General features: G+C 56.0%; 47 protein-coding genes and 1 riboswitch (2 of these 48 only partly in view). Of the genes, 27 read left to right on the forward strand and 20 right to left on the reverse strand.

Going from position 1 to position 57,671, the window contains the following annotated elements; genetic code table 11:
• From ileS to carB, 7 genes are all read left to right on the forward strand, one after another.
• Window positions 1-1,480: the 3' portion of an isoleucine--tRNA ligase gene (gene ileS / locus JOE09_RS17870; RefSeq protein WP_205066689.1), read on the forward strand. 1,340 nt of this gene lie to the left of the window's left edge; the window shows 1,480 of its 2,820 coding nt (coding positions 1,341-2,820); the start codon falls outside the window, past its left edge; its stop codon occupies window positions 1,478-1,480.
• Window positions 1,480-1,986: a signal peptidase II gene (gene lspA, locus JOE09_RS17875; protein WP_200545140.1), complete on the forward strand. Its 507-nt coding sequence runs from the start codon at window positions 1,480-1,482 to the stop codon at window positions 1,984-1,986. Before ileS ends, lspA begins: the two co-directional genes overlap by 1 nt.
• A gap of 3 nt (window positions 1,987-1,989) precedes the next feature.
• Window positions 1,990-2,460 carry an FKBP-type peptidyl-prolyl cis-trans isomerase gene (gene fkpB / locus JOE09_RS17880; protein ID WP_105594769.1) on the forward strand — a complete coding sequence of 157 codons (471 nt, stop codon included), beginning with the start codon at window positions 1,990-1,992 and terminating at the stop codon, window positions 2,458-2,460.
• A complete protein-coding gene (gene ispH / locus JOE09_RS17885; protein ID WP_205066690.1) occupies window positions 2,441-3,394 on the forward strand; it encodes a 4-hydroxy-3-methylbut-2-enyl diphosphate reductase in 954 nt (317 codons plus the stop codon). Before fkpB ends, ispH begins: the two co-directional genes overlap by 20 nt.
• Before the next feature lie 1,061 nt (window positions 3,395-4,455).
• Entirely contained in the window at window positions 4,456-5,277 is an 822-nt protein-coding gene (dapB, locus tag JOE09_RS17890; protein ID WP_205066691.1) for a 4-hydroxy-tetrahydrodipicolinate reductase, read from the forward strand.
• 466 nt (window positions 5,278-5,743) lie between these two features.
• Entirely contained in the window at window positions 5,744-6,892 is a 1,149-nt protein-coding gene (gene carA, locus JOE09_RS17895) for a glutamine-hydrolyzing carbamoyl-phosphate synthase small subunit (protein WP_234471977.1), read from the forward strand.
• Window positions 6,893-6,909: 17 nt separating this feature from the next.
• Window positions 6,910-10,134, forward strand: coding sequence for a carbamoyl-phosphate synthase large subunit (gene carB / locus JOE09_RS17900; RefSeq protein ID WP_205066692.1), 3,225 nt, complete (start codon window positions 6,910-6,912; stop codon window positions 10,132-10,134).
• A 158-nt stretch (window positions 10,135-10,292) separates the two neighbouring features.
• On the opposite strand, the gene JOE09_RS17905 is transcribed toward carB, so the two are convergent.
• Entirely contained in the window at window positions 10,293-12,161 is a 1,869-nt protein-coding gene (locus JOE09_RS17905) for a filamentous hemagglutinin N-terminal domain-containing protein (RefSeq protein WP_205066693.1), read from the reverse strand.
• A gap of 497 nt (window positions 12,162-12,658) precedes the next feature.
• On the opposite strand from JOE09_RS17905, the gene JOE09_RS17910 reads away from it, so the two are divergent.
• From JOE09_RS17910 to JOE09_RS17935, 7 genes are read left to right on the forward strand one after another with little or no spacing between them, the layout of a single operon-like run.
• Entirely contained in the window at window positions 12,659-13,378 is a 720-nt protein-coding gene (locus JOE09_RS17910; protein WP_205066694.1) for a FadR/GntR family transcriptional regulator, read from the forward strand.
• Window positions 13,359-14,516 carry a PLP-dependent transferase gene (locus JOE09_RS17915; RefSeq protein ID WP_200545149.1) on the forward strand — a complete coding sequence of 386 codons (1,158 nt, stop codon included), beginning with the start codon at window positions 13,359-13,361 and terminating at the stop codon, window positions 14,514-14,516. The genes JOE09_RS17910 and JOE09_RS17915 overlap by 20 nt, the downstream gene beginning before the upstream one ends.
• A gap of 43 nt (window positions 14,517-14,559) precedes the next feature.
• A complete protein-coding gene (locus JOE09_RS17920) occupies window positions 14,560-15,843 on the forward strand; it encodes an ABC transporter substrate-binding protein (RefSeq protein WP_239553159.1) in 1,284 nt (427 codons plus the stop codon).
• A gap of 42 nt (window positions 15,844-15,885) precedes the next feature.
• The gene (locus tag JOE09_RS26325; RefSeq protein ID WP_275584433.1) at window positions 15,886-16,551 is read left to right on the forward strand and encodes a carbohydrate ABC transporter permease; all 666 of its coding nucleotides are present in this window, start codon (window positions 15,886-15,888) and stop codon (window positions 16,549-16,551) included.
• The gene (locus JOE09_RS26330; protein WP_275584434.1) at window positions 16,496-16,819 is read left to right on the forward strand and encodes a carbohydrate ABC transporter permease; all 324 of its coding nucleotides are present in this window, start codon (window positions 16,496-16,498) and stop codon (window positions 16,817-16,819) included. Before JOE09_RS26325 ends, JOE09_RS26330 begins: the two co-directional genes overlap by 56 nt.
• A 10-nt stretch (window positions 16,820-16,829) precedes the next feature.
• On the forward strand, window positions 16,830-17,657 hold the full coding sequence (locus JOE09_RS17930; protein ID WP_205066695.1) for a carbohydrate ABC transporter permease: 828 nt from the start codon (window positions 16,830-16,832) through the stop codon (window positions 17,655-17,657).
• Window positions 17,658-17,662: 5 nt separating this feature from the next.
• Window positions 17,663-18,739: an ABC transporter ATP-binding protein gene (locus tag JOE09_RS17935; protein ID WP_205066696.1), complete on the forward strand. Its 1,077-nt coding sequence runs from the start codon at window positions 17,663-17,665 to the stop codon at window positions 18,737-18,739.
• A 3-nt stretch (window positions 18,740-18,742) separates the two neighbouring features.
• On the opposite strand, the gene JOE09_RS17940 is transcribed toward JOE09_RS17935, so the two are convergent.
• Window positions 18,743-19,357, reverse strand: a complete 615-nt coding sequence (locus JOE09_RS17940) for a LysE family translocator (RefSeq protein ID WP_200545151.1) — start codon at window positions 19,355-19,357, stop codon at window positions 18,743-18,745.
• A 189-nt stretch (window positions 19,358-19,546) separates the two neighbouring features.
• On the opposite strand from JOE09_RS17940, the gene folA reads away from it, so the two are divergent.
• Window positions 19,547-20,029, forward strand: a complete 483-nt coding sequence (gene folA / locus JOE09_RS17945; protein WP_200545152.1) for a type 3 dihydrofolate reductase — start codon at window positions 19,547-19,549, stop codon at window positions 20,027-20,029.
• Window positions 20,030-20,105: 76 nt separating this feature from the next.
• On the opposite strand, the gene apaH is transcribed toward folA, so the two are convergent.
• From apaH to lptD, 6 genes are all read right to left on the reverse strand, one after another.
• Window positions 20,106-20,933, reverse strand: a complete 828-nt coding sequence (apaH, locus tag JOE09_RS17950) for a bis(5'-nucleosyl)-tetraphosphatase (symmetrical) ApaH (protein ID WP_205066697.1) — start codon at window positions 20,931-20,933, stop codon at window positions 20,106-20,108.
• 83 nt (window positions 20,934-21,016) lie between these two features.
• The gene (apaG, locus tag JOE09_RS17955; protein WP_105594755.1) at window positions 21,017-21,394 is read right to left on the reverse strand and encodes a Co2+/Mg2+ efflux protein ApaG; all 378 of its coding nucleotides are present in this window, start codon (window positions 21,392-21,394) and stop codon (window positions 21,017-21,019) included.
• Window positions 21,395-21,396: 2 nt separating this feature from the next.
• Window positions 21,397-22,218, reverse strand: a complete 822-nt coding sequence (gene rsmA / locus JOE09_RS17960; protein ID WP_200545154.1) for a 16S rRNA (adenine(1518)-N(6)/adenine(1519)-N(6))-dimethyltransferase RsmA — start codon at window positions 22,216-22,218, stop codon at window positions 21,397-21,399.
• On the reverse strand, window positions 22,211-23,203 hold the full coding sequence (gene pdxA, locus JOE09_RS17965) for a 4-hydroxythreonine-4-phosphate dehydrogenase PdxA (protein ID WP_200545155.1): 993 nt from the start codon (window positions 23,201-23,203) through the stop codon (window positions 22,211-22,213). Before pdxA ends, rsmA begins: the two co-directional genes overlap by 8 nt.
• Window positions 23,193-24,488: a peptidylprolyl isomerase SurA gene (surA, locus tag JOE09_RS17970; protein WP_205066698.1), complete on the reverse strand. Its 1,296-nt coding sequence runs from the start codon at window positions 24,486-24,488 to the stop codon at window positions 23,193-23,195. Before surA ends, pdxA begins: the two co-directional genes overlap by 11 nt.
• A gap of 55 nt (window positions 24,489-24,543) precedes the next feature.
• On the reverse strand, window positions 24,544-26,922 hold the full coding sequence (lptD, locus tag JOE09_RS17975) for an LPS assembly protein LptD (RefSeq protein WP_205066699.1): 2,379 nt from the start codon (window positions 26,920-26,922) through the stop codon (window positions 24,544-24,546).
• Between the two features lie 222 nt (window positions 26,923-27,144).
• Between lptD and djlA the strand changes: the two genes are divergently transcribed.
• The gene (djlA, locus tag JOE09_RS17980; RefSeq protein ID WP_205066700.1) at window positions 27,145-27,969 is read left to right on the forward strand and encodes a co-chaperone DjlA; all 825 of its coding nucleotides are present in this window, start codon (window positions 27,145-27,147) and stop codon (window positions 27,967-27,969) included.
• Window positions 27,970-27,988: 19 nt separating this feature from the next.
• Here djlA and rluA read toward each other — a convergent pair whose 3' ends face one another.
• The 3 genes from rluA to polB form a co-directional block, all read right to left on the reverse strand.
• Window positions 27,989-28,648, reverse strand: a complete 660-nt coding sequence (rluA, locus tag JOE09_RS17985; RefSeq protein WP_105594749.1) for a bifunctional tRNA pseudouridine(32) synthase/23S rRNA pseudouridine(746) synthase RluA — start codon at window positions 28,646-28,648, stop codon at window positions 27,989-27,991.
• Between the two features lie 41 nt (window positions 28,649-28,689).
• A complete protein-coding gene (rapA, locus tag JOE09_RS17990) occupies window positions 28,690-31,596 on the reverse strand; it encodes an RNA polymerase-associated protein RapA (RefSeq protein ID WP_205066701.1) in 2,907 nt (968 codons plus the stop codon).
• A gap of 139 nt (window positions 31,597-31,735) precedes the next feature.
• A complete protein-coding gene (gene polB, locus JOE09_RS17995; RefSeq protein WP_205066702.1) occupies window positions 31,736-34,099 on the reverse strand; it encodes a DNA polymerase II in 2,364 nt (787 codons plus the stop codon).
• Window positions 34,100-34,269: 170 nt separating this feature from the next.
• On the opposite strand from polB, the gene JOE09_RS18000 reads away from it, so the two are divergent.
• Entirely contained in the window at window positions 34,270-35,031 is a 762-nt protein-coding gene (locus tag JOE09_RS18000) for a DedA family protein (protein ID WP_200545160.1), read from the forward strand.
• Window positions 35,032-35,043: 12 nt separating this feature from the next.
• Here JOE09_RS18000 and thiQ read toward each other — a convergent pair whose 3' ends face one another.
• The 4 genes from thiQ to sgrR all read right to left on the reverse strand — a co-directional run bounded on the left by thiQ (window position 35,044) and on the right by sgrR (window position 40,159).
• Window positions 35,044-35,745, reverse strand: coding sequence for a thiamine ABC transporter ATP-binding protein ThiQ (gene thiQ / locus JOE09_RS18005; protein ID WP_205066703.1), 702 nt, complete (start codon window positions 35,743-35,745; stop codon window positions 35,044-35,046).
• Entirely contained in the window at window positions 35,729-37,339 is a 1,611-nt protein-coding gene (gene thiP / locus JOE09_RS18010; protein ID WP_205066704.1) for a thiamine/thiamine pyrophosphate ABC transporter permease ThiP, read from the reverse strand. The genes thiQ and thiP overlap by 17 nt, the downstream gene beginning before the upstream one ends.
• Window positions 37,315-38,301, reverse strand: a complete 987-nt coding sequence (gene thiB, locus JOE09_RS18015) for a thiamine ABC transporter substrate binding subunit (protein ID WP_205066705.1) — start codon at window positions 38,299-38,301, stop codon at window positions 37,315-37,317. The genes thiP and thiB overlap by 25 nt, the downstream gene beginning before the upstream one ends.
• A 38-nt stretch (window positions 38,302-38,339) precedes the next feature.
• Window positions 38,340-38,458, reverse strand: a riboswitch (TPP riboswitch).
• Window positions 38,459-38,494: 36 nt separating this feature from the next.
• Window positions 38,495-40,159 (reverse strand): HTH-type transcriptional regulator SgrR, encoded by a 1,665-nt coding sequence (gene sgrR, locus JOE09_RS18020; RefSeq protein WP_205066706.1) that lies wholly within the window; start codon window positions 40,157-40,159, stop codon window positions 38,495-38,497.
• Window positions 40,160-40,409: 250 nt separating this feature from the next.
• Between sgrR and JOE09_RS18025 the strand changes: the two genes are divergently transcribed.
• Window positions 40,410-41,594, forward strand: coding sequence for an MFS transporter (locus JOE09_RS18025; RefSeq protein WP_205066707.1), 1,185 nt, complete (start codon window positions 40,410-40,412; stop codon window positions 41,592-41,594).
• Between the two features lie 433 nt (window positions 41,595-42,027).
• Here JOE09_RS18025 and leuD read toward each other — a convergent pair whose 3' ends face one another.
• The 5 genes from leuD to leuL all read right to left on the reverse strand — a co-directional run bounded on the left by leuD (window position 42,028) and on the right by leuL (window position 46,895).
• Entirely contained in the window at window positions 42,028-42,633 is a 606-nt protein-coding gene (gene leuD / locus JOE09_RS18030; protein ID WP_205066708.1) for a 3-isopropylmalate dehydratase small subunit, read from the reverse strand.
• A 9-nt stretch (window positions 42,634-42,642) separates the two neighbouring features.
• Window positions 42,643-44,043, reverse strand: a complete 1,401-nt coding sequence (gene leuC, locus JOE09_RS18035) for a 3-isopropylmalate dehydratase large subunit (RefSeq protein WP_172606671.1) — start codon at window positions 44,041-44,043, stop codon at window positions 42,643-42,645.
• On the reverse strand, window positions 44,043-45,131 hold the full coding sequence (gene leuB / locus JOE09_RS18040) for a 3-isopropylmalate dehydrogenase (protein ID WP_205066709.1): 1,089 nt from the start codon (window positions 45,129-45,131) through the stop codon (window positions 44,043-44,045). The genes leuC and leuB overlap by 1 nt, the downstream gene beginning before the upstream one ends.
• Window positions 45,132-45,133: 2 nt before the next feature.
• Entirely contained in the window at window positions 45,134-46,702 is a 1,569-nt protein-coding gene (gene leuA / locus JOE09_RS18045; protein ID WP_105595339.1) for a 2-isopropylmalate synthase, read from the reverse strand.
• A 94-nt stretch (window positions 46,703-46,796) separates the two neighbouring features.
• On the reverse strand, window positions 46,797-46,895 hold the full coding sequence (gene leuL / locus JOE09_RS26455) for a leu operon leader peptide (protein WP_200545169.1): 99 nt from the start codon (window positions 46,893-46,895) through the stop codon (window positions 46,797-46,799).
• Between the two features lie 717 nt (window positions 46,896-47,612).
• Between leuL and ilvI the strand changes: the two genes are divergently transcribed.
• The 9 genes from ilvI to murF all read left to right on the forward strand — a co-directional run.
• Complete coding sequence (gene ilvI, locus JOE09_RS18055) at window positions 47,613-49,337, forward strand: acetolactate synthase 3 large subunit (protein ID WP_200545171.1); 1,725 nt, start codon at window positions 47,613-47,615, stop codon at window positions 49,335-49,337.
• Between the two features lie 2 nt (window positions 49,338-49,339).
• Window positions 49,340-49,831: an acetolactate synthase small subunit gene (gene ilvN / locus JOE09_RS18060; protein ID WP_123337260.1), complete on the forward strand. Its 492-nt coding sequence runs from the start codon at window positions 49,340-49,342 to the stop codon at window positions 49,829-49,831.
• 197 nt (window positions 49,832-50,028) lie between these two features.
• A complete protein-coding gene (gene cra / locus JOE09_RS18065) occupies window positions 50,029-51,039 on the forward strand; it encodes a catabolite repressor/activator (RefSeq protein ID WP_205066710.1) in 1,011 nt (336 codons plus the stop codon).
• Window positions 51,040-51,601: 562 nt separating this feature from the next.
• Entirely contained in the window at window positions 51,602-52,060 is a 459-nt protein-coding gene (mraZ, locus tag JOE09_RS18070) for a division/cell wall cluster transcriptional repressor MraZ (protein ID WP_105595343.1), read from the forward strand.
• A gap of 2 nt (window positions 52,061-52,062) precedes the next feature.
• Complete coding sequence (gene rsmH, locus JOE09_RS18075) at window positions 52,063-53,004, forward strand: 16S rRNA (cytosine(1402)-N(4))-methyltransferase RsmH (protein WP_105595344.1); 942 nt, start codon at window positions 52,063-52,065, stop codon at window positions 53,002-53,004.
• The gene (gene ftsL, locus JOE09_RS18080) at window positions 53,001-53,321 is read left to right on the forward strand and encodes a cell division protein FtsL (protein ID WP_105595345.1); all 321 of its coding nucleotides are present in this window, start codon (window positions 53,001-53,003) and stop codon (window positions 53,319-53,321) included. Before rsmH ends, ftsL begins: the two co-directional genes overlap by 4 nt.
• Before the next feature lie 15 nt (window positions 53,322-53,336).
• On the forward strand, window positions 53,337-55,103 hold the full coding sequence (locus JOE09_RS18085; protein ID WP_200545173.1) for a peptidoglycan glycosyltransferase FtsI: 1,767 nt from the start codon (window positions 53,337-53,339) through the stop codon (window positions 55,101-55,103).
• Complete coding sequence (gene murE, locus JOE09_RS18090; protein WP_105595347.1) at window positions 55,090-56,577, forward strand: UDP-N-acetylmuramoyl-L-alanyl-D-glutamate--2,6-diaminopimelate ligase; 1,488 nt, start codon at window positions 55,090-55,092, stop codon at window positions 56,575-56,577. The genes JOE09_RS18085 and murE overlap by 14 nt, the downstream gene beginning before the upstream one ends.
• Window positions 56,574-57,671, forward strand: partial view of a UDP-N-acetylmuramoyl-tripeptide--D-alanyl-D-alanine ligase gene (gene murF / locus JOE09_RS18095; protein WP_205066711.1) — the 5' portion only. It continues 264 nt past the right edge of the window; the window shows 1,098 of its 1,362 coding nt (coding positions 1-1,098); the start codon lies at window positions 56,574-56,576; its stop codon lies beyond the right edge, outside the window. Before murE ends, murF begins: the two co-directional genes overlap by 4 nt.

Raw genomic sequence — 57,671 nt, forward strand, 5'->3', positions numbered from 1 at the left:
TTGGGGCCAGGCGCGTATCGAAGCGATGGTGGCGAACCGTCCTGACTGGTGCATCTCACGCCAGCGTACCTGGGGCGTGCCGATGGCGCTGTTCGTGCATAAAGACACCGAGCAGCTGCATCCGGACAGCCTGGCGCTGATGGAAAAAGTCGCGCTGCGCGTAGAGGAAGAAGGTATCCAGGCGTGGTGGGATCTTGACCCGCGTGACCTGATGGGTGATGACGCCGACAACTATGTGAAAGTACCGGATACGCTGGACGTATGGTTTGACTCCGGCTCCACCAGCTACTCCGTTGTGGATGCGCGTCCTGAGTTCGGCGGCCATGCACCGGATATGTATCTGGAAGGTTCTGACCAGCATCGCGGCTGGTTTATGTCTTCACTGATGATTTCAACGGCGATGAAGGGCAAAGCGCCTTATCGTCAGGTACTGACCCACGGTTTCACCGTTGACGGTCAGGGCCGCAAGATGTCCAAATCGCTGGGCAACACCGTTTCGCCGCAGGACGTGATGAACAAACTGGGCGCGGATATTCTGCGTCTGTGGGTGGCTTCTACCGACTACTCCGGTGAAATCGCCGTATCCGACGAAATCCTTAAGCGCTCAGCCGACAGCTATCGCCGCATTCGTAACACCGCGCGCTTCCTGCTGGCTAACCTGGCGGGCTTTAATCCGGAAACCGATTTGGTGAAACCGGAAGATATGGTTGTTGTCGATCGCTGGGCAGTGGGCCGTGCGCTGGCAGCACAGAACGATATCGTTGCCTCTTACGAAGCCTACGACTTCCACGAAGTGGTTCAGCGCCTGATGCAGTTCTGCTCGGTGGAAATGGGTTCCTTCTACCTCGACATCATCAAAGACCGTCAGTACACCGCGAAGGCCGATGGCCTGGCGCGCCGCAGCTGCCAGACCGCGCTGTGGTACATCGCCGAGGCGCTGGTGCGCTGGATGGCACCGATCATGTCGTTTACCGCCGATGAAATCTGGGGCTACCTGCCGGGCAAACGCAGCCAGTACGTGTTTACCGAAGAGTGGTTCGATGGCCTGTTCGGCCTGGCGGCGGATGAGTCCATGAACGACGCCTACTGGGCGGATCTGCTGAAAGTGCGTAGCGAAGTGAACAAGGTGCTTGAGCAGGCGCGTGCAGACAAACTGATCGGTGGCTCTCTGGAAGCCAGCGTGACGCTGTATGCCGATGCTGAGCTGGCCGCGAAGCTGAACAGCCTGGGTGAAGAGCTGCGCTTTGTGCTGCTGACCTCCGGTGCTCAGGTGGCGGATTACGCTCAGGCTGGCGACGACGCGCAGCAGAGCGAAATCATCAAAGGCCTGAAGATCGCTCTGCGTAAAGCAGACGGTGAAAAGTGCCCGCGCTGCTGGCATTACACCACCGATATCGGTCAGAACGCTGCGCATGCAGACGTTTGCGGCCGCTGTGCCACCAACGTCGCGGGCAGCGGCGAACTGCGTAAGTTTGCATAATGAGCCGCCCCGTTCTTTCTACCGGATTGCGCTGGCTGTGGCTGGTGCTGGTGGTGATTGGCATCGATTTCGCCAGTAAACAGTGGATTATGAATACGCTGATGCTGCACGAGTCGATGCCGGTGATGCCATTTTTTAACTTCTTTTATGCTCACAACTACGGCGCGGCGTTTAGCTTCCTCGCCGATAAAGGTGGCTGGCAGCGCTGGTTCTTCGCCGGCATTGCCATCGCTATTGTTGTAGTGCTGCTGGTGATGATGTACCGCAGCCCGGCGAGCAATAAACTGAATAACATCGCCTATGCGCTGATTGTGGGTGGCGCATTAGGCAACCTGTTCGACCGGTCATATCATGGCTTCGTGGTGGACTTCATCGATTTTTACGTTGGAGACTGGCACTTTGCCACGTTTAATATCGCCGACTGCGCTATCTGTATAGGTGCCGCGCTGGTCGTACTGGAAGGGTTTATCAGCCCGGCCGGTAAACAGGCTAAGAATAAAGGGTAGGGCATGATCGATTCTGTACAGCGCGACAGCTCACTGCTGGTGCATTTCACCTTAAAACTGGCGGATGGATCGACCGCAGAGTCCACGCGCAATAACGGTAAGCCAGCGCTGTTTTGTCTGGGTGACGGCAGCCTGTCCGAGGGGCTGGAAAACCAGCTGATTGGACTGAAGGTAGGTGACAAACATGCCTTTGCGCTGGAGTCTGAAGACGCTTTTGGCGGCATCAGCCCGGACCTGATCCAGTACTTCTCGCGCCGTGATTTTATGCAGGCAGGTGAACCGGAGGTTGGCGCAATTATGCTGTTCTCCGGCATGGACGGTAACGAAATGCCCGGTGTGATTCGTGAGATTTCCGGTGATTCCATCACCGTTGATTTCAACCATCCGCTGGCCGGGCAGACCATTCATTTTGACGTAGAAGTACTGGAGATTAATCCGGTACTGGAGGCGGCGAATGCAGATCCTGTTGGCTAACCCACGCGGTTTTTGTGCGGGCGTTGATCGCGCTATCAGCATTGTCGAGCGTGCGCTGGAGATGTACGGCGCACCGATTTACGTGCGTCATGAAGTGGTGCACAACCGCTACGTGGTTAACAGCCTGCGTGAACGCGGGGCGATTTTTATTGAGGAAATCAGCGAAGTGCCGGATGGCTGCATTCTGATTTTCTCCGCCCACGGCGTTTCCCAGGCGGTGCGTGCAGAAGCGAAAGCGCGCGATCTCACCATGCTGTTCGATGCCACCTGTCCGCTGGTGACCAAAGTCCATATGGAAGTTGCGCGTGCCAGTCGTAAGGGCACCGAGGCGATCCTGATTGGCCACGCCGGTCACCCGGAGGTCGAGGGCACCATGGGCCAGTACAATAACCCGAAAGGGGGCATGTACCTGGTGGAAGCGCCCGCTGATGTGTGGAAGCTGCAGGTGAAGGATGAAGACAACCTGTGCTTTATGACTCAGACCACGCTGTCGGTGGACGACACTTATGAAGTGATCGATGCCCTGCGTGCGCGTTTCCCAAAAATTGTGGGTCCGCGCAAAGACGATATCTGTTACGCGACGACCAACCGTCAGGAAGCGGTGCGTACGCTGTCGAAGGATGCGGACGTGGTGCTGGTGGTGGGTTCGAAAAACTCTTCAAACTCCAACCGTCTGGCCGAACTGGCGCAGCGCGCCGGTAAGCTGGCGCGGCTGATCGATTCTGCCGACGATATTCAGGAAGAGTGGATCAAAGGCGCGCGCTGTGTCGGTGTGACTGCTGGTGCTTCGGCTCCTGATGTGCTGGTGCAGGCGGTGATCCAGCGGCTGAATCAGCTTGGCGGTGTGGATGCCATTGAGCTGATTGGTCGCGAAGAGAATATCGTGTTTGAAGTGCCGAAAGAGCTGCGCGTTGAGGTTCGTCAGGTCGATTAACCGGCCTGTTTCGCTGGCTGTTGCTCAAACGGCAGGCGAATAGATAACTGATGTGTATTGATGGTTGTCGTACGGTTGGCAGCGAGGACAGGTGGGCTTTGGCCTGGCGGTCCTCGCGCCGGGCTTTGCCCGGTTCCCTCACTGCGTTCGTCAGCCTTTTGGACCGGTGAAGATGGCGCGTCCCTGCGCCAGCTTCACCTCTCGCCAACGTCCTGTTGGCGAGTCCAGCCTTCCTCTCTCCGTTCCGCGCTGCGGATTGCCCTGCCAAAGCCCACCCGTCCTCGCCTCACTTTCCGTGTTGCCTGTTGAAAACGGCCTCTTTCCGTTTCGTGCTGCGGATTGCCTTGCCGAAGCCCACCGGTCCTCGCCTCACTTTCCGTGTTGTCTGTTGAAAACACCTCTGTATCTGGCCCCTTTATCTGACGTTATTGCTTAACCCTCGGCATGATTGATGAATATGTCTGGCGGCTTTATCTGATGTTGTTTTTGAAACCGTGACACGATTGCTGAATATGCCAGGTGGCTTTATCTGACATTGCTTTTGAACCGCGACGCCATTGATAAAAGGGGAGACAGCCTCTGCGGCTACAGGGCATTCCGCAGCGCTGAGGCGAAGGCAGCAGGCCAGGAGACGCCAACAAGGATGTTGGTGTCAGGTGAAGTTGGTGCAGGGATGCACCATCTTCACCGGTCCGACAGGCCGGATGCCGTAGCCGAAGGCACCGCAACGCGGCGCGAGGACCGCCCGGAAGCCGCAGAGGCTGTTCCCCCAAGCCAAAGTCATCAGCGACATCAATACCCATTTCGGCATAAGCCAGGCTGTCCCCCCAAGCCAAAGCATAGCGACATCAATACCCATTTCGGCATAAGCCAGTCTGTCCCCCAACCCAAATCCATCAGCGACAGCCTCTCCCCGATCCGCCATAAATCTGTTTTACTGATAATCTGCGCCAGCTGGCGTAAAATTCTAATTATGTGGTTTTAATTGTGGCGCAGAGGTTAACGCGTGGTTAATCTGTATGCGCTTTGCATGCATAGAAATCTGTCAGGAATGAATAATTATGAGTAACGCAGAAATCCGTATCGCCGTTGTGGGAGCCGCAGGGCGTATGGGGCGTCAGCTGATTCAGGCTGCTGTTCAGGCTGAAGGTGCACGTCTGGGGGCCGCCGTGGTGCGTGCCGGATCTTCCCTCGTGGGCAGCGATGCCGGTGAACTGGCGGGTTGTGGCATACAGGGCGTGAAGATCAGCGACAGCCTGGATGCGGTGGTCAACGACTTCGACGTATTGATCGACTTCACCCGCCCGGAAGCGACGCTGAACTATCTGGAATTTTGCCGCCAGCATAAAAAAGCGATGGTGATTGGTACTACCGGCTTTGATGACGCCGGAAAAGCCGCAATCAAAGCCGCTGCGGAAGATATCGGTATCGTGTTTGCCGCCAACTTCAGCGTCGGTGTGAATTTGGTGCTCAAGCTGCTGGAAAAAGCGGCCAAAGTCATGGGTGAGTACGCGGATATCGAAATTGTTGAGGCGCATCACCGCCATAAAGTCGATGCTCCTTCCGGCACGGCGCTGGCAATGGGTGAGGCGATTGCCGATGCCATGGACTGGGATCTGAATGAGCACGCGGTTTATGCCCGTGAAGGGATCACCGGGGAACGTAAGGCGCAGACCATCGGTTTTGCCACCGTCCGTGCAGGCGATATCGTCGGTGAGCATACCGCGATGTTTGCAGATATCGGCGAGCGCGTAGAGATTACCCACAAGGCTTCCAGCCGCATGACCTTTGCTAATGGCGCGGTTAAGGCAGGATTATGGTTGGGTGCGCATAAATCAGGTCTTTTTGACATGAGAAGTGTGCTTAATCTTGATGATTTGTAAGTGTTGTAAACCATCGTGATGTGGTTATTTCAATCATAAGTTTATGATTGGGCGGGCAATAATTTTATTGCCCTTTTTATTTTTTAAAAATGACATTTTTTTGTAATTTACAGCCTGTAAGTCTTATAAAGTTAACTTTAACTATCATTCATCCTCCTTTTTATAAGATTTTTGACCATTTGGTCCACTTTTTTACGTCCCCGCATCCATTTTTATGCATTCACTGGCAGGCAACCGATTTTATTGCCAGGATATGTGATGTTTTCAGCGTTAATCTTCTTATAAACCAACCAGTGAGTTAAAAAGTGAAGAAAAAGTGCCTCGCAGGGTAGACATTCGCGAGGGCGATCATTAGAATGCGCGCAATTTGCCAAAAACTGAGCAGTCAGGCAGTTTTTGCATTGATTCGGCTCTATTTCTGAATTAATATGCAGATATTGTGACTGTTTATTCCCTGGAGGATGTTTTGATTAAGTCAGCGCTCTTGGTTCTGGAAGACGGAACCCAATTCCACGGTCGGGCCATCGGGGCAACCGGATCGGCAGTGGGAGAAGTTGTTTTCAACACTTCAATGACCGGTTATCAAGAAATCCTCACTGATCCTTCCTATTCCCGCCAAATCGTTACTCTTACTTATCCCCATATCGGCAATGTCGGCACCAACTCAGCTGACGCAGAATCTACTCAGGTACATGCACAGGGTCTGGTGATCCGTGACTTACCGCTGATTGCCAGCAACTATCGCAATGAAGAAGGGCTGACCGACTATCTGGTCCGCAACAACATTGTCGCTATTGCCGATATCGATACGCGTAAGCTGACTCGTCTGCTGCGCGAAAAAGGGGCGCAGAACGGCTGCATTATTGCCGGAGATGCACTGGACGCTGCTGTGGCGCTGGAAAAAGCGAAAGCCTTCCCTGGCCTGAAAGGCATGGACCTGGCGAAAGAAGTGACCACACCGGAAGCCTACAGCTGGCTGCAGGGTAGCTGGACGCTGGAAGGCGACCTGCCTGCGGCGAAAGCGGAAGGTGAACTGCCGTTCCACGTAGTGGCCTACGATTACGGCGTGAAGCGCAATATTCTACGTATGCTGGTGGATCGCGGCTGCCGCCTGACCGTGGTACCTGCACAGACTCCGGCTGAAGACGTATTAAAGCTGAACCCGGACGGTATTTTCCTCTCCAATGGCCCTGGTGACCCGGAGCCGTGCGACTACGCCATCAGCGCGATTAAGCGTTTTCTGGAGACCGACATCCCGGTATTCGGCATCTGCCTCGGTCACCAGCTGCTGGCGCTGGCCAGCGGTGCAAAAACCGTGAAGATGAAACTTGGCCACCACGGCGGCAACCACCCGGTGAAAGATCACGATAAGAACACCGTGATGATTACCGCCCAGAACCACGGCTTTGCCGTTGATGACAGCAACCTGCCTGCGAATCTGCGCGTGACGCATACCTCACTGTTTGACCACACGGTCCAGGGTATTCACCGCACGGATAAAGCGGCTTTCAGCTTCCAGGGTCACCCTGAAGCCAGCCCGGGCCCGCACGATGCAGCCCCCCTGTTCGATCACTTTATCGAACTGATTGAAGCTTACCGTTCCAGCGCGAAATAAGGTCAGGAGAGAGAGCAATGCCAAAACGTACAGACATAAAAAGTATCCTGATCATTGGCGCAGGTCCTATCGTTATCGGTCAGGCCTGTGAGTTTGACTATTCCGGTGCGCAGGCGTGTAAGGCACTGCGTGAAGAGGGCTACCGCGTTATCCTGGTGAACTCTAACCCGGCGACCATTATGACCGACCCGGATATGGCCGATGCGACCTACATCGAGCCGATTAACTGGGAAGTGGTGCGTAAAATCATCGAAAAAGAGCGCCCGGATGCCGTGCTGCCAACCATGGGCGGCCAGACCGCGCTAAACTGCGCGCTGGAGCTGGAGCGCCGTGGCGTGCTCGAAGAGTTCGGTGTGACCATGATTGGTGCTACCGCTGATGCGATTGATAAAGCCGAAGATCGTCGCCGCTTCGACGTGGCGATGAAAAGCATCGGCCTGGACACCGCGCGTTCCGGTATCGCACACAATATGGAAGAAGCGCTGGCGGTTGCCGCCGACGTGGGCTTCCCGTGCATCATTCGCCCTTCCTTCACCATGGGCGGCACCGGCGGCGGTATCGCCTACAACCGCGAAGAGTTCGAAGAGATCTGCGAACGCGGTCTGGATCTGTCGCCAACCAACGAGCTGCTGATTGATGAGTCGCTGATTGGCTGGAAAGAGTACGAGATGGAAGTGGTGCGTGATAAAAACGACAACTGCATCATCGTCTGCTCAATTGAAAACTTCGATGCCATGGGCATCCACACCGGTGACTCGATTACCGTTGCGCCAGCACAGACGCTGACCGACAAAGAGTACCAGATCATGCGTAACGCCTCGCTGGCGGTACTGCGTGAAATCGGCGTGGAAACCGGTGGCTCCAACGTGCAGTTCTCCGTTAACCCGGAAAACGGCCGCCTGATCGTTATCGAAATGAACCCGCGCGTATCACGCTCTTCCGCGCTGGCATCGAAAGCAACCGGCTTCCCGATTGCTAAAATCGCCGCCAAGCTGGCGGTGGGCTTCACCCTCGATGAGCTGACCAACGATATTACCGGCGGCCTGACCCCGGCATCGTTCGAACCGTCCATCGACTACGTGGTGACCAAGATCCCACGCTTCAACTTCGAGAAATTTGCCGGTGCTAACGACCGTCTGACCACCCAGATGAAATCCGTGGGTGAAGTGATGGCGATTGGCCGCACGCTGCAGGAATCCATGCAGAAAGCACTGCGCGGTCTGGAAGTGGGCGCGAACGGCTTCGACCCGAAAGTTGACCTTAACGATGCCGAAGCGATGACCATCATTCGTCGCGAGCTGAAAGATGCCGGTTCAGACCGTATCTGGTACATCGCCGACGCCTTCCGCGCCGGAATGACCGTGGAAGATGTCTTCGCGCTGACCAACGTGGATCGCTGGTTCCTGGTGCAGATTGAAGAGCTGGTTCAGCTGGAGCAGCAGGTAGCGAAAGTCGGTCTGAACGGCCTGACCTACGACTTCCTGCGCACCCTGAAGCGTAAAGGCTTTGCCGATGCGCGCCTGGCAGCGGTTGCCGGTGTGACCGAATCAGAAATTCGTAAACTGCGCGAGCAGCACAACCTGCACCCGGTGTACAAACGTGTGGATACCTGTGCGGCCGAATTCTCGACCGACACCGCCTACATGTACTCCACCTATGAAGAAGAGTGCGAAGCGAACCCGAACCAGGATCGCGACAAAATCATGGTGCTGGGCGGCGGTCCAAACCGTATCGGCCAGGGTATCGAATTCGACTACTGCTGCGTTCACGCCTCGCTGGCGCTGCGCGAAGACGGTTTCGAAACCATCATGGTGAACTGTAACCCGGAAACCGTCTCCACCGACTACGACACCTCAGATCGTCTGTACTTCGAGCCGGTAACGCTGGAAGACGTGCTGGAAATCGTGCGCATCGAGAAGCCGAAAGGCGTTATCGTGCAGTACGGCGGCCAGACTCCGCTGAAGCTGGCGCGTGCGCTGGAAGCGGCAGGCGTGCCGGTTATCGGTACCAGCCCGGATGCGATTGACCGTGCTGAAGACCGTGAGCGTTTCCAGCAGGCGGTTGACCGCCTGGCGCTGAAACAGCCAGCTAACGCCACTGTGACCACCATCGAAATGGCGGTAGAGAAAGCGGCCACCATCGGCTATCCGCTGGTTGTGCGTCCTTCCTACGTACTGGGCGGCCGGGCGATGGAAATCGTTTACGACGAAATCGACCTGAAGCGCTACTTCACCACGGCGGTGTCCGTTTCTAACGATGCACCGGTGCTGCTGGACCGCTTCCTGGATGACGCGGTAGAAGTCGACGTGGATGCGATCTGCGACGGTGAGCAGGTGCTGATTGGCGGCATTATGGAACATATCGAACAGGCTGGCGTTCACTCCGGTGACTCCGCCTGCTCCCTGCCGGCCTACACGCTGAGCAAGGAAATTCAGGATGTGATGCGTCAGCAGGTTGAGAAACTGGCCTTCGAGCTGGGCGTACGCGGTCTGATGAACGTGCAGTTTGCGGTGAAGGATAACGAAGTTTACCTGATTGAGGTGAACCCACGTGCCGCTCGTACCGTGCCGTTCGTCTCCAAAGCCACCAGCGTGCCGCTGGCGAAAGTGGCCGCGCGCGTGATGGCCGGTAAAACGCTGGCTGAGCAGGGCGTGACCGAAGAAATTATCCCGCCGTACTTCTCGGTGAAAGAAGTGGTGCTGCCGTTCAACAAGTTCCAGGGCGTGGACCCTATCCTTGGCCCGGAAATGCGTTCTACCGGTGAAGTGATGGGCGTAGGCCGCACCTTCGCTGAAGCCTTCAGCAAAGCGATGCTGGGCGCGCAGAGCAACATGAAGAAGAGCGGCCGTGCGCTGCTGTCGGTTCGTGAAGGCGATAAGAAACGTATCGTTGAGCTGGCGCGTCGTCTGCTGGGCTTCGGCTTTGAGCTGGATGCCACCGACGGCACCGCAGCGGTGCTGAAGGCTGCCGGTATCGAAGTGCGTCGCGTCAACAAGGTGCATGAAGGCCGTCCGCACATTCAGGACCGCGTGAAGAACGGTGAGTACGTGTACATCGTCAACACCACCGCAGGGCGTCAGGCGATTGAAGACTCCAAGCTGATCCGCCGCAGTGCGCTGCAGTATAAAGTGCACTACGACACCACGCTGAACGGTGCTTTCGCCACCACCAACTCGCTAAACGCCAGCGCGATCGACCAGGTTATCTCGGTGCAGGAAATGCACGCGCAGATTAACGGCTGATTCTGATTACTGCGGTAATCGGCCACGGTAGCTAAGATCGTTTTACTAAAAAACAGAGGGGAATGTTGAAAAACATTCCCCTCTGTCATGAGTTAGCCACCGCTAATGACGATACCTTCGGACTAAATTATCCTTCAGTGCTGCGCCATGAACTTGTGTTACTCATAAGGCGTTTGGGTAACTTTACCGTAAGTATAGCCTTTATTATAATATTCGTTGCTGGAAATATTTAAACCACCGTAGGCAATCACATTTCCAATATTCGCAATTTGCGGTGCGCGTAAGGTTGTTTTTTGTCCGCTTAGAATACTTGCATTTTTATAATTGAAAATTTGCTCAGACATTGACAGGTTGATGTTTCCCGCACTATTTATAACGTTATGGTTATCCAATAAGTCAGCATTAAAATCAATGCTTTTCCCGGCGGAGATAACGCCGTAATTCTCTATGAAATGCATGTTATTGATACTGATTTCGTTTGCGGCATTCATAGTTCCATTGTTCGTGATGTAACCGGGGTAATATCTTGCTGATTTATTGAAGACAATATCGTTATCGGCATCGATTTTGGTGTTTTTAGTGAAGGTTCCGGCTTTTTTTACATTGATTATGATATCTTTTCCTTTAATGAGGGTTTCAGTTAGTCCCAGATTATTGCTATCGAGACCAAACATATCCGCATTAAGGATAACGTCTTTTTCAACCGCATAAAGAACGGAGTTATCAAGGCTGAGACGATCGTTTGATGCAAGGGATATTGTTCCTGTCTCAGATGTAATAATGCTGTTTAAAGAGTTTAATGTTGAGTTTGCATTAAGGTTAACATCCGACTTACCTTGTATTCCTCCCTGGCCCATAAATTCATTGTCGTCATCATGAGCTTGATAGTTATCACTGTATTTATTTTGAATGTTGTCTGCGACAATGCTGACTTCATTTCCATAGAATAATCCTGAGTTATTATTTAGATTAATGCTATTTGTAAGAAGTAATCCTTGGTTGACAATGCGCCCCTTCTCGTTATTGATACTATTTTCTGCGAGCAAAGTGATATCGCCTGTTGAGGATGATATTGAACCAGCATTATTGTTGATATCTTTCGCGATCAGCTGCATATTACCGCTATTGGTTTTTATCGTTCCACTATTGCTGATAGCACCATTACTGTTAATGTGAAGCTCAGTATTTGCAGAAATCAGCCCTTTATTATTGACGCCAACATCCTGTCCTCCGGATATTAGAGTGATCTTATTTGCATACATCCCTCCGAGGCGAGAAACATCAACGCCAACCTCTGGAAGCATCGTGTTAACACCAGATGTGCCTGTATTAACGAGTTTACCGTTCTCAAACGGGACGTTTTCATTTACACCGGTATTGATCTGCAGGTCGCTTGCTTTAAGGTCAGCATTGATTTTTACCGTTCTGGCCAGAAGAGTTGTAAAATCTGCTTTATCGTTCATACCTCTACCGGTAACTGTAATTGTACCATTACTGACGTTAACACCGGTAAGATTGCTGTTTTCAACGATGGGTTTTCCCGTCGTTAGCGTTGCGCTCTTAGTATTAACAAAACCGCAACCATCACAAGTAATACCGGCGGGGTTAGAAATAATGACATTTGCTTTTTCCCCGGCAACCTCAACCAATCCTTTTAACTGACTTGCACGATTTTGAGTTACCTCATTAATAATTAAAGACGCCGAACCATTGGCCATGTTTTTATTTCCAGAAACATTCCCTGCTACCGTGGTGGCAGACGTTTTTGCACTGTTATTCAGTACCACTCCGCTTTGAGTAACATCAAATTGAGTAAATTTGTTGTGGGATATTCCACCATTGGAGGCTGAATTAATGTTTACGGTAATGGAACCATTTGAGTTGGCTTTAATGGTAGGAATATTACCTTGATTGAGATCTGAAATAACCGCTGCGTGAGCAGGGATGGCCTGCAAACATATCATGCCTATCGCTAAATATAATGGTGTTGTTTTAGCTTTTAAATGTGTTTTTTTATTTTTCATCATGATGTTTTAATTGCTTCCATTCATTGTTTATTGCTTCGTTTTTTGTGTGTTTTATATTTTCAATTGTGCTGAAAATATCGGGCGTTATTCTGCGTGCTTAGATTTTATTATGAAATAGTAATTTAATTATTTATGTGTTTTTTTCTGTTTTATTATCATCTTAGCTGGTGTCAAATAAATTATTATCTTTCCGAAAGTATCAAATAACATGACGAATTTGTCAGTCAATGGTTTTTATAAATTTTTTATATTGGATGGTTTTATGATTTTTGATCCGCAGAGTGTTATTAGAACAAATGTTAAGCTGTCAGATAAATAAGAGCCTGCCCTACTGTCGTTCACTTCCTGCGCCATCAAGATAAATTTTGCACCCTCTTTACTCAGAGCTTTTTCTTATTTTTAAAATTAAACGCCGTGAATCAATACGTTAATTCTTTGGCATCAAATTTGCAGTACTTCTGACAGGTTGAGTTGTTGGACCAATTTCAGGAGGCAGCATGTCATTAGTTCCCGCCGCACTGGCACCGATAGCCGTACAGCACAGCGATGTGCTGGTGCTCGATGCGCTGACGCGCTATGTGGCGCAGTCAGGCATGCAGATCGGCGAGCGCCTGCCGCCGGAGCGGGTGCTGGCGGAGCAGCTTGCCGTTAGCCGCAACACGGTGCGCGAAGCGCTGAAACGCTGGGAAACGCTGGGCATTATCGTGCGGCGCAAGGGCAGCGGCACCTTTCTGCAGGCCGAAGTCACCAGCAATGACAGTTTTCTGTCGCTGCGCTTCAAAAACGACTCACAAAACATGCTGCACGCGCTGGAGGTCCGCCGAATTATCGAGGCCGAATCCTGCTCACTGGCGGCGATACGCGCCACGGAAAATGACCTGCGGCTGATTGAACAGCGGCTGCTGGAGATGGAGCGCGTACACCTGGCCGTCGGTTCCGCCGGGGCGGAGGACTGGCTATTTCACTCCAGTATTTATCAGGCGGCGCACAACCCGCTGTTACTGCATATGGTGGTGGGGCTGTACGACACCCTGCACGCCTTCTTTGAATCCCCGCCCGAACAGGCGCTGTTCAGTGACTCTTTCCCGCTGCATCGCACGCTGTTTGAGGCCATACAGCAGCGCGATGCCGATGAGGCAAAGCGCGTCAGCCATCTGATTCTCGACATAACCGAACGTGACATGAAGGACGTGATCCATGCAGCCAGAAAAGCGTAGTGACCAGACCCAGTTAACCCACGATGCCCGTCATGATAAAGGAGCCGTATCGCCGCCGATTTACCAGTCCTCGCTGTTCAGCTTCAGCGACTACGACAGCATGATTGCCCGCTTCCGTGGCGACAGCGACCAGCCGCTCTATTCCCGCGTGGATAACCCGACGGTGAAAGAGCTGCAGGAAAAGGTGGCGAAGCTGGAGCAGGGGGAAGCCTGCCTGGCATTCAGCAGCGGCATGGCGGCGATCAGCAACGCCATTCTCAGCGTGGTATCGCCCGGTGACAAAGTGGTGTGTATCAATCACGTCTACCCGGATACCTATCGTTTTCTGCGCGGCTTCTGCCAGCGCTTCCGTATTCGCAGCGAATTTGTCGACGGTGAGTCGCTCGAGTCGGTTAAAGCGGCGCTGTCCGGCGCGAAACTGCTGTATCTGGAAAGCCCGAGCAGCTGGGTGATGGGCGAGCAGGACCTGCGTTCGCTGGCCGAACTGGCGCAGTCGATGGGCGTCACCACCATTATCGACAACAGCTGGGCGTCTCCGCTGTATCAAAAACCGCTGACGCTGGGCATCGATATCGTGGTGCATTCCGCCTCGAAATATATCAGCGGCCACAGCGATGTGGTTGCCGGGCTGGTGATTGCCAGCCGCGAGCGCATTGCCGCTATCACCAGCGGGGTCAGCCCGTTCCTCGGCGGCAAGCTGTCGGCCAACGAAGCCTGGCTGCTGATCCGCGGCCTGCGTACGCTGCCGCTGCGTATGCGTCAGCATCAGGAGAGCGCATTGAGCATTGCCCGGCAGCTGCTGGCGCACCCGCAGGTCACCCGCGTTTATCACCCCGGTCTTGAACCGCTGCCTTCCTCCGCCCTCAGCGGCTACAGCGGGCTGTTTGCCTTCGAACTGGATGAGTCGGTGGATATTCCCCGCTTCTGTAATGCGCTTGGCCTGTTCCATATGGGCGTGAGCTGGGGCGGTTTTGAAAGCCTGGTGATGCCGGCGATTTCGGTGCTCAACCAGGCAGGAGAGTTTAATTCCGCTCGCGATTTTGGCGTATCGCCCCGCGTGGTGCGCGTCTCTATCGGTCTGGAAGAGACGGAAGAGTTGTGGCTCGACTTGCAGCAGGCGATTGCCGCCGCACGCTAAACCCCGCCCGGCGGGACATTTCATCTAACCAGAGGTCATCATCATGCAACATCCTATGCGCGCTTTGTTATGCCAGTGCGTGGTCGCCGCCCTGGGAATGGGTGCTGCGGTCTTAAGCCAGGCCGCCACCAAACTGACGCTGGTAGAGGTGATCACCAGCCCGGCAAGGACCGCCGTTTTGCAGGAGATGCTGACGGATTACAAGAAACAGCATCCGGGAACGGAAATCGAGGTGATCTCGCTGCCGTGGGGCCAGGCGTTTGAAAAGCTGGGCACCATGCTGCAAAGCGGCCAGGTGCCGGACGTAGTGGAGATGCCGGATACCTGGCAGGGGCTGTATGCCAGCAACAACATGCTGGAAGACCTGGAGCCGCAGCTGAAAAGCTGGCCTGCCACGCCGCAGCTGACCGACAAGGCGCTGGCGATGGCGCGTGCCGCCAACGGTAAAGCGACGATGATCCCTTACGGCTTCTATCTGCGCGCGATGTTCTGGAACAAGAAACTGTTCCAGCAGGCGGGCCTGAGCGAAGCGCCGAAAACCATGGATGAGTTTGTGGCCGATGCGAAGAAAATAAGCGCACTGGGCAACGGCATCAGCGGCTACTGCATGCGCGGCGGTGTGGGCGGCACCAACGCCTGGATGATGTTTATGGCGGCGATGAACGGCTCGCCGGACTTCTTCGATAAGCAGGGTAACAGCACGCTGACCCAGCCCGGAGCGCTGAAGGGGGCGCAGCTGCTGGTAGATATGTACCAGAGCGGCGGCGCACCGAAGGACAGCGTGAACTGGGGCTTTAACGAGATCGTTTCCGGCTTCTATTCCGGTAAATGCGCGATGCTCGATCAGGACCCGGATGCGCTGATCGCCATCAAAAATAGCATGCCTGCCGAGGACTTTGCCGTAGCACCGATGCCGGTTGGCCCGTCGGGCAAAGCCTTCCCGACCATTGGCTACACAGGCTGGTCGGTGTTCAAACAGGCGAAGCAGAAGGATCAATCCTGGCAGCTGATTCAGTTCCTCAGCAGCGAGTCAAACAACCTCACCTGGTCGAAGTTCGTCGGTACGCTGCCGATCTACAAGGGGGCGGAAAACGATCCTTACTACCACTCACCGCAGTTTGCCGGCTGGTTTGCCGAGCTGAACAGCCCGAACTATGTGCCGCTGACCATGCCGACGCATCTGAAAGGGTGGGGCTACTTTAACTCAGTGATTGTGAAGGAAAGCTCGCAGGAAACCCTGCTGGATCAGAACGATACGGAATCCATGGTCAAGGACTGGGCGAAATACCTGACGAAAGAGCAGAAGGCCTGGCTGGCCACGCAATAACAGTGACTCCCGCTCAGGCGGGAGCCTTTACGGAGACGCCCTATGATGCTTGATACCCCCGCTGGCCGCGTCGCCAGCGCCCCGCGCTTTGCTCGCCTGCGCATGCTGGCCGAACCATGGCTTTATCTCACCCCGACGCTGGTGCTGATCGGGCTATTTATTTTTGTGCCGATGATGATCGGCATTTCCTACGCCTTCCAGAATATTCAGCTGCTGAATCCGATGGACAGCGGCTGGGTTGGCCTGGATAACTTCCGTCAGATGTTTGACGATCGGCGCTTCTTTAAGGCGCTGGGCCATACCGTGAACTGGACGCTGACCTCGCTGGCGCTGCAGTTCGCGCTGGGCCTGGGGCTGGCGCTGCTGCTGAACCGCGAGTTCCCTCTGCGGCGCTGGGCGCAGGCGCTGGTGTTTCTGCCGTGGGCGGTACCGGCATTTTTATCCGGCCTGACCTGGTCGTGGCTGCTTAACCCGGTAATCGGTATTTTGCCGCACTGGCTGGTGGATCTGCACGTGCTCAGCGAGCCGTACAATATCCTCTCCGATCCGCAGCTGGCGCTGTACGGACCGGTGATCGCCAACGTCTGGTTTGGCATTCCTTTTTTTGCCATCACCCTGCTTGCTGCCTTGCAGTCTATCCCGAAGGATCTCTATGAAGCCGCGTCGATGGACGGTGCCAGCGGCTGGCAGCAGCTGGCAGCAGTTTAAGCGCGTTACGCTGCCGTTCCTGGCTCCGATGATCGCGATTACCGTCATGCTGCGAACCATCTGGATCGCCAACTTTGCCGATCTGATCGTGGTGATGACCGACGGCGGCCCCGCAGGTTCCACCTCGATCCTCTCCAGCTACATCTTTACCACCGCCTACCGCAAGCTGGACTTCGGCTATGCCTCGGCGATGGCGGTATTCCTGCTGGTGCTGATGACCTGCTACGCGCTGGTGCTGCTGCGCATTCGCCAGCGTCTGTTGAAATAAGGAGGCGACGATGAGTGCTCTGCTACGTTTGATTGGCCATCGTGCCGGTATCCTGTGTTATCTGTTATTTGCGCTGTTCCCGCTGTACTGGGTGATCAAAATTTCGCTGACCCCGGACGCGCTGCTGTTCAGCGAGGGCGTCCGGCTGTGGCCGGCGTCGCTGACCCTCGACCACTTCCGCCGGGTGCTGGTGGAGAGTGACTTCCCGACCTTCTTCACCAACAGTCTGATTGTTTCGTTCGGTACCGCCGCGCTGTCCACGGTGGTAGCGGCTGCGGCGGGCTATGCGTTTTCCCGCTTTGGCTTTCGCGGCAAAACGGTGATGGCTGCGGCGCTGCTGTTTACCCAGATGTTCCCACTGGTGATGATCCTGGCACCGATTTATAAGGTGATGGCGCCGCTGGGGCTGACCAATAGCCTGCTGGGGTTGATCCTGGTTTACAGCGCGTTCAACGTGCCGTTTGCCACGTTTCTGATGCAGTCGTTTTTTGATGCGATCCCGAAAGATCTGGAAGAGTCCGCGATGCTGGAAGGCTGCACCCGCTTCCAGGCGCTGTATCGTGTGCTGATGCCGCTGACCCTGCCGGGGATGGCCGCTACGCTGGGGTTTGTCTTTACCGCAGCCTGGAGCGAACTGCTCTTCTCGCTGATGCTGATTAATAAAAACGAAGTGATGACCTTCCCGGTCGGGCTGCTGAGCTTCGTGTCTAAATTCGCCGTTTCCTGGGGAGATATGATGGCCGCCGCGGTGCTGGCGCTGATCCCCGCCTGTCTGTTTTTCGCCTTCATTCAGCGCTACCTGATCCAGGGGCTGACGGCTGGCGCGGTAAAAGGATAATCGTTATGGCTCAAATTTCTCTGTCTCAAATCCAGAAGCGCTACGGCAACGTTGAGGTGCTGCGCAATATCGATCTGACCATCGCCGACGGCGAGTTTGTGGTGCTGGTAGGGCCGTCGGGCTGCGGTAAATCCACCCTGTTGCGCACTATCGCCGGACTGGAGCTGGCCAGCAGCGGGGATATCCGCATCGGCAGCCGCCTGATGAATCAGGTTGCGCCAAAGGATCGCGATATCTCTATGGTATTTCAGAGCTATGCGCTCTATCCGCACCTGACCGTGGCGCGCAACATGGGCTTCAGCCTGGAAGTGCAAAAGCGCCCGAAGGCGGAAATTGATGCGGCAGTGCAGCGCGCGGCAGAGATCCTCAGCCTGACGCACCTGCTGGATCGACGGCCAAAAGAGCTGTCCGGCGGCCAGCGCCAGCGCGTGGCGATGGGACGGGCGATTGTGCGCCAGCCGCAGGTGTTTCTGTTTGATGAGCCGCTCTCTAACCTTGATGCCCAGCTTCGCGGCCAGATGCGGGTGGAGATAAAAAAACTGCATCAGCAGCTGAGTAATACCATCGTTTACGTCACCCACGATCAGGTGGAGGCGATGACGCTGGCCGATCGCATCGTGGTGCTGAATCACGGGGTGATTCAGCAGGTGGGAACGCCGCTGGAGCTGTACGACACGCCGGCGAATAAATTTGTCGCCAGCTTTATCGGTTCCCCGCCGATGAACTTTATTAACGGGCGGGTGCAACGAGGCGATCGCGGCGCGTGCGTGGAAGTTAATAACCGACTGGTGCTGCCGCTGGGAGAACGCGATGGCATCGCGGCAGGTAAAGAGGTGATTTACGGTATTCGCCCGGAAAATATTACGCTGTGCGATCTGGCCGACGAGGGCGTGCTGCCGCTACAGGTGTCGCTGGTGGAGCCGACCGGTCTGTCCGAACTGATTCACGGTACGCTGCACGGCATTCCGGTGATGATTTACAGCACGCTGCGCTCGGGCGCACAGGCCGGGGACACCATCGGTATCGCGCTGGATGTGACCAGAGTGCAGCTGTTTGATGCGGACAGCCAGATCCGCCTGTAACGGTCAGGAAAGTGCGACCTTGATGCCCAGCGCGATAAGCACGCCGCCCAGCAGCTTATCAACAATGCGCTGGGCTTTAGCCAGCCCGCGACGTACCGGGGCGCTCTGGATCAGCACCACCAGCAGCGGCCACCACAGTGCTGACAGGCCGAGAATAATACCGGCATACAGCAGCTTTTCACTGATGTCGGAGTTCACGCTCAGCACCTGGGTAAAGATCGACAGGAAGAACAGTGTGGCCTTGGGGTTCAGCAGATTGCACAGATAGCCCTGCAGGAACGCTTTCTTCAGCGAGGTCTGTTCCGGGGCAACCTGGCTGAGATCCATTTTGCTGCCGCCGCGAGAAATCAGTGCCTGAATGCCGATGTAAATCAGATAGCCCGCACCGGCATATTTCAGCAGCATAAATAGCCACGGCGTGGTGGTGATCACCACCGCCAGTCCGGCGACGCAGTAGGCCATATGGGTGGCGACGGCGCAGTTAACGCCGAGCGCACTCATCAGCGCCGCGCTGCGGCGATAGCGAGCGGCGTTCTTGATAATCAGGAAAAAATCGGGTCCGGGAGAGAGCATTCCCAGTGCCGCAATGGTCGCGACAAATAAACTGGTTTCTAACATGATGGTGGTCTGCATCTTAACGAAAGTGGAATTTTAGCACGCTTCGGAGGAATTTTATGGCGAAAATGGCGGGGATAGTGACGCAACCGATAACCTGATAAACCTTTACTGAATAAGCTACGCTTTGCTATCGACGAAACTTTCGCCTTTCCGTATGATGGCGCCAATTTTACCCCTGTTGAGTTTTATATGATGATTAGCCTGATTGCGGCCCTGGCGGCCGATCGTGTAATTGGGATGGAAAATGCCATGCCGTGGCATCTGCCAGCGGATCTGGCCTGGTTTAAGCGCCACACCCTGAACAAGCCGGTGGTAATGGGGCGTCGCACCTGGGAATCCATTGGTCGCCCGCTACCGGGACGCCTGAATATCGTGATTAGCAGTAAAAAAGGCGATGCGGAAGGGGTGACCTGGGTGACCTCTATCGAAGACGCGCTGAAAGCCGCTGGTGATGTTGAAGAACTGATGGTGATTGGCGGTGGTCGTATTTACGAGCAGCTGCTGCCGCGTGCCGATCGCCTGTATCTGACCCACATTGATGCGGAAGTGGAAGGGGATACCCATTTCCCTGACTATGAGCCGGACGAGTGGCAGTCAACCTTCAGCGAGTTCCACGATGCCGACGACAAAAACTCCCACAGCTTCTGCTTTGAGATTTTGGACCGTCGTTAACGATCGTCGTTAATCGTGAGAAGTTAAAAAGGGCGGACAATGCTGTCCGCCCTTTTGCTTTAAACAAGGTCCGTACTTACAGGATTTCACTTTCGCGGCTGGAAACCTGGGTAAATACCCGCTTATCTTCCCAGCGCAGCATGGTCAGCGTGCCGCCCCAGCAGCAGCCCGTGTCCAGGCCAATAATTCCTTCCGGAGTCCCTTTACCTTCCAGCGACGCCCAGTGGCCGAATGCGATGGTGTATTCACGCGAGACCGGGCCCGGAATGTTGAACCACGGTTTTAACGGTGGCGGGGCGCTTTCCGGCGATTCTTTACTGATCATATCCAGTTGACCGTTGGGGAAGCAGAAGCGCATCCGCGTCAGGGCGTTGCTGCTGAACCGCAACCGTGCCAGGCCACTCAGCTCCGGCGACCAGTTGTTGGGCATATCGCCGTACATCGCATCAAGGAACAAAGGGTAGGTATCGCTGCTCAGCACCGATTCCACCTCTCGGGCGCACATTTTCGCGGTTTCAATATCCCACTGCGGTGTGATGCCAGCATGCGCCATGACCAGCTTTTTCTCTTCATCGACCTGCAGCAGCGGCTGGCGACGCAGCCAGTTGATCAGCTCATCGGCATCGTCTGCCTGGAGCAGGGGCGAAATGCGATCCTTGGGCTTATTGCGGCTGATGCCGGCATACACCGCCAGCAGGTGCAAATCGTGGTTGCCCAGCACCAGTCTGACGCAGTCTCCCAGCGAACGCACAAAACGCAGTACTTCCAGTGAGTCCGGACCGCGCGCAACCAAATCACCGGTCAGCCATAGCTGGTCCTGATGCGGATCGAAGGCAACCTGACCCAGCAACGACCGCAGCTCGTCATAGCAGCCGTGAACATCCCCGATTAGATAAGTACTCATGCATCTGTCCTGAAAATATGAAAGCAGCCCTGGCGATCCCCGGCGATAAGCAGGGTAGTAGAGGCTGAAGGGAAAAGAGCGGATTAATGAATATGACTGGCGATGGCCAGACGAAATACCGGGATATCCACCAGTAGTTTTTCGCCTTCGCTGTCCACCATCTGATAGTGGCCCTGCATGGTGCCCATTGGCGTTTCCAGCACGGCACCGCTGGTGTACTGGTATTCGCCGCCGGGTTCAATATGCGGCTGTTCACCGATAACGCCTTCGCCCTGAACTTCGGTTTCACGACCGTTACCGTTGGTGATCAGCCAGTAGCGGCCAAGAAGCTGAACGGAAACACGCCCCAGATTGCGGATGGTGATGGTGTAGGCAAAAACATAGCGATCTTCATCAGGTGCGGACTGCGACTCGATATAGACACTCTGTACCTGTACACAAACACGGGGCGTATCGTTCATATTCAGCTCTCCTGCGGCTGTGGATTCGCAGATAACCAGTTAGCCAGCTGGCAGTACTGCGCCACCGTAATGTTCTCGGCGCGCAGGGTGGGATCGATATTCATCTCTTCCAGCGCTTCCAGCGTGAACAGATGGCCCAGGCTGTTGCGCAGCGTTTTACGGCGTTTACCGAAGGCTTCTGTCGTGATGCGGCTCAGCACTCGAACGCTTTCTACCGGGTTAGGCAGCGTGGCGTAAGGCACCAGACGCACCACGGCGGAATCAACTTTCGGTGCAGGGGTGAAGGACTCCGGCGGGACTTCCAGCACCGGGATCACCTGGCAGTAGTACTGCGCCATTACCGTCAGACGACCATACGCCTTACTACCCGGACCGGCAACCAGACGATTCACCACTTCCTTTTGCAGCATGAAGTGCATGTCGCGAATCGAACCGACGTAGCTGAACAGGTGGAACATCAGCGGCGTGGAAATATTATACGGCAGGTTGCCGAACACGCGCAGCGGCTGGCCTTTTTCTGCGGCGAGCGCCGCAAAATCAAAGGTCATCGCATCCTGCTGGAAGATCGTCAGTTTCGGGCCAAGGAACGGATGGGTTTGCAGGCGCGCAGCCAGATCGCGGTCAAGCTCTACCACGGTCATTTCGTCAATGCGCTCGCCAACCGGCTCGGTCAGTGCGCCAAGGCCGGGGCCGATTTCGACAATCGCCTCGCCGCGCTGGGGGTGGATAGCGTTGACAATACTGTCGATAATATACTGATCGTTAAGGAAGTTCTGGCCAAAACGTTTGCGGGCAAAATGGCCCTGATGGACGCGACTATTCATTACTGCTCTTAATCATGGTGATGGCGAGGTTAAGCGCCGTTTTAAAGCTGCCCGCATCGGCCTGCCCGCTTCCGGCCAGCTCAAGAGCCGTACCGTGATCGACAGACGTGCGGATAAATGGCAGACCGAGGGTGATGTTCACCGCGCGGCCAAAGCCCTGATATTTTAGCACCGGAAGCCCCTGATCGTGATACATCGCCAGTACAGCGTCTGCATTTTGCAGATACTTGGGCTGGAACAGCGTATCGGCAGGGAGCGGGCCGGTCAGGTTTAACCCGCGCTGACGCAGTTCGTCCAGCGCCGGGATGATGGTGTCAATTTCTTCGCGGCCCATATGGCCGCCTTCCCCGGCGTGGGGATTCAGCCCGCAGACCAGAATATGCGGTTCCCGGCTGCCAAACTTACTTTGCAGATCGGCATGCAGGATCGTAATCACTTCATGCAGGCTTTCACGAGTAATGGCGGCGGAAACATCCTTCAGCGGCAGATGTGTGGTTGCCAGCGCTACGCGCAGCTCTTCCGTTGCCAGCATCATGACCACGCGATCGCAGCCCGCGCGTTCGGCAAAGAATTCGGTATGGCCACTGAATGGAATGCCGGCATCGTTAATGACACCTTTGTGCACCGGTCCGGTGATCAGCGCGGCAAACTCGCCGTTCAGACAGCCATCGCAGGCGCGGGCGAGGGAGGCCAGCACGTAATGGCTGTTGTCCACGCACAGCTCACCGGCGGTCACCGGCTGTGCCAGCGGCAGCGGCAATACGGTCAGTGTACCCGCGCTCTGAGGCTGAGCGGGCATATCCGGCTGGTATTCACGCAGGGTCAGGGGTAAATGCAAAGCTGCCGCGCGGGTGCGCAGCAGCTCGGAGTCGGCACAGATAACCAGTTCAACCGGCCAGGCCTGCTGGGCCAGCTGAACGATTAAATCGGGACCAATCCCGGCGGGTTCGCCGGGCGTGATAACGACGCGAAAGTTATTGCGCATTGGCATCCAGAATCTTTACATAGGCTCCGGCACGCTCTTCCTGCATCCAGGTCTGCGCTTCTTCCGCAAACTTGCGGTTGAACAGCAGGCGGTAAGCACGCTCTTTCTTCGCCGCGTCGGTCTTATCAACCTGGCGCGTGTCCAGCAGCTGGATTAAATGCCAGCCGAACGAAGAGTGAACCGGGGCGCTCATCTGGCCTTTTTGCAGGCGTAACAGCGCATCGCGGAAGGCTGGGTCGAAGGTTTCCGGAGAAGCCCATCCGAGGTCGCCGCCCTGATTCGCAGAACCAGGGTCCTGTGACAGCTGCTTAGCCGCATTGGCAAAGCTCAGCTTGCCGCTGTTGATCTCATTGGCGACTTCCTGCAGCTTCTGGCGTGCCTGGTCATCGGTCATAATTGGTGACGGCTTCAGCAGGATATGGCGGGCATGCACTTCGGTTACGGAGATGCTCTGGCTGTCGCCGCGCATGTCGTTCACTTTCAGGATATGGAAGCCAACGCCGGAACGGATTGGACCGATAACATCGCCTTTTTTGGCAGTAATCAGCGCCTGGCCGAACAGTGACGGCAGCTCCTGAATACGGCCCCAGCCCATGTTACCGCCCTTCAGCGCCTGAGGATCGGCGGAGTAGGTGATAGCCATCTTACCGAAGTCAGCGCCGCCCTTGGCTTCTTCAACCAGTTTACGCGCCAGCGCTTCCTGATCGTCAACCTGCTGCTGGGAAGGATTTTCCGGCAGCGGCAGCAGAATGTGGCTGAGGTTCAGCTCGGTGCCAGCGTCGTTCTGCGAGGCCATCTGCGTTGCCAGAGAGTCCACTTCCTGCGGCAGAATAGTGACGCGGCGGCGAACTTCGTTATTGCGCACTTCTGAAGTCAGCATCTCTTTACGGATTTGCTCACGGTAGGTGGCGTAGTTGATGCCGTCGTAGGCCAGGCGGCTACGCAGCTGATCGGTACTCATTTTATTTTGTGCGGCGATATTGCCAATGGCCTGATCCAGCTGGGCATCGCTGATCTGAATACCGGCCTGTTTCGCCATTTGCAGGAGAATGTTGTCCATAATCAGACGTTCAATAATCTGATGGCGTAACGTTTTATCATCGGGTAGCTGCTGTCCTGCCTGCTGTGCCTGACCTTTAACGGACTGCATCATGCCGTCCACATCACTTTCTAACACCACGCCGTTGTTAACAACAGCGGCGACTTTATCAACTACCTGCGGGGCTGCGAACGCGGTGCTGGCTGTCAGAGCTGCACCGAGGATCAGCATTCTCCAGTTCTTCATACTTTTTCCATTCTTCCTATCCGCAATGCGGGTTGGCATATCAAACATTACAACATCAGAAAGCGCGTTGATAAGGCAGGATGCCCTGACGCAGCATTTGACCGGTACCTAAGCCATAACTTGGGCTGAGGCCACGCAGCTCAATGTTGAACGAGACTTTATTATCATACTTACTGCTGTCGTCTTCCCAGCTGGTGATTTTACGTTCATAGCCAAGGCGAATCGCATAACAGCATGAGCTGTACTGGATACCCACCAGCTGATCGGCAGGCTGATTGGCTTTCGTATCGTAATACCACGCACCGACGACGGACCAGGCATCAGCAATAGGCCAGCTCGCTGTGGCACCAACCTGAGAAATACCTTCCTGATACAGCGGGTTAGTATACTGAGTCAGCGTCTGCTGAATATACTCCTCGCTGGTATAACGGTAGTTCAGCTGTACCATGCGGTCAGCATCACGTCGCCATTCCAGCACGGCGTTACCCTGTGAAACGTTGTCCAGACGGGTGTCATACTGCAGTCCACCACGTGCTGCCCAACGGTCGCTGATTTTCCAGTAGGTATCGCCCGCCCACACCAGGCTGCCTCGATCGTCATCGTCCGTATAGTTTAATCCGGTGCGTGCCGGGGTAAACGAGTAGATTTGACCAATGGAAGCGTTAAAACGTTCAACCAAATCGTTATCAAATATTCGCGTGGTCACACCGGTAGTCACCTGGTTCGCCGAAGCGATGCGATCCAGGCCGCTGTAAGTCTTGTCACGGAACAGACCGGTATAGTCGCTCTGCAATAGCGTCGAGTCATAGGCGTTGATATTGCTCTGGTTACGATACGGAATGTACAGGTACTGCATCCGCGGTTCCAGGGTCTGGGTATAGCCCGGCGACCAGTTCATATCACGGTCAAAGACCATCTTGCCGTCAATTTTAAACTGCGGCATAACGCGGTTAACCGAGTTCTTTAACTGGTTATCCTGGTTCTGGCTCAGCGAGTTGAAGTATTCAACATCATTTTGCTCATAGTGGGTTGCCAGCAGTTTGGCTTCGGTGTTCAGGCTACCCCAACTGTTAGAGAGCGGCAGGTCGATGGTGGGTTCCAGGTGCAAACGCGTGGCGTCCGGAAGATCGCCGTTCACGTTGGTGAACTTCACTGCCTGAGCATAAAGATGCGTATCGAACGGACCGATATCATTTTTATAGTAGTTGAAGTCAAACTGCGGCTCCGCGCGATACACATTACGCGTGGAGTTATTGGCGAATATCTGGAACTGTTTGGTCGACAGCGTGGCATCCCAGTTCTTTTCCGCATAGCCCACGCTGAATTTCTGCGTGACATAGCCATCGGTGGTTGAACCGTAGGTGGAGTCAAGGTCGGTAAAGTAATACGGATCGCTGACTTTGGTGTAGTCCGCGTTGAAACGCCAGTTCTGCTCGTAGATGCCGGAGTGACGCCAGTGGAACAGCCAGCGGTTCGAATCTTTATCGTCCGCATGCTCACGATTGTAAACGTCATCGGAGTTCATGTAGTCGAATTCCATCAGGCCAGTACCCACACCGGTCAGATAGCGGAACTCGTTCTGCCACTGCATGCCACGGCGGCTGATGTAGTGCGGCGTCAGCGTGGCATCGGCCTGTGGCGCGATATTCCAGTAGTACGGCAGCATAAACTCGAAGCCGCTGCTGCTGCCGTATTTGGCATTCGGGATCAGGAAGCCTGAGCGGCGTTTGTCACCCACCGGCAGCTGCAGGTAAGGGCTGTAAAACACCGGTACCGGGCCGATCTTAAAGCGGGCGTTCCAGATCTCAGCCAGCTGCTCATCACGATCGTGGATCACTTCTGAACCCACTACGCTCCAGCTGTTCTGGCCCGGAAGACAGGAGGTAAAAGTCCCGTTTTCCAGAATGGTGTAGCGGTTGTCACCGCGCAGTTTCATCTGGTCGGCATCGCCACGTCCCTGGCGGCCCACCATCTGGTAGTTACCGTTCCAGACGTTAGTGTCTTTGGTATTCAGATTTGACCAGGCTTTCGGGCCTTTCAGGATCACCTGATTATCGTCGTAGCGCACATTGCCGAGTGCATCCACGGTACGGGTAGGCGTGGTCTGCCCCTGCACGGTTTTCTGGTGCAGTTGAACTTCGTCGGACTGCAGGCGGCTGTTGCCCTGCTGGATATCGACATTGCCGGTAAATACCGCGTTATCGGGGTAGTTTCCCTGTGCTTTGTCCGCATCAATGGTGACCGGCAGCTCGTTGGTTTTTTTTCCCTGTACCAGAGGACGGTCGTAACTAGGTACACCCAGCATACATTGAGATGCGAGGTCATCGGCCAGTCCTTGCTGGCTGTACAGCGCTGAACCGATTAGGGTTGCCAGCAATGTAGGTAGACTTTTTTTCATACGCGGTATCGAAAATTCCGTGGTCACTGGCATCATGCCGACAAACCGTCAGAGACTAACGTACTCAACTGGATTGCGCCAGTCATACCCACCATCTTTCAGGAGGGGGACTATTCGCTTCCGTCGACTCTTTGTCTGTCCGCATCAACCAAACAGGGATACTTCTGGTTGTTTGACCGTGTTGCCAATAGGCTATGGGGTGAATGACAGGTATGATAATGCAATTTTTAGCCTTCAGCATGGCGAATTGAGGAGTATATGCGCTATTGGGGAAAAGTATTGGGTCTTGTGCTCGGTTTGTTATCCGGCGCGGGCTTTTGGGGACTGGTGATCGGTCTGTTGATTGGCCACTTGGTTGATCGTGCAAGTGTGACCCGACAGCAGGGCTACTTTGCCAATCAGCAGACCCGCCAGGCGCTGTTTTTCCGTACGACCTTCCAGGTGATGGGGCATTTGACCAAGTCAAAAGGGCGGGTGACAGACGCGGATATTCAGATGGCCTCGTTGCTGATGGATCGTATGCAGCTGCACGGCGAGGCGCGTACCGCCGCACAGCGTGCTTTTCGCGAAGGCAAAGAGGGTGACTATCCGTTAAGGGATAAACTTCGCGAACTGCGCAGTGCCTGTTTTGGTCGTTTCGACTTGATCAGGATGTTTCTGGAAATTCAGATCCAGGCAGCGTTTGCCGACGGGTCTCTGCATCCTAACGAGCGCCAGGTGCTGTACGTGATTGCAGAAGAGCTGGGGATTTCCCGCGTTCAGTTCGATCAGTTCTTACGCATGATGGAGAGCGGCCAGCAGTTCGGCGGCGGCGGTTACCAGAGCGGCGGTTCTTCTCAGGGCGGTTATACCCCCGGCAGCCGTGGCCCGACGCTGGAAGATGCCTGTAGCGTGCTCGGTGTTAAAAGCAGCGATGAAGCCACCACTATCAAGCGTGCCTATCGTAAGCTGATGAGCGAACATCATCCCGACAAACTGGTGACAAAAGGATTACCACCGCAGATGATGGAAATGGCCAAGCAGAAAGCGCAGGAAATTCAGGCCGCATACGACCTGATTAAACGCGAGAAAGGATTTAAGTAGTTCACAGGCAGGCTGCAAATCAAAAATCGGCGGGCTGGCGGAAGGTCATCGGCGTGCCGAACAGCGGATGAGTAATGCTCAGGCTCTCCGCATGCAGCTGCAGGCGCGGTGCCATTGCCCGCGCTTCATCGTGTGCATAGAAGCGATCGCCGAGAATCGGGTGCCCCAGTGCCAGCATGTGTACGCGCAGCTGGTGGGAGCGCCCGGTGATCGGTTTTAACTGCACGCGTGCGCTGTTGTCAGCGGCATAGTCCAGCACCTGATACTCGGTCTGCGCCGATTTCCCGGTTTCAAAACACACCTTCTGCTTAGGCCGGTTCGGCCAGTCACATATCAGCGGTAAATCGACCAGGCCGCTTTCCGGCTGCGGATGCCCCCAGACGCGGGCGACGTAGGTTTTCTGCGGCTCGCGCTCGCGGAACTGGCGTTTCAGCTCACGTTCGGCGGCCTTATTGAGCGCCACGACGATCACGCCGCTGGTGGCCATATCCAGACGATGCACGGATTCGGCTGTCGGAAAATCACGCTGGACGCGCGTCATCACGCTGTCCTTGTGTTCTTCCTGGCGACCGGGAACCGACAGCAGACCGCTGGGCTTATTCACCACCATAATATGCTGATCCTGGTAGAGAATATGCAACCAGGGTTCAAGCGGCGGGTTGTAGGGTTCCATCATCATTTCTCTGCCTGGGGCCAGCCGGGCTGGCCCACTATTATGACTTACTGGTGGGTGACCACGATCAGACGCAGTGCGTCCAGACGCCAGCCGGCCTGATCCAGGTTAGCCAGTACCTGCTCACGATTGCTTTCCAATGCATCAATCTCATCCTGACGGATGTTCGGGTTGACCGCGCTCAGCGCTTCCAGACGCGACAGCTCGGCGCTAAGCTTCTCATTGGCTTCCACGCGGGCGGCTTCGATCAGCTTGCGGGCTTCCACTTCGGCCTGCTCTTCAGAAAGCTTGATGATCTCGTGCACGTTCTGCTGCACCGCGTTCACCAGCTTGCTGCCGGTATGGCGGTTCACCGCGTTCAGCTGACGGTTAAAGCTTTCAAACTCCACCTTACTGGCGAGATTGTTGCCTTTGCTGTCCACCAGCATACGCACCGGCGTTGGCGGCAGGAAGCGGGTCAGCTGCAGATGCTTAGGTGCCTGGGCTTCCACCACGTAGATCAGCTCCAGCAGCAGCGTACCCACCGGCAGCGCCTTGTTCTTCAGCAGCGACAGCGCACAGCTGCCGGTATCACCGGAGAGGATAAGGTCCAGACCGTTGCGGATGATCGGATGTTCCCAGCTGACGTACTGTGCATCTTCACGCGACAGTGCCTGGTTACGGTCGAAGGTGATAGTGCAGCCATCTTCCGGCAGACCCGGGAAATCCGGTACCAGCATATGATCGCCTGGGGTCAGCACGATCAGATTGTCGCTGCGATCTTCCTGATTGATGCCGACGATGTCGAACAGGTTCAGCGCGAAGTTGACCAGCTCAACGTCATTATCCTGCTCGGAGATCAGGTCAGCCAGCGCCTGCGCCTGCTCGCCGCCGTTGGAGTTCAGCTCCAGCAGGCGGTCGCGTCCCTGTTCCAGCTGGGCTTTCAGCGCGTCGTGCTGTTTGCGGCACTCGTGGATAAAGTCATCCATGCCTTCCTGATTTTCCGGCGAGGCCAGATAGGCGATCAGCTGCTCATAGGCGCTGTCATAGATCGTGCGGCCGGTCGGGCAGGTGTGCTCAAAGGCATCCAGCCCTTCGTGATACCACTGGACCAGCACCGACTGCGCGGTTTTTTCCAGGTACGGGACGTGGATTTCAATGTCGTGCGCCTGACCGATACGGTCGAGACGGCCAATACGCTGCTCCAGCAGATCCGGGTTAAACGGCAGATCGAACATCACCAGCTTGCTGGCGAACTGGAAGTTACGGCCTTCTGAACCGATTTCGGAGCACAGCAGAACCTGAGCGCCATCTTCTTCCGAGGCAAACCAGGCCGCCGCGCGGTCGCGTTCGATAATCGACAGACCTTCGTGGAATACGGCAGCGCGAATACCTTCGCGCTCGCGCAGCACCTGCTCCAGCTGTAGCGCGGTGGCGGCTTTGGCGCAGATCACCAGCACTTTCTGGTCGCGGTTGCTGGTGAGGTAGCCCATCAGCCATTCTACGCGCGGGTCGAAGTTCCACCAGGTGCCGCTGTCGCCTTCAAATTCCTGATAAATCTGCTCCGGGTAGAGCATATCGCGTGCGCGCTCGTCGGCGGATTTGCGCGCGCCCATAATGCCGGACACTTTGATTGCCGTCTGATACTGGGTTGGCAGCGGCAGGCGGATCTGGTGCAGTTCCCGTTTCGGGAAGCCTTTTACGCCGTTACGCGTGTTACGGAACAGTACGCGGCTGGTGCCGTGGCGGTCCATCAGCATGCTGATCAGCTCTTTGCGAGCGGCCTGTTTGCCTTCGCGATCGCTGTTAGCGACCTGCAGCAGCGGCTCGATATCCTGTTCGCCCATCAGGTCGTTGATCAGGTTCATCTCATCGTTGCCGATGCTCTTATCCGCCAGCAGCATCGCAACCGCATCGGCAATAGGGCGGAAGTGCTTCTGCTCTTCGGCAAACTGCGCGAAGTCGTGGAAGCGATTTGGATCGAGCAGACGCAGACGGGCGAAGTGGCTCTCCATTCCCAGCTGTTCCGGGGTGGCGGTCAGCAGCAGCACGCCGGGGATATGCTCGGCCAGTTGCTCAATAACCTGGTATTCACGGCTGGGTGCGTCTTCCGACCATACAAGGTGATGGGCTTCATCGACCACCATCAGGTCCCATTCGGCTTCGGCCAGTTTCTCAAGGCGCTGCTTGTTGCGGCGCACGAAGTCCAGCGAGCAGATAATCATCTGCTCGGTATCAAACGGGTTATCGCTGTCGAGCTGGGCTTCGGCATAGCGGGCATCATCAAACAGCGCGAAACGCAGGTTGAAGCGGCGCAGCATTTCGACCAGCCACTGGTGCTGCAGGGTTTCCGGTACCACGATCAGGATGCGTTCGGCACGTCCGGCCAGCAGCTGCTGGTGGATGATCATCCCGGCCTCGATGGTTTTACCTAACCCCACCTCATCGGCCAGCAGTACGCGCGGCGCATGGCGGCGGCCGACGTCGTGAGCAATATGCAGCTGGTGCGGGATCAGGCTGGTACGCATGCCGCGCAGGCCGCTGGTGGCCAGGCGATACTGCTCGCTCTGATATTTACGCGCACGGAAGCGCAGCGCAAAGCGGTCCATGCGGTCCAGCTGACCGGCGAACAGGCGATCCTGGGGTTTACCGAACACCAGTTTGCTGTCCAGCATCACTTCGCGCAGGCGTACACCGGTTTCACCGGTGTCGAGGCGGGTACCAAAATAACTCACCACGCCGTTATCGGTTTGCACTTCGTCAACTTCCAGCTGCCAGCCTTCGTGGCTGGTAATGGTATCGCCCGGATTAAAAACGACGCGAGTGATCGGCGAATCATTTTTAGCATAAAGGCGGTTTTCGCCCGTTGCGGGGAATAACAGCGTCACCATGCGGGTATCAACGGCAACAACAGTTCCTAATCCCAGTTCGCTTTCCGTATCGCTTATCCAGCGTTGACCAAGTGTAAAAGGCATAAATATTCGGCTCGATTTTCGTGTAGTCAGTTTCAGGCAATAGTATAACGCCCCGGCAGAATCTGCCCGGCGTGCATGTCAGAACGAGTTATTTGAGGAAGGGCGCTATGGTACTGGAAGGTGGCCCGTTCGTCACCTGTCAAAAAAGCCCCAACTGTCCGGTAACCAGTGTGTCGAAGTTATCTTCCAGAAACGGCAGAATGCCATCGGCGACTGGCTGCAGCTGGCGGGTAAGGTAGTGATCGTAGTCCAGCGGCGTGGTGCGCGCCTCAAGCGGCTCCGGGCCTGACGTGGCAATCACGTAGCGAATTTTCCCGCCGTTCTGATACTGCAAAGGGTGCCCGAGCTTCTGATTCACGTCGTCGGCAATGCGTGCGGCGCGTACGTGCGGCGGCACGTTTCGCTGATAGTCACCGAGCGGTCGCCGCAGCCGTTTGCTGTAAACCAGCTGTTCATCCAGTTCGCCGTCCAGCAGCTGCCTGACCGTTTCACGGATATAATCCTGATAGGGCTGCTGTTTAAATATTTTCAGATACAGCTCCTGCTGGAATTTTTGCGCCAGCGGCGTCCAGTCGGTGCGTACCGTTTCCAGGCCTTTAAAAATCATCTTTTCGCCGCCGCTGTTTTTCACCATGCCGGCATAGCGTTTTTTACTGCCCTGTTCCGCACCGCGAATGGTGGGCATCAGAAAACGGCTGAAGTGGGTTTCATACTCCAGCTCCAGCGCGCTGGTCACGCCGTATTCTGAACTCAGATGCTGTTGCCACCACTGATTGACCATTTTCACCAGTCTCTGACCGATAGCGCTGGCCTGTTCTTCATCGTGGGGGGACTTGAGCCAGACGAAGGTCGAGTCGGTATCGCCGTAAATCACGTCATAGCCTTCGGCTTCAATCAGCTCCCGAGTCTGGCGCATGATCTCGTGGCCGCGCAGCGTAATGGAGGAGGCGAGGCGCGGATCGAAGAAGCGACAGGCGCTGGTGCCCAGCACGCCGTAAAACGCATTCATTATGATTTTCAGCGCCTGCGACAGCGGCTTGTTACCCTGCTTTTTTGCCGCCTCTCGCCCGGCCCAAATCTGGCTGACGATGCCCGGCAGACAGTGGTTCGTGCGGGAGAAGCGCGCGCCGCGAAAGCCGGGTACTGAATCGGCCTCATCGGGATGTGCCATGCCCTCGACCAGGCCCACCGGGTCGATCAGAAAGGTGCGGATAATTGAGGGGTACAGACTTTTATAGTCCAGAACCAGCACCGAATCGTACAGGCCGGGGCGCGAGTCCATCACGTAGCCGCCGGGGCTGGCCTCCGGAGCTATCTCACCGAGGTTGGGCGCAACGAAGCCCGCGCGGTGCATGCGCGGCAGATAAAGATGGCCGAAGGCGGCCACCGAGCCGCCGTGGCGATCCACCGCCAGGCCGTTAACCGAGGCGCGCTCCAGCAAAAACGGCATCAGCTCGGTGTGCTGGAAAATGCGGGTGACCAGCTCGCAGTCCTTCAGGTTGTAGTGTGCCAGCGCTGGTTTATCTTCGGCAAAGCGCTGGTTGATCTCCTCCATGCGCTGCCAGGGATTGTTAATCGCCTTGCCCTCGCCGAGCAGCTCGCGGGAAACGGCCTCCAGACTGAAGGAATCGAAGTTCCAGAAGGCCGATTTCAGCGCCTCAATACCGTCGATAATCAGCCGACCGCTGGCCTGCGCAAAGAAAATGCCCGGTTTGAAACCGTGTTCGCGCCACTCCAGCACGTTGCTGCTGCCGCGCCCCAGACGCAGCGGAATGCCGTAGCGATCGGCATGCTTTTGCAGCACCCGCAGATCAAACTGCACCACGTTCCAGCCGATCAGCACGTCGGGATCGTGGCGGGCAAACCAGTCGTTGAGTTTCTCCAGCAGCTGTGGACGGCTGGAAACGTATTCCAGATTGAAGTCGATACTGCTGGCATCGCCGTTCGCCGGGCCGAGCATATACACATCGCGCTGGCCGCAGCCCTCCAGACCGATGCAGTAAAGCTCGCCGTGCTGGGTGGTTTCGATATCCAGCGATACCCATTTCAGCGGCGGGCGATAGTCGGGGTGAGGTTTTAAGCGGGTGTTCACCAGCCTGGCACCGGCGGGCTGGCCGCTGAACCAGACGGCGGCGGTGATAAAGCGCTCCATCAAAAAGCGCTCCGGCGGGCGGACATCGGCCTCGAACAGGACAATGCCGTTTTCACGCAGCAGTTTTTCCAGCTTCTGCAGCTGGCGATACTGTTTGCAGTACAGTCCGACCACCGGACGCTGGCGGAAATCTTTCAAATTCAGGGGGGCAAAACGCCAGTCGCGCTCACCGGCCAGCAGCGCGCTGGCGGCAGCCTGCTGTTCAGCGGGGAGAAAGGCCACCGACTCCTGCGGCGACAGCACCACGCACTGCGGGCCGCTGTCGGTTGCCAGCCACAGGGTAACTTCACTGCCTGAGGGCGTATCTCGCCAGTGGCGGGTTAACAGAAATCCTGCTTGTGCGTTATTCACCCTGACCTCGTTATGCTGTTCATTAGACAATGATAGCATGTTTATTTATACAGTGTTCATTGGGCGGCTGCCTGAATTCTCGTCGCTATGCATTCGTATACAAATCTCGCCTTGACGCTTTTTAACTCTCTCAGGACAATCCGAGGTCCTGAAAATCGTTTTGGAACATTATGGAAGCCTGGCTGCAACACATCATTACTCAATCGCTGGCGTGGTCGCTGCTGGCCGTTGGGCTGGTGACCTTTTTAGAATCTCTGGCGCTGGTGGGGTTGCTGCTTCCCGGCACCGTGCTGATGGCTTCTTTTGGCGCGCTGATTGGCAGCGGACAGGTGGCGCTGTATCCCGCCTGGCTGGCGGGGATTATTGGCTGCCTGCTGGGGGACTGGATCTCCTATTTCATCGGCTGGCAGTTTAAGGGGCCGCTGCACCGCTGGTCGTTTATCAAACGGCACCAGAAACTGATGGATAAAACCGAGCATGCCCTGCACGAGCACAGCATGTTTACCATTATCGTCGGGCGATTTATTGGGCCTACTCGCCCGCTGATCCCGCTGGTTGCCGGCATGCTTGAGCTGCCGGTGCGCAAGTTTTTACCGCCGAACATCATCGGCTGCCTGCTGTGGCCGCCGCTTTATCTGCTGCCGGGTATTCTTGCCGGGGTGGCGATTGACGTGCCGAAAGATGCCAGCAGCGGCCTGTTTAAATGGCTGCTGTTGCTGGTGGCTATCGTTGTGTGGCTGGGCTTCTGGCTGAGCTGGCGCTGGCTACGGGCGAAAAAGCAACACGACTGGGCCACCCCTTATCTGCCTGCATCCCGTCTGCGCTGGCTGGCTCCGCTGATGCTGGTTCTGGCAATCGGCAGCTTTATTGCCATTCAGTTCCATCCGCTGATGCCGGTGTTCCGCCATCTGCTGTGGCAGGTTTTCTTCTGAGTGTTACGGGGGTTAACGGCGTTTGATCCCCAAAATCTCCGCTTCATCGACTTCGCCCTGCTGTAACTGTACGGTGCTGCCGTCCCAGTAAACTCTGCCGTCCACAATCAGCAGGCTGCGATGCGCGATGCGCGCCGCATCTTCAATACTGTGTGACACCATCAGCAGCGTGATATTGCGCTCGTTACATACTTCATCCACCAGTTCCAGCATCTCCTTACGCAGCGCCGGGTCGAGCGCGGAAAAGGGCTCGTCCAGCAGCAGGATCGGCTGTTGCCTGACCAGGCAGCGGGCGAGAGCCGCACGCTGGCGCTGGCCGCCGGAGAGCTGATGCGGCAATCTTTGCAGCTGTTCTTCCAGCCCGACGCGGCGGGTAATCTCCTGAAGAGCCTGTTTTTGCTGGTGGCTCAGCTTCAGGCCCGGATGCAGCCCCAGCCCGATGTTTTGCGCTACCGTTAAATGTGGGAAGAGATTGTTCTCCTGAAACAGCATCGATACCGGGCGTCTGGCCGGGGGAGAATCACGATGATCCTGACCATCCAGCAGCAGGCTGCCGCTGCTGGCAGGCAGAAAACCGGCAATCAGGCTCAGCAGCGTGCTTTTACCCGCGCCGCTGGGGCCAAGGATCGCCAGTCGCTCGCCCGCCTGTGCGCTGAAGGTAAAGCGCATCGGCAAATGGTTATAGAGGTAGGTCAGATTAGTCAGGCTTAGCATGGCGCCCCGGCAGTTTTTCAATCAGGGTGAACAACAGGAAGCAGAGCAGTAACAGCAACAGCGCAGTCACCGCACCCTCGCTGCTGCGGTAGGAACCGATCTGCTGATGAAGATAAAACGGCAGGGTGCGGAAGTTCTCATTACCGAACAGCGCCACCACGCCAAAATCACCAATCGACAGCACGCAGGCGAAGGCCAGCGCCTGGGCCAGCGGCCGCTTCAGCGCGCGCAGCTCAATCAGCTTCAGGCGGTTCCAGCCGCGAATATCCAACGAAAGACACAGGCGGTTATAGCGTTCGGCAATGTCGCGCAGCGGGTTTTCCAGCACCTTCATCGCGTAGGGAATGGCCATCAGCGCGTTGGTAAAAATCACAATGCCGTCCGCCGACTGCGGCAGGCCGATCGTGGCGTTGAGCAGCAGGAAAAAACCGGTCGCCAGTACGATGCCCGGCATGGCGAGGATCAGCATACCGCTCAGTTCCAGCGTCTGCCCCCAGCGGGGATGCTGGCGCAGACGCAGCTCGCGGCTGCTCCATAGCAGCATCACCGTCAGTATCACGCTCAGCACCCCTGCACCCAGCGCAATGCGCAGTGAGGTAAAGGTGGCCTGCCAGAGCGCGGGCTGAATCAGTACGCCGCTCAGCCCCTGGCGCAGCCCGTCAACAACGACCGCCAGCAGCGGCGGCAGGATCAGCAGCAGCGCCAGCGTAATCATCAGACCGTCCAGCAGTCGGGCGCAGCGGCTGTCTTCCGGGTTTCGCCAGCCGCCAAGGCTGTCGCTTCCCGCGGGCATCGCTTTGTTGAGACGCTGGCTGAGCAGTACCAGGCCCAGACAGCAGCTCATTTGCAGCAGTGCCAGGAGCGCCGCTCTGCCGGGATCGTAATCAAAGCTTAGCGCCTGGAAAATGGCCAGTTCGATAGTGGTGGCGCGCGGCCCGCCGCCCAGCGACAGCACGGTGGCAAAGCTGGCGAAGCAGAGCATGAAAATCAGCGCACCGGCGGGCAGGATCTGGCGACGCAGCCACGGCCACTCCACAATACGAAAGTGCGTCCAGCCTCGCAGACCAAGCTGTGCCGCAAGCTGGCGCTGCTCGCCGGGGATTTGCTGTAGCGCCTGTAGCAGCAGTCGACTGGCCAGCGGCAGATTAAAGAAGATATGGGCCAGCAGAATGCCCTGCAGGCCGTAAGGGGTAAAGGTATAGCTGATGCCGATCAGTGAACAGAATTCCGCCAGCCAGCCGCTGCGGCCATACACGCTGAGGATGCCGAAGACGGCAACCAGCACCGGCAGTACCAGCGTCATGGCGCACAGGCGCAACAGGGTGCTGCGGCCGGGAAAGCGACGGCGATAGAGCGCGCGCGCCAGCGGGATGGCGGGCAGCACCGACAGCAGGGCAGAAAGCAGCGCCTGCCAGAACGAAAAGCGCAGCACGTGCCAGAGATAGCTGTCCGAGATGAGGCTGCGCCAGTCGCTCTCCGGCGCGTTAAACCACAGCGACAGGAATGCCAGCAGGGCGATCCCGGCCAGCATTATCGCCGTCAGACCGCCCGGAATCAGCCAGCCAGGGATCAGCGGCTGACGGCGCGTTGCCATTCACCGATCCACTGACTGCGCTGGCTGGCAACGTCCTGCGGGCTGTACTGCAGCGTCGTCGCCGGAACGGTGAGCGTGTCAAAACCGGCAGGCAGGGTGGTTTTGATCGCCGGATACATCCAGTTGCCGGTGGCAATGGTGTTCTGGAAAGCCGGTGTCAGCAGGAATTGCATAAACTCCTGCGCCAGCTTCGGCTGTTTGCTGGCCTTGAGCTGACCGGCCACTTCCACCTGCAGATAGTGGCCTTCGCTGAAGTTGGCGGCGGCGTACTGGTCTTTCTTCTCTTCAATCAGGTGGTAGGCGGGGGAGGTGGTGTAGCTCAGCACCATATCGCTTTCGCCTTTCAGGAACAGGCCGTAGGCTTCGCTCCAGCCCTTGGTGACGGTGACGGTTTTCTGTGCCAGTTTCTGCCAGGCTGCCGGAGCCTGTTCGCCATACACCTTCTGCATCCACAGCAGCAGACCCAGGCCCGGCGTGCTGGTGCGCGGATCTTCATAAATCACTTTGAGCGGACGATCGCTCTCAACCAGCTCCTTCAGGCTTTTCGGCGGGTTTTGCAGGCGGGTTTTGTCGTAAACGAAGGCAAACCAGCCGTAGTCAAAGGGCACAAAGGTAGTGTTTTTCCAGCCGCCGGGAACGCTGCTGCTGTCGGTATTGACCTGACTGGCGGCGAACAGACCGGTTTTTTCGGCCGCATCCAGCAGGTTGTTGTCCAGACCCAGCACCACGTCGGCCTGGCTGTTTTTACCCTCCATCCGCAGACGGTTGAGCAGCGAAACGCCATCCGCCAGCGCGACGAACTTCAGCTCGCAGTTGCACTGTGCCTCAAAGGCTTTTTTGACTGCCGGACCGGGGCCCCAGTCGGCGGAGAACGAATCGTAGGTATAGACGGTCAGTACGTCTTTCGCGGCAGCGGCGGGCAGCGAGAACAGCACCAGCAGAGGTAAGATTTTTTTTAGCACTTTGCGTTCCTTGAAAAGAAGATGCGCAAAGGATCTGAGCAGACAGCACTCTCAAATCCCTACGCCGGTATGAGCCGGATCAGGTTCGACGGGTTTTCTCTCAGCGGTATCACTCTGCTGCCGGGCAGCCGGGTTATCCGCACCCCGTTGAGAACGGCTTATTCTAGAGAGTTCACTCCGCTAACGAAAGCACTCATGCCTCATCCGGTGGCGCAAACCAGGCGGATTTGAAATCGAACCAGCCCAGGGTGTTCATTCTTACGCCGCGCATGCTGCGCTGGCCGTGCAGCTGCAGCCAGTGGTGGAACAGCGGGTGCAGATAATGATTGTCGATCAGCTGCTTGCTCCACTCGGCCAGCGGCAGCTTCTGCTCCCGCCACTGCTGCGCATCCTGCTGCCAGTCGATGGGAATGCAGTGATGCATCAGTGGAACTTCATACAGCAGCGAGAACAGCGAGAAATCCAGCGGTAGCGTAAAGTTGGCGCTGCCCAGCCAGATATCACTGTCGGCGTTTCCCTGATGCCAGCTTTCATAGTCCAGTTCCTGAGTTATCAGTTCCACGCCGTGCGCGGCAAGAATGGGTCCCAGAGCGTTGGCGATGCCCTGGTGTTCAATCTGATCGCTGTACCAGGTAATGGTCAGCGAATCTAACCCCTCTGGCTTGTCGGTCATCTCCATATCGTGGCGATGGTGCCAGCGCGGCAGCAGGCCCCATGCCGGGAACCAGTAACGCTGATAGGCAATCCCGCTGTGGTTGAGCAGGGTAATCGGGTTGAAGATTGAGCTCAGCCAGCGGCGAACGGCCTCGTTACGGCCCAGCTCGGAGCGCTGGTCAAATAGCAGGAAATAGCAGCCTTCCTCCAGACGGCTCTCCTGCGGCTGCTCGTCGGTATCGTCGCTTTGCAGCTTCACGCCCGAGTAAACCAGCTCATCGCTGATTTCCGGTAGCACCCAGATATTGACCTCATCAATCAATGCGCGGTAACCAAAATAGTCGTCGAAGGCGCTGATACGCAGCTGGCTTTGTTGATTGTGCTCGACGGCATAGGGGCCGGTTCCCGTTGGCTGGCGGGCGAAATTGCGAATAAACGGCCACTCTTTTGGCAGGATCATCGCGCTGACGCTGGCCAGCAGCCACGGAAGCCAGCTGTCGGTATGTTTGAGGTGAATGTCCAGCGTCCACGGCGCATTGGATTCAATACGTTCGAAGTGGCTGAATAACGGCTGCTCCTTTAAGCGCTGCAGGCTGGTGATAACGTCTGCCATATCCAGTTCGCGACCGTCGTGGAAGCGAATGGCCGGGCGCAGAAAGAATCGCCAGTGCAGTGGACTCAGCTGTTGCCAGTGGTGGGCGATATCCGGTTCAGCTTCCCCGTTTTCCTCATTTATGCGCGCCAGACCGCTAAATATCTGGCGGGCCAGATGGGTTTCCGATCGCCGCAGCGGCGTGCCCGGCAGTAGGTTAAGCAGTGGACGATAGTAAAGTACGCGGAGGATATGCTTGCCCTGACGAAAACTGCGCCCGAGATGGGAAAGCAGCATCTGCCGCACGCGGTTTTTATCCCCCACTAACTGCACCAGCTGGTCGATACGGTCCTGTTCCAGCAGATCCTCAGCACGCTGCTGCTGTAGGGCCAATCCGGTGTAGAGAAAGCTGAGCCGTGAACGCTTGCCGCGCCCGGCTTCCGCCTGCCACTCCAGCCAGCCCGCCTCCTGCATGGCATTCAGCAGATTGCGCATATGGCGCCGCGAGCAGCTGAGCCGTACCGCAAGATCGTTGAGAGTCGTCTCCTGCGGCTGGCCGTCGCAGTATTGCCAGAGGCGGATAAATTGCTGCTGCAAACGCGGTGAGGACATAAAAGAGGAACTCCGTAGTGAAAGCGGTCAGTTTTTCCTGCCGTATATTACGGCGATAATGGCAGCAGATGGAAGAGCGGGAGGCACTCTACGGAGTGGCGCTTGGCCATCTTTAGTGGCTGAGGTCACTGATTTCTGAGTATGGTGCTGTTCACCAGCCAGCGGGCAAAAATGTCGCTGGCTTTTTTCGTCGTTTCTCTTCTAAGCTTTTGCATTATTTCTCCCTTTTTTATGCCAGTGAGGCATTGCTATGAAATCGCTGTTGGCGCGTCATCGTTTTAATCCGATCTATCTGGCGTTTATGGCGATTACGTTTATGGTCGGCATTGCCGGTGCGCTACAGGCACCGACGCTGAGCCTGTTCCTCAGCCGTGAAGTCGACGTGCGGCCGTTCTGGGTGGGGCTGTTCTATACGGTGAATGCGGTGGCGGGGATTGTGGTCAGCCTGCTGCTGGCGAAGCGTTCCGATAATCGCGGCGATCGCCGTATGCTGATTTTGTTTTGCTGCGCCATTGCCGTGGCAAACGCCGTGCTGTTTGCGTTTAATCGCCATTACCTGACGCTGATTACGCTGGGCGTGATGCTGTCCGCCATCGCCAGCGTGGCGATGCCGCAGATTTTTGCTCTGGCACGGGAGTATGCCGACAGTTCGGCACGCGAAGCGGTGATGTTCAGCTCGGTGATGCGTGCGCAGATGTCGCTGGCGTGGGTCATCGGGCCGCCGCTTTCCTTCTCGCTGGTACTGAATTTCGGTTTCACTCTCATGTTTAGCATCGCTGCACTGCTGTTTGTGGTTTGCATCGCGATGATCTGGTTTACCCTGCCGTCGGTGCCCCGAGCGCTGCCGACCACGGCGATGCCGGTGGCTGAGGTTAGCGGATTGAAGAACACCGATGTGCGGCTGCTGTTTATCGCTTCGGTGCTGATGTGGTCCTGCAACAGTATGTATATCATTGATATGCCGCTGTATATCAGCAGCACGTTGGGCCTGCCGGACTCGCTGGCGGGGCTACTGATGGGGACGGCTGCCGGGCTGGAAATTCCGGTGATGCTGCTGGCCGGGCGCTACGTCAGGCGTACCGGTAAGCGTAATATGATGCTGCTGGCGGTGGGCTGCGGCGCGCTGTTCTACCTTGGGCTGGTGCTGTTACAGAATCGCGCGGCGCTGATGGTTTTGCAGCTGTTTAACGCAGTATTTATCGGCATTATCGCCGGAATTGGGATGATCTGGTTCCAGGATTTAATGCCCGGGCGGCCGGGTGCGGCGACCACGCTGTTTACCAATAGTATTTCGACCGGGGTGATTCTTGCGGGGATATTCCAGGGGACGGTGGCGGAAAACTTTGGTCATCACGCGGTGTATATGCTGGCGTTTGCTCTGGTGCTGGTGTCGTTTGCGCTGTCGTGGCGGATTCGGGAGGCGAGGGCAGTGTAACGTGGTAGCTAGCTGCATGTTCGGTGCCAGGGCTGACCGTTACGGGCAGATCGCCGGGTCGCCGTGAATCCTCCCTGGAGGCTTGGCTGCCGCATCCTTGCGGCAGACACCCGGCTAACCTGTCCCGTAACGGTCTGCCTTTCAGGCAATGATGTTGCTGCGGGAAACATCGGTTTTTAACGAACAGCAACGAATTTGTTAACAGGCAATCGGTGTGGGGCGGGTTCGCGGACCGTCGGGCGCATGGACGCGCCCGTCGAGGCTACAGGGAGGTATTCACGCCGAGTCGGCGAACCCGCCCCACACCGATAAGCCAGATGCGAAACAAGCAGCTACACCCAATCCCACACCGATAAGCCAGACTCTCAACAAGCAGCAACCCCAAGTCCTACACCGATAATCCAGGCCCTAAACAAGCAGCGACTACCTGAAATCAGCGTAAAAACACCGGCTGCTTCTCTTCGTAAGCACCGATCGCCGCATCATGCTGAAGCGTCAAACCAATCGCATCCAGACCGTTCAGCAGACAGTGACGGCGGAAGCTATCAATCTCAAAACGATATGCCTTGCTGCCCGCCCGCACCTGCTGATTTTCCAGATCGACGGTGATCTGCATCCCCGGATCGGCGGCAACCATGCGGAACAACTCATCCACTTCGTCTTCCGCCAGCGACACCAGCAGCAGCTGATTATTGAAGGAATTGTTGGCAAAAATATCGGCAAAATCAGAACCGACAATCGCCTGAATACCATAATCGGTCAGCGCCCACGGGGCATGCTCGCGCGATGAACCGCAGCCAAAGTTTTCACGAGTCAGCATAATGCTGGCTCCGCTGAACTCCGGCTTGTTCAGAATGAAATCCGGGTTATCGACCGTGCCATCCGCATCGCTATAGCGCCAGTCGAAGAACAGATTGCGGCCGAAACCGGTGCGGGTCACCATCTGCAAAAACTGCTTAGGGATAATCGCATCGGTATCGACATTGGCCAGATCCATCGGCACGGCAACGCCGGTGTGTTGAGTAAATTTCTTCGCCATATTAATTCCTTACGCCAGCTCGCGGATATCTGCAAAGTGACCGGCTACCGCCGCCGCTGCCGCCATCGCCGGGCTGACCAGGTGAGTACGTCCGCCACGCCCCTGACGACCTTCGAAATTGCGGTTGCTGGTGGATGCGCAGCGCTCACCCGGGCTTAATCGATCGTTGTTCATCGCCAGGCACATTGAACAGCCCGGTAAGCGCCACTCAAAACCGGCATCAATAAAGATCTTATCCAGACCTTCCGCTTCGGCCTGTGCTTTTACCGGACCCGAACCCGGCACCACATAACCCTGCACGCCCTCGGCAATTTTATGCCCTTTCACCACCGCCGCCGCCGCACGCAGATCTTCAATGCGTGAGTTGGTGCAGGAGCCGATAAAGACTTTATCGATGCGCACATCGGTCAGACGAATACCGGGTTTCAAATCCATGTAGGCCAGCGCTTTCTCGGCGGAGGCGCGCTCCACCGGATCGCTGAATGAAACCGGGTCGGGAATCGGGTCGCTGACGGCAATCACCTGGCCCGGGTTGGTGCCCCAGGTGACCTGTGGCGCGATATCCGCCGCTTCGAGCGTGACCACTTTATCAAAGTGCGCGCCTTCATCGGATTTCAGCGTACGCCAGTAATCCACCGCCTGCTGCCACAGATCGTCTTTTGGTGCGAAGCGGCGACCCTTAACGTAGTTAAACGTGGTGTCATCCGGCGCAACCAGGCCCGCTTTCGCACCCAGTTCAATGGCCATATTGCACAGGGTCATACGACCTTCCATGCTGAGTGCTGCCACCGCCTCACCGCAGAACTCGACGACGTGGCCGTTGCCGCCACCGCTGCCGGTTTTACCGATAATCGCCAGCGCGATATCTTTGGCGGTGATCCCCGGTGCCGTTTTACCGCGAACTTCCACCTTCATGGTTTTCGCTCGCGCCTGCTTCAGCGTCTGCGTTGCCAGCACGTGTTCCACTTCGGAGGTGCCGATACCAAACGCCAGCGCGCCCAGCGCGCCGTGGGTCGAGGTGTGTGAATCGCCGCAGACGATGGTCATGCCCGGCAGAGACAGGCCCTGTTCCGGCCCCATCACGTGGACGATCCCCTGAAACTGATGGCTGAGATCGAACAGTTGTACGCCAAAGGCTTCACAGTTCTTAATCAGCATCGACATCTGAATTCGCGCCATTTCACCACTGGCGTTAATGTCCCGGCTCTGGGTAGAAACATTGTGATCCATGGTGGCGAAGGTTTTTGACGGCTGGCGCACCGGGCGTCCGTGTGCGCGCAGGCCGTCAAAGGCCTGCGCTGACGTCACCTCATGAACGAGGTGACGATCGATATAGATCAGCGGTGTTTCATTGGGTGCTTCGTGCACGACATGCGCATCAAACAGCTTCTCGTACAGTGTTTTCATAATTATGCTTCGCGAATAAACCGGGCAATGATGTCGCCCATTTCATCGGTGCCGATAGCCTTGCCGTTGCCGGCTAAGTCACCGGTGCGATAACCTTCTTCCAGCGCACGACTGATGGCCTGCTCAATGGCATCAGCGGCGTTACCTGCGTCCAGGCTGTAGCGTAACAGCAGCGCCAGCGACAGGATTTGAGCGATCGGGTTAGCGATATTTTTACCGGCAATATCCGGTGCTGAACCGCCCGCCGGTTCAAACAGGCCAAAGCCCTGTTCGTTGAGGCTGGCTGAAGGCAACATACCCATTGAGCCGGTGATCATCGCGCACTCATCGGAAAGGATGTCGCCAAACAGGTTAGAACACAGCATCACGTCGAACTGTGACGGCGCTTTGATCAGCTGCATGGTGGCGTTGTCGATATACATATGGCTCAGCTCAACGTCCGGGTAGTCCTGGGAGACTTCGGTGACGATCTGGCGCCAGAGAATTGAGGACTGCAGCACGTTGGCTTTATCGATTGAGGTCACTTTCTTACGGCGCTTGCGCGCTGACTCGAAGGCGATCCGCGCAATGCGTTCGATTTCGAAACGGTGATACACCTCGGTATCGAAGGCGCGTTCGTGCATACCGCTGCCTTCACGGCCTTTCGGCTGACCGAAGTAGATCCCGCCGGTCAGTTCACGCACCACCAGGATATCGAAACCTTTGTCAGCAATGTCGCGGCGCAGGGGGCAGAACTCTTCCAGCCCCTGATACAGGCTGGCCGGGCGCAGGTTGCTGAACAGCTTGAAGTGTTTACGCAGCGGCAGCAGCGCGCCGCGCTCAGGCTGCTCGGCCGGGGGCAGATGTTCCCATTTCGGGCCGCCGACGGAACCAAACAGGATCGCATCCGCCTGCTCGCAGCCTTTTACCGTCGCTTCCGGCAATGGAACGCCGTGCCGATCGATGGCGATGCCGCCAACGTCATATTCGCTGGTGGTAATGCGCAGGCCGAAGCGCTGGCGAATGGCTTCTAATACTTTGCCTGCCTGGGCCATGACTTCGGGTCCGATGCCGTCACCGGGTAATACAGCGAGATGATAGGTTCTGGACATGATTACACGGTTTCCTTTTGATCCTGTTGAGTCGACTTACGTTGCAGTTCCTGCTCGACCTGGCGAGCGCGCCAGATATTGTTCAGCGCATGCACCATGGCTTTAGCGGAAGATTCGACGATATCGGTCGCCAGACCGACGCCGTGGAATTTGCGTCCATTATATTTCACCACGATGTCCACCTGGCCCAGCGCGTCTTTACCGTGACCTTTTGCGGTCAGCTGATAGTTAATCAGTTCGGCGTCAAAATCGGTAATACGGTTAATAGCCTGGTATACCGCATCGACCGGACCGTTGCCGGTTGCGGCTTCGGTTTTCTGCTCTTCGCCGCACAACAGCTGCACGGTAGCGGTGGCGATCACGCTGGAACCGGACTGTACGTTGAAGGTATCCAGTGAGAAGAACTCTGGTTCTTCAGACTGTTTGTTGATAAACGCCATCGCTTCCAGATCGTAATCAAAGACCTGGCCTTTCTTGTCCGCCAGCGCTTTGAAGTCTTCGTACAGGGTATCCAGATTATAATCCGATTCGCTGTAGCCCATTTCTTCCATACGGTGCTTAACGGCTGCGCGACCGGAACGTGAGGTCAGGTTCAACTGTACCTGCTTCAGGCCAATGGATTCCGGGGTCAGGATCTCGTAGTTTTCACGATTTTTCAGCACGCCGTCCTGGTGGATACCGGAGGAGTGAGCGAAGGCATTGGAACCAATTACCGCTTTATGCGCCGGGATTGGCATATTGCAAATCTGGCTGACGGTCTGGCAGGTGCGATAGATTTCCTGGTGGTTGATGCGGGTATGCACATTCATCAACTGACCGCGGGTTTTAATCGCCATAATGGTTTCTTCCAGCGCACAGTTACCGGCACGTTCGCCCAAACCGTTCATCGCACCTTCAATCTGGCGCGCACCGGCGTTGACGGCGGCCAGCGCGTTGCCAACGGCCATGCCCAGATCGTCATGGGTGTGTACGGACAGAATCGCTTTGTCGATATTTGGCACGCGTTCGCGCAGCTGGGTGAAGATGTTGGCGTATTCGTAAGGCAGGGTATAACCGACGGTATCCGGAATGTTGATGGTGGTGGCACCGGCGTTAATTGCGGCTTCCACCACGCGGCACAGATCGTCAATTGGCGTACGCCCGCCGTCTTCGCAGGAGAATTCCACGTCATCGGTGTAGTTACGCGCACGCTTGACCATCTTCACCGCACGTTCAATGACTTCCGGCAGGGTGCTGCGCAGTTTGGTGGCGATGTGCATTGGCGACGTCGCCAGGAAGGTGTGGATACGGTAGGCCTCTGCCACGCGCAGCGCTTCGTAAGCTGCGTCGATATCTTTTTCCACACAGCGTGCCAGCCCGCAGACGCGGCTGTTCTTGATCTGACGGGCAATCGTCTGGACGGATTCAAAATCACCGGGTGAAGAAACCGGGAAGCCGACCTCCATCACATCCACGCCCATACGCTCCAGTGCCAGGGCAATCTGCAGTTTTTCTTTCACACTCAGGCTGGCCTGTAATGCCTGCTCACCATCGCGCAGAGTGGTATCGAAAATAATGACTTGTTGGCTCATGGGTTAATTCCTTGTCTTGATTACGTCGGGCCTGGCCGCGAGCATAAAAAAACCCGCGCATTGGCGCGGGTTTCTTAGGTCTTGCAGGCCTGAATCAGTGATTGATTCCGCCCACTCGTCTACCGCGCAGCGAAGATGCGTTTAGTAGTAGACCGAGTAGGCGGATGGAACGAATCATTGACTCAGACCTCATAAATTCAAAGTGACATTATTGATACCTGATAACGGGGCGGGCTGTCAACTTTCGCTATGGGGTTATTAGCGCGTGACCCCCAATGTCTTAAGGAAAATATTCTGGCGGCTGGCCGCACTTCAGAAGAATAGCCAGCTGAAATGTGATTTCGATCGGGAAATGACGGGCTTAACGATGATTTACTGCGTTATTTTTATTTTTAATTGATTGATTTTAAGTGTTTTGTTTGGTTTTTTTGTAGTGATGGTTTGAGGTGATGCTTTGGCTTTTTTTGGATAAAAATATTATCTTTTCTTTAAAAGTTAGTAGATATAACTAAAAAAAACCAACAGCCAGCGCGGCCCTCCGTGTTTTTTATCCTACACCGTTTTAATAACAAAACGATCGCGCTGATAATTATCTAAACCACAGTACATTCCGCTTTTATAACGCTTTATGTTCAGTGTTATTGTCGATAGCTGAGCCCGGGCGGCAGAGCCTTAATCATCCCTTTCCGCACCCAGTGTGTGGTTTGCCGTTTGCCTGGCAGGTTTTCTACGGTTATGGTAATCGGCATAACCTCAAACCAAAAAAATGACCAGGGTTCTTCCCTGTACCTGGAATTTGGAAATGACTTCCAATTTCTGAGCATATAAAACACGGGTTTTGAAATTATCTGGCAGCGTCCTGACAGGGGAGATGTTGGATAACTCAGTACCTTAAAGCCTGGAGGCAAAGATGGAGATGTTGTCAGGAGCCGAGATGGTGGTCCGATCGTTAATCGATCAGGGCGTAAAACATGTATTCGGCTACCCCGGTGGAGCGGTCCTTGATATTTATGACGCTCTGCAAACCGTTGGTGGTGTTGACCATATCCTGGTCCGCCACGAGCAGGGCGCAGTGCATATGGCGGATGGTTATGCGCGCGCAACCGGCGATGTCGGTGTCGTGCTGGTGACCTCCGGCCCAGGCGCGACTAATGCGATCACCGGTATCGCTACGGCCTATATGGATTCCATTCCAATGGTTGTACTTTCCGGCCAGGTAATGTCCTCTCTGATTGGCTACGATGCCTTCCAGGAGTGCGACATGGTGGGGATTTCGCGCCCGGTCGTGAAGCACAGCTTTATGGTGAAAAGCGTTGAAGAAATTCCGACCATCATGAAGAAAGCCTTCTGGCTGGCGGCGAGCGGTCGTCCTGGCCCGGTTGTTGTCGATCTGCCGAAAGATATGATGAATCCGGCGAATAAACTGCCTTATGTCTGGCCGGAAGAAGTCAGCATGCGTTCTTATAACCCGACAACGCAGGGTCATAAAGGTCAGATTAAACGTGCGCTGCAAACGCTGTTAGCGGCGAAGCAGCCGGTGATTTATGCCGGCGGTGGCGTGATTAACGCCGCCTGTCATGATGAGCTGCGTCAGCTGGCGGAAAAACTTAACGTACCGGTTACCACCTCTCTGATGGGACTGGGAGCCTTCCCCGGCACGCATCGCCAGTGCGTGGGCATGCTGGGCATGCACGGCACCTACGAAGCCAACATGACCATGCACCACTCGGACGTGATCTTTGCCGTGGGTGTACGCTTCGATGACCGTACGACTAATAACCTGGCAAAATACTGCCCGAATGCCACCGTGCTGCACATTGATATCGATCCGACATCAATTTCCAAAACCGTGGCAGCGGATGTACCGATTGTCGGTGATGCGAAGCTGGTTCTGCAGCAGATGCTGGAACTGCTGGCGCAAAGTGACGCGCAGCAGAACTATGACAGTCTGCGTGACTGGTGGCAGCAGGTTGACCAGTGGCGCGCGCGTCAGTGCCTGGAGTTCGATCGCACCAGCGATAAAATCAAGCCGCAGGCGGTTATCGAAACCATTTGCCGCCTGACCAAAGGCGATGCCTATGTTACCTCTGACGTGGGTCAGCACCAGATGTTTGCTGCGCTTTACTATCAGTTTGATAAACCGCGTCGCTGGATCAACTCCGGCGGTCTGGGCACGATGGGCTTCGGTCTGCCTGCCGCGCTGGGCGTGAAGCTGGCGCTGCCGCAGGAAACCGTGGTGTGCGTAACCGGTGACGGCAGTATCCAGATGAATATTCAGGAGCTGTCTACCGCCCTGCAGTACGGTATTCCGGTGCTGGTGCTGAACCTCAACAATCGTTTCCTGGGCATGGTGAAGCAGTGGCAGGATATGATTTATTCTGGCCGCCACTCACAGTCGTATATGGAATCGTTGCCTGACTTCGTCCGTCTGGCGGAAGCGTACGGCCACGTGGGCATCTCTATCAACCGTCCGGAAGAGCTGGAATCGAAGCTGGCCGAGGCGCTTGAGCAGGTGCGTAATGAGCGTCTGGTGTTTGTGGATGTGAATGTAGATGGCACCGAACACGTCTACCCGATGCATATTCGCGGTGGCGCTATGGATGAAATGTGGCTGAGCAAAACGGAGAGGACTTAATTATGCGTCGTGTATTATCGGTTCTGCTGGAAAATGAATCCGGCGCATTGTCCCGCGTGGTTGGGCTTTTTTCCCAACGCGGCTACAACATTGAAAGCCTGACGGTTGCACCGACTGACGATCCAACGCTGTCGCGCATGACGATTCAAACCGTCGGCGACCAAAAAGTGCTGGAGCAGATTGAGAAGCAGCTGCACAAACTGGTCGATGTGCTGCGCGTTAGCGAACTGGGTCAGGGCGCTTTTGTTGAGCGCGAAATCATGCTGGTGAAAATCCAGGCGACCGGTTACGGCCGCGAAGAAGTTAAACGCAGTGCGGAAATTTTCCGTGGCCAGATCGTGGATGTGACACCTTCGCTTTACACGGTTCAGCTTGCCGGCACCAGCGATAAGCTCGACGCTTTCCTCAGCACCGTACGCGAAGTTGCGGAAATTGTTGAAGTTGCGCGTTCAGGTATTGTTGGCGTAGCACGTGGCGAGCGCATCATGCGCTAATCGTCGCTGACGATTTTACAGACAGTCTGCTAACCCGGCGTAATGCCGGGTTTTTTTATTTTTTGCTCAATTGCCCCCGCCACTGATGAAAAGCTGTTGCCCGCTAAACTATTCTGCGGTTAGATGTTATAAACGACTTATCCATAGATGTACTGTGGCTATTGGCCGCAGATACGCGACAGAAGTGTGGGGTTATTGTGAAACTGGATGAAATTGCCCGCCTGGCCGGTGTATCACGCACGACAGCAAGCTATGTCATCAACGGCAAAGCAAAGCAGTATCGTGTCAGCGATAAAACCGTCGAGAAGGTGATGGCGGTGGTGCGTGAGCATAATTACCATCCGAACGCGGTAGCGGCGGGGCTTCGTGCCGGCCGTACCCGATCAATAGGACTGGTTATTCCTGATTTGGAGAATACCAGCTATACCCGAATAGCGAATTACCTGGAACGCCAGGCGCGTCAGCGTGGTTACCAGCTGCTTATTGCCTGTTCCGAAGATCAGCCGGATAACGAAATGCGCTGTGTGGAGCACCTGCTCCAGCGCCAGGTTGATGCGATTATCGTTTCAACCTCGCTGCCGCCGGAGCATCCGTTCTATCAGCGCTGGATCAACGATCCGTTACCGATTATCGCTCTGGATCGTGCGCTGGATCGCGAGCACTTTACCAGCGTGGTCGGTGCCGATCAGGACGATGCCCAGGCGCTGGCTGCTGAACTGCGTAAGCTGCCGGTTAAATCGGTGCTGTTCCTCGGCGCGCTGCCGGAACTGTCGGTTAGCTTCCTGCGAGAGCTGGGTTTCCGCGATGCGTGGAAGGGCGATGAACGGCAGATCGACTTCGTTTATGCCAATAGCTTTGAGCGCCATGCCGCCGCCGCGCTATTTGAAAAGTATCTCGAAACGCACGACATGCCGGAGGCGCTGTTCACCACCTCTTTCGGCCTGCTGCAGGGGGTAATGGACGTGACCCTGAAATCGGAAGGGCGACTGCCGCAGGATCTGGCGATTGCCACCTTTGGCGATCACGAACTGCTCGATTTCCTGGAATGTCCGGTACTGGCCGTGGGCCAGCGGCATCGTGACGTTGCGGAGCGCGTTCTGGAGTTAGTATTAGCCAGCCTTGATGAGCCGCGTAAACCGAAACCCGGTCTGACGCGTATTCGGCGCAATCTTTATCGTCGTGGGCGTTTAAATCGTAAAGCGATCTAACTATTCAGAGAGAAAAAGGCAGCTAAGGCTGCCTTTTTCATATCCATGCATTTACTCTGAGTTACTCTCTGAGGGCGTAGCATAAGATGGCAAATTTATCTTGTATTTGAGATTCATCTTATAGGTATTTAGTAAATATAAGTAAATGAGACAAAAAATGTTGCACCGTTGATTAAATAAGCTAGCGAATAATAATAATCCTGTGAACGTCCGATGCTGTTAGCAGCGCCATGCCTGCGCCGTGCTGGGAAAAGCCTCGGAAATACCCTAAAATGCAGCCCGCGTCGCAAAGCTGAGCACTTATTTCCTTTTATCTCTGAGTGGTATATTTTTGAGCAATTTAATTGGCCGGGCAAATTTCCTGCCACTATTCATTAGTTTATTCTCCGGTGCTCTCTTCAGGTGGTTTGTTTTTAACTTCTCCGCTTTTTATTCCTCTGAGAAATAATGCCTTTCTGCCATGACTGCGGCTTGACAATGTTTTCCTTCGCTCCGTAAACTCTTTTAGTGGGAATTTGTGGTGTAAAGTGGTGTTTTGGGGTAACTGGAGGGGCAGACTGGCATGTTCCGCGGGGCAACGTTAGTTAATCTCGACAGCAAAGGTCGGCTTGCCGTACCAACGCGTTATCGCGATACGCTGATCGAGGAGTCTCAGGGGCAAATGGTTTGTACCATTGACCTCCACCAGCCATGCCTGCTGCTTTACACGCTGCCCGAATGGGAAATTATCGAACAAAAGCTGTCTCGTTTATCCAGCATGATCCCGGCAGAGCGGCGCGTGCAGCGCCTGTTACTGGGGCATGCCAGTGAATGCCAGATGGACAGTGCAGGTCGCTTGTTGTTGGCGAACACCCTTCGTCAACACGCGGGCCTGACTAAAGAAGTGATGCTGGTTGGGCAGTTCAACAAGTTTGAGCTGTGGGATGAACAGACCTGGTATCAACAAGTCAAGGATGATATAGACGCAGAGCATTCCTCTCAGCAGCCTTTGTCTGAGCGGTTGCAGGATTTGTCGTTATAGCTATGCAGGATACTTTTAATCACACCACGGTGCTGTTGGATGAGGCGGTTAACGGCCTCAATATTAAATCTGACGGCATCTATATTGATGGCACCTTCGGGCGCGGCGGGCACTCACGCCTGATCCTCTCCCGGTTAGGCGATCATGGACGTCTTTATGCTATCGACCGCGATCCGCAAGCTATAGCAGCCGCTGCTGAGATTACCGATCCGCGTTTTAGCATTATTCATGGCCCGTTTTCAGCGTTGGCAGAGTACATGGCCGAGCGTGGGCTGAGCGGCAAGATCGATGGAATTTTGCTCGATCTTGGTGTTTCCTCCCCGCAGCTGGATGATGCGGAGCGCGGTTTTTCGTTTATGCGTGATGGACCGCTGGATATGCGTATGGACCCAACGCGTGGGCAATCAGCGGCAGAATGGCTGCTGCAGGCCGACGAGAGCGATATCGCTTTTGTGCTGAAAACCTTTGGTGAAGAGCGCTTTGCCAAACGCATCGCTCGGGCGATTGTAGAACGCAATCGCGTAGAGCCGATGACCCGAACAAAAGAACTGGCCGATGTGATTTATGCCGCAACGCCGGTGAAAGATAAGTTCAAGCATCCGGCAACGCGCAGCTTCCAGGCGATCCGCATATGGGTTAACAGCGAGCTGGAAGAGATTGAACAGGCGCTAAAAGGTGCGCTTAGCGCGCTGGCACCGGGTGGACGGCTGTCGATTATCAGCTTCCACTCATTGGAAGACCGTATCGTGAAGCGTTTTATGCGCGAGCAGAGTCGCGGACCGCAGGTGCCACACGGCCTGCCGATGACCGAAGCGCAGCTTAGCAGCCTTGGCGGCCGTCAGCTGAAAGCGCTGGGCAAAATGATGCCGGGTGAGGCGGAGACCGCTGAAAACCCACGTGCGCGCAGTTCCGTACTGCGTATTGCGGAGAGAACAGCGTCATGATCGGCAATGAGCGTCACAGTTTACCCGGTGTTATCGGTGGTGACCTGTTACGCCACGGTAAGATCCCGCTGATCCTGCTGATTTCGGTGCTGGTCTCATCGGTACTGGTGGTGACGACCGCGCATAAAACGCGGCTGCTCACCGCTCAGCGTGAACAGTTGGTTCTGGAGCGAGACGCGCTGGATATTGAATGGCGCAACCTGATCCTTGAAGAGAATGCGCTGGGCGATCACAGTCGTGTGGAGCGGATAGCAACAGAGAAACTTCAACTGCAGCACGTTGATCCTTCTCAAGAAAATATTGTGGTACAGCAATAAGGAAACACGGACTCAATGAGAGCCGCAGGCAAAACGCAGAAACTGAAACGCACGGAAGATAAGGCCAGCTTCGTTAGCTGGCGTTTTGCGTTGCTGTGCGGCGGTATTTTCCTGGCGTTAGTCGGACTGCTGCTGCGTGTTGCCTATCTGCAGGTGATCAATCCAGACCGGCTGGTGCGCGAAGGGGATATGCGTTCCCTGCGCGTGCAGGCGATACCGACCTCACGCGGTATGATCAGCGATCGCGCCGGGCGTCCGCTGGCGGTTAGCGTGCCGGTCAATGCCATTTGGGCTGACCCGAAAGAGCTGCACGACAAGGGCGGTATTACACTCGATAGCCGCTGGAAAGCGCTTTCAGATGCACTATCCATTCCTCTCGATCAATTGGCAACGCGCGTTAACGCAAATCCCAATGGGCGTTTTGTCTATCTGGCACGCCAGGTTAATCCAGCGATTGGCGATTACATCAAAAAACTCAAGCTTCCGGGCATCTATCTGCGCGAAGAGTCCCGCCGTTACTACCCGGCAGGGCAGGTGACTTCCCATTTGATTGGTTTTACCAATATTGATGGCCAGGGCATTGAGGGTGTTGAAAAAAGTTTTGATAAATGGCTGACCGGCCAGCCCGGTGAGCGGACAGTGCGTAAAGACCGCAATGGACGAGTGATTGAAGATATCTCCTCCGTAGATAGCCAGGCTGCGCATAACCTCGCGTTGAGTATCGACGAGCGTCTGCAGGCGCTGGTGTATCGCGAGCTGAACAACGCGGTGGCGTTTAACAAGGCCGAATCAGGTACTGCGGTGCTGGTTGATGTGAACACCGGCGAAGTCCTGGCGATGGCCAACAGCCCGGCGTATAACCCGAATAACCTTTCCGGCACCACTAAAGATGTGATGCGTAACAGGGCGATTACCGACATCTTCGAACCGGGTTCCACGGTGAAGCCGATGGTGGTGATGACCGCGCTGCAGCGTGGTGTGGTGCGTGAAAATAGCGTGCTGAATACGATCCCTTACCGAATTAACGGCCACGAAATCAAAGACGTGGCGCGTTACAGTGAACTCACCCTGACCGGGGTGCTCCAGAAGTCGTCTAACGTTGGGGTTTCTCGCCTGGCGTTGGCGATGCCATCCAATGCGCTGGTAGATACTTACGCACGCTTTGGTTTTGGCAAAGCGACCAATTTGGGGTTGGTCGGAGAAAGCAGTGGCTTATATCCTCAAAAACAACGGTGGTCTGACATAGAGAGGGCCACCTTCTCTTACGGCTACGGGCTGATGGTAACGCCGTTACAGTTAGCGCGAGTCTATGCAACCATCGGCAGCTACGGCGTGTATCGCCCGCTGTCGATCACCAAAGTTGACCCCCCTGTGGCGGGTCAACGCGTCTTCCCTGAAGCGACCGTGCGCACCGTGGTGCACATGATGGAGAGCGTGGCTCTGCCGGGCGGCGGCGGGGTGAAGGCGGCCATTAAAGGCTATCGTATTGCGATTAAAACCGGTACGGCGAAAAAAGTCGGCCCGGATGGCAAATACGTCAATAAATACATTGCTTATACCGCCGGTGTGGCACCGGCAAGCAACCCTCGTTTTGCGCTGGTGGTGGTGATTAACGATCCGCAGGCCGGCAAATATTACGGTGGTGCGGTTTCTGCACCGGTATTTGGCGCCATCATGGGTGGCGTACTGCGCACCATGAACGTTGAGCCGGATGCGCTACCGACCAGTGACAAAAACGAGATGGTAACTAATAAGAGTGAGGGATCGCGTGACCGATCGTAATCTGCACGACTTACTGGCACCCTGGGTGACCGGTTTGCCCGCGCGCACGCTGAATGAAATGACACTGGACAGCCGCGTGGCGGCTTCCGGCGATCTCTTTGTCGCGATTAAAGGACATGCGGTTGATGGCCGTCGTTTTATCCCTCAGGCGATAGCCCAGGGTGTGGCGGCAGTTATCGCTGACGCCGATGGCGAAGCCGAAGATGGCAGCGTGGTGGAAATGCACGGCGTGCCGGTGATTTACCTGTCGCAGCTTTCCCAGCGCCTGTCTGCGCTGGCCGGGCGCTTCTATCAGCAGCCAGGTGAAAAGTTAAAGCTCATCGGCGTGACCGGAACCAACGGAAAAACCACCACAACACAGCTGTTGGCACAGTGGGCACAGCTGCTGGGCGAAACCGGTGCGGTGATGGGGACCGTGGGTAACGGTCTGTACGGCCAACTGGCCGCAGCGGAAAATACCACCGGTTCAGCGGTTGATGTTCAGCATCAGCTGGCGTCGCTGCTGGAAAAAGGCGCGACGCTGGCGGCAATGGAAATCTCTTCTCACGGTCTGGTGCAGCACCGCGTTGCCGCGCTGCCGTTTGCCGCAGCGGCATTTACCAACCTGAGCCGCGATCACCTGGACTATCACGGTGATATGGCCCGCTACGAAGCAGCAAAATGGCTGCTTTTCTCCGAGCATCAGGTGGGCGAAGCCATTATCAATGCAGATGATGAAGTTGGCCGCCGCTGGCTGCAGCAGCTACCTGATGCCGTTGCCGTGACCATGGAAAATAATTTGCAGTCTGACTGCCACGGGCGCTGGTTAAAAGCGACCGAGGTGCAGTATCACGACGGCGGTGCGAGCGTGAAGTTTGCCTCCAGCTGGGGCAACGGTGAATTTGAAAGCCGCCTGATGGGGGCCTTTAACGTCAGCAACCTGCTGGTGGCGCTGGCGACTCTTCTGGCATTGGATTATCCACTGGCCGCGTTGACCGCAACCGCAAACCAGCTACAGCCGGTGACCGGGCGTATGGAAGTGTTTACTGCGCCGGGCAAACCGACGGTGGTGGTGGATTATGCACACACCCCTGATGCGCTGGAAAAAGCACTGGCTGCGGCACGCCTGCATTGTAAAGGCAAGCTGTGGTGCGTGTTCGGCTGCGGCGGCGACCGTGACAAAGGCAAGCGTCCTTTGATGGGGGCTATCGCCGAGCAGTTTGCCGATGTGGTGGTGATCACCGACGACAACCCGCGCAGTGAAGATCCTGCGGCGATTGTGGCCGATGTGCTTACCGGCCTGCTGGACCCGAGCCGTGCTCGCGTTGTTCTTGGACGTGCGCAAGCGGTCACTAACGCCGTGATGCAGGCGCAGGAAGGTGACATCGTGCTGGTGGCGGGTAAAGGCCACGAAGATTATCAAATCATCGGCCAGCAGCGTTTTGATTATTCCGACCGGGTCACCGTCGCGCGGCTGCTGGGGGTGGTGGCATGATCGCCTTTAGCCTCAAGCAACTGGCAGACATCACCGGAGGAACGCTGTTCGGTAACGATGCCACCATCGACGCGGTGACTACCGACACCCGGAAAATTACCGCCGGTTGTCTGTTTATTGCGCTGAAGGGTGAGCGCTTCGACGCGCACGACTTCGCCGAGGATGCGGTTAAAGCCGGTTCTTCAGCACTGTTGGTGAGTAAGCGCTTACCAGTAGAGGCCGCACAGGTCGTGGTTGCCGATACCCGCCTCGCGCTTGGCCGTATTGCCGGCTGGGTGCGTCAGCAGTCTTCTGCCCGCGTGGTGGCGCTGACCGGCTCCTCCGGTAAAACCTCCGTCAAAGAGATGACCGCCGCGATCCTGCGCGAATGCGGCGAAACGCTCTACACCGCGGGCAATCTGAATAACGACATCGGCGTGCCGTTGACGCTGCTGCGCCTGACGGCGGAACATCAGTATGCGGTGATTGAACTGGGTGCGAACCACCAGGGCGAGATCGACTACACCACCGAATTAACCCGCCCTGAAGCCGCGCTGGTCAATAATCTGGCCGCTGCCCATCTTGAAGGCTTTGGTTCGCTGGCCGGGGTGGCAAAAGCCAAAGGCGAAATCTTCAACGGGCTGCCGCTGCACGGCACCGCCATTATCAACAGCGATAGCAATGACTGGCCGCACTGGCAGCCGTCGCTTCAGGGCAAAACCGTCTGGCGTTTTTCGCCGGAGCAGCAGGCCGACAGCGATTTTTATGCCAGCAAGGTGAGTTTCAGCACTCGCGGAACGCTCTTCGTGCTGCATACGCCGCAGGGAGAGATCGATATCACGCTGCCGCTGCCGGGCCGTCACAATATTGCCAACGCGCTGGCCGCCGCTGCGCTGGCCCTGTCGGTAGGCGCGCCGCTCAGCGCCATTCGCCAGGGATTGAGTTCGCTGCAGGCCGTTCCGGGCCGCCTGTTCCCTATTGTGCTGGATGACGATCGGCTGCTGCTGGATGACAGCTACAACGCCAACGTCGGATCAATGACGGCTGCTGCACAGGTGCTGGGTGAAATGCCTGGCTACCGTGTGATGATCGTCGGTGACATGGGTGAGTTGGGG

The organism is Pantoea coffeiphila (assembly GCF_016909495.1).
GTDB classification, from domain to species: domain Bacteria; phylum Pseudomonadota; class Gammaproteobacteria; order Enterobacterales; family Enterobacteriaceae; genus Erwinia; species Erwinia coffeiphila.

What these genes read in the sequence shown, in the direction of transcription:
- ilvN (WP_123337260.1), top strand. Translation starts at nt 49,340, where the DNA reads ATGCGTCGTGTATTATCGGTTCTGCTGGAAAATGAATCCGGCGCATTG.
- JOE09_RS17920 (WP_239553159.1), top strand. Translation starts at nt 14,560, where the DNA reads ATGCAACATCCTATGCGCGCTTTGTTATGCCAGTGCGTGGTCGCCGCC.
- rsmA (WP_200545154.1), bottom strand. Translation starts at nt 22,218, where the DNA reads ATGAATAGTCGCGTCCATCAGGGCCATTTTGCCCGCAAACGTTTTGGC.
- rsmH (WP_105595344.1), top strand. Translation starts at nt 52,063, where the DNA reads ATGCAGGATACTTTTAATCACACCACGGTGCTGTTGGATGAGGCGGTT.
- leuA (WP_105595339.1), bottom strand. Translation starts at nt 46,702, where the DNA reads ATGAGCCAACAAGTCATTATTTTCGATACCACTCTGCGCGATGGTGAG.
- JOE09_RS18085 (WP_200545173.1), top strand. Translation starts at nt 53,337, where the DNA reads ATGAGAGCCGCAGGCAAAACGCAGAAACTGAAACGCACGGAAGATAAG.
- surA (WP_205066698.1), bottom strand. Translation starts at nt 24,488, where the DNA reads ATGAAGAACTGGAGAATGCTGATCCTCGGTGCAGCTCTGACAGCCAGC.
- rapA (WP_205066701.1), bottom strand. Translation starts at nt 31,596, where the DNA reads ATGCCTTTTACACTTGGTCAACGCTGGATAAGCGATACGGAAAGCGAA.
- leuB (WP_205066709.1), bottom strand. Translation starts at nt 45,131, where the DNA reads ATGTCCAGAACCTATCATCTCGCTGTATTACCCGGTGACGGCATCGGA.
- lspA (WP_200545140.1), top strand. Translation starts at nt 1,480, where the DNA reads ATGAGCCGCCCCGTTCTTTCTACCGGATTGCGCTGGCTGTGGCTGGTG.
- JOE09_RS17905 (WP_205066693.1), bottom strand. Translation starts at nt 12,161, where the DNA reads ATGATGAAAAATAAAAAAACACATTTAAAAGCTAAAACAACACCATTA.
- thiP (WP_205066704.1), bottom strand. Translation starts at nt 37,339, where the DNA reads ATGGCAACGCGCCGTCAGCCGCTGATCCCTGGCTGGCTGATTCCGGGC.
- thiQ (WP_205066703.1), bottom strand. Translation starts at nt 35,745, where the DNA reads ATGCTAAGCCTGACTAATCTGACCTACCTCTATAACCATTTGCCGATG.
- leuD (WP_205066708.1), bottom strand. Translation starts at nt 42,633, where the DNA reads ATGGCGAAGAAATTTACTCAACACACCGGCGTTGCCGTGCCGATGGAT.
- carB (WP_205066692.1), top strand. Translation starts at nt 6,910, where the DNA reads ATGCCAAAACGTACAGACATAAAAAGTATCCTGATCATTGGCGCAGGT.
- JOE09_RS17930 (WP_205066695.1), top strand. Translation starts at nt 16,830, where the DNA reads ATGAGTGCTCTGCTACGTTTGATTGGCCATCGTGCCGGTATCCTGTGT.
- dapB (WP_205066691.1), top strand. Translation starts at nt 4,456, where the DNA reads ATGAGTAACGCAGAAATCCGTATCGCCGTTGTGGGAGCCGCAGGGCGT.
- lptD (WP_205066699.1), bottom strand. Translation starts at nt 26,922, where the DNA reads ATGATGCCAGTGACCACGGAATTTTCGATACCGCGTATGAAAAAAAGT.
- leuL (WP_200545169.1), bottom strand. Translation starts at nt 46,895, where the DNA reads ATGAGGTCTGAGTCAATGATTCGTTCCATCCGCCTACTCGGTCTACTA.
- JOE09_RS18025 (WP_205066707.1), top strand. Translation starts at nt 40,410, where the DNA reads ATGAAATCGCTGTTGGCGCGTCATCGTTTTAATCCGATCTATCTGGCG.
- JOE09_RS17940 (WP_200545151.1), bottom strand. Translation starts at nt 19,357, where the DNA reads ATGTTAGAAACCAGTTTATTTGTCGCGACCATTGCGGCACTGGGAATG.
- apaH (WP_205066697.1), bottom strand. Translation starts at nt 20,933, where the DNA reads ATGAGTACTTATCTAATCGGGGATGTTCACGGCTGCTATGACGAGCTG.
- JOE09_RS26325 (WP_275584433.1), top strand. Translation starts at nt 15,886, where the DNA reads ATGATGCTTGATACCCCCGCTGGCCGCGTCGCCAGCGCCCCGCGCTTT.
- sgrR (WP_205066706.1), bottom strand. Translation starts at nt 40,159, where the DNA reads ATGTCCTCACCGCGTTTGCAGCAGCAATTTATCCGCCTCTGGCAATAC.
- ftsL (WP_105595345.1), top strand. Translation starts at nt 53,001, where the DNA reads ATGATCGGCAATGAGCGTCACAGTTTACCCGGTGTTATCGGTGGTGAC.
- JOE09_RS17915 (WP_200545149.1), top strand. Translation starts at nt 13,359, where the DNA reads ATGCAGCCAGAAAAGCGTAGTGACCAGACCCAGTTAACCCACGATGCC.
- ilvI (WP_200545171.1), top strand. Translation starts at nt 47,613, where the DNA reads ATGGAGATGTTGTCAGGAGCCGAGATGGTGGTCCGATCGTTAATCGAT.
- JOE09_RS17935 (WP_205066696.1), top strand. Translation starts at nt 17,663, where the DNA reads ATGGCTCAAATTTCTCTGTCTCAAATCCAGAAGCGCTACGGCAACGTT.
- fkpB (WP_105594769.1), top strand. Translation starts at nt 1,990, where the DNA reads ATGATCGATTCTGTACAGCGCGACAGCTCACTGCTGGTGCATTTCACC.
- apaG (WP_105594755.1), bottom strand. Translation starts at nt 21,394, where the DNA reads ATGAACGATACGCCCCGTGTTTGTGTACAGGTACAGAGTGTCTATATC.
- JOE09_RS17910 (WP_205066694.1), top strand. Translation starts at nt 12,659, where the DNA reads ATGTCATTAGTTCCCGCCGCACTGGCACCGATAGCCGTACAGCACAGC.
- ispH (WP_205066690.1), top strand. Translation starts at nt 2,441, where the DNA reads ATGCAGATCCTGTTGGCTAACCCACGCGGTTTTTGTGCGGGCGTTGAT.
- JOE09_RS26330 (WP_275584434.1), top strand. Translation starts at nt 16,496, where the DNA reads ATGAAGCCGCGTCGATGGACGGTGCCAGCGGCTGGCAGCAGCTGGCAG.
- rluA (WP_105594749.1), bottom strand. Translation starts at nt 28,648, where the DNA reads ATGATGATGGAACCCTACAACCCGCCGCTTGAACCCTGGTTGCATATT.
- pdxA (WP_200545155.1), bottom strand. Translation starts at nt 23,203, where the DNA reads ATGCGCAATAACTTTCGCGTCGTTATCACGCCCGGCGAACCCGCCGGG.
- mraZ (WP_105595343.1), top strand. Translation starts at nt 51,602, where the DNA reads ATGTTCCGCGGGGCAACGTTAGTTAATCTCGACAGCAAAGGTCGGCTT.
- JOE09_RS18000 (WP_200545160.1), top strand. Translation starts at nt 34,270, where the DNA reads ATGGAAGCCTGGCTGCAACACATCATTACTCAATCGCTGGCGTGGTCG.
- djlA (WP_205066700.1), top strand. Translation starts at nt 27,145, where the DNA reads ATGCGCTATTGGGGAAAAGTATTGGGTCTTGTGCTCGGTTTGTTATCC.
- folA (WP_200545152.1), top strand. Translation starts at nt 19,547, where the DNA reads ATGATGATTAGCCTGATTGCGGCCCTGGCGGCCGATCGTGTAATTGGG.